At 58.5% G+C, this 55,355-nt stretch carries 58 protein-coding genes (1 of these 58 running past the window's edge); 37 read left to right on the top strand and 21 right to left on the bottom strand.

Annotated elements, in window-relative coordinates; translation table 11 throughout:
- Window positions 1-487: the start of a 4-hydroxyphenylpyruvate dioxygenase gene (gene hppD / locus AC1RN6_RS00290; RefSeq protein WP_493003471.1), read on the bottom strand. It extends 608 nt beyond the left edge of the window; only the first 487 of its 1,095 coding nucleotides appear in the window; its start codon is at window positions 485-487; its stop codon lies off the left edge, out of view.
- Between the two features lie 179 nt (window positions 488-666).
- On the opposite strand from hppD, the gene AC1RN6_RS00285 reads away from it, so the two are divergent.
- The 4 genes from AC1RN6_RS00285 (at window position 667) to AC1RN6_RS00270 (ending at window position 4,403) form a co-directional block, all read left to right on the top strand.
- A complete protein-coding gene (locus tag AC1RN6_RS00285) occupies window positions 667-1,185 on the top strand; it encodes an Lrp/AsnC family transcriptional regulator (protein ID WP_007882311.1) in 519 nt (172 codons plus the stop codon).
- Window positions 1,186-1,289: 104 nt separating this feature from the next.
- Complete coding sequence (gene ada, locus AC1RN6_RS00280; protein ID WP_493002214.1) at window positions 1,290-2,408, top strand: bifunctional DNA-binding transcriptional regulator/O6-methylguanine-DNA methyltransferase Ada; 1,119 nt, start codon at window positions 1,290-1,292, stop codon at window positions 2,406-2,408.
- On the top strand, window positions 2,405-3,052 hold the full coding sequence (alkB, locus tag AC1RN6_RS00275) for a DNA oxidative demethylase AlkB (protein WP_493002213.1): 648 nt from the start codon (window positions 2,405-2,407) through the stop codon (window positions 3,050-3,052). Before ada ends, alkB begins: the two co-directional genes overlap by 4 nt.
- A gap of 115 nt (window positions 3,053-3,167) precedes the next feature.
- Window positions 3,168-4,403: an MFS transporter gene (locus AC1RN6_RS00270; RefSeq protein WP_493002211.1), complete on the top strand. Its 1,236-nt coding sequence runs from the start codon at window positions 3,168-3,170 to the stop codon at window positions 4,401-4,403.
- Window positions 4,404-4,472: 69 nt separating this feature from the next.
- Here the strand turns inward: AC1RN6_RS00270 and AC1RN6_RS00265 are convergent, their stop codons facing one another.
- Both AC1RN6_RS00265 and AC1RN6_RS00260 read right to left on the bottom strand, forming a co-directional pair.
- Complete coding sequence (locus AC1RN6_RS00265) at window positions 4,473-5,597, bottom strand: DNA topoisomerase IB (RefSeq protein WP_493002209.1); 1,125 nt, start codon at window positions 5,595-5,597, stop codon at window positions 4,473-4,475.
- Between the two features lie 303 nt (window positions 5,598-5,900).
- The gene (locus AC1RN6_RS00260; protein ID WP_493002207.1) at window positions 5,901-7,184 is read right to left on the bottom strand and encodes a D-amino acid dehydrogenase; all 1,284 of its coding nucleotides are present in this window, start codon (window positions 7,182-7,184) and stop codon (window positions 5,901-5,903) included.
- Window positions 7,185-7,301: 117 nt separating this feature from the next.
- Between AC1RN6_RS00260 and AC1RN6_RS00255 the strand changes: the two genes are divergently transcribed.
- A complete protein-coding gene (locus AC1RN6_RS00255; protein WP_007882305.1) occupies window positions 7,302-7,790 on the top strand; it encodes an Lrp/AsnC ligand binding domain-containing protein in 489 nt (162 codons plus the stop codon).
- Window positions 7,791-7,844: 54 nt separating this feature from the next.
- Window positions 7,845-8,297, top strand: a complete 453-nt coding sequence (locus AC1RN6_RS00250; RefSeq protein WP_493002206.1) for a MarR family winged helix-turn-helix transcriptional regulator — start codon at window positions 7,845-7,847, stop codon at window positions 8,295-8,297.
- Window positions 8,298-8,434: 137 nt separating this feature from the next.
- On the opposite strand, the gene AC1RN6_RS00245 is transcribed toward AC1RN6_RS00250, so the two are convergent.
- Window positions 8,435-8,716 carry a hypothetical protein gene (locus tag AC1RN6_RS00245; RefSeq protein WP_493002205.1) on the bottom strand — a complete coding sequence of 94 codons (282 nt, stop codon included), beginning with the start codon at window positions 8,714-8,716 and terminating at the stop codon, window positions 8,435-8,437.
- Between the two features lie 207 nt (window positions 8,717-8,923).
- Here AC1RN6_RS00245 and AC1RN6_RS00240 point away from each other — a divergent pair, with 207 nt between their 5' ends.
- The 7 genes from AC1RN6_RS00240 (at window position 8,924) to AC1RN6_RS00210 (ending at window position 17,441) form a co-directional block, all read left to right on the top strand.
- Window positions 8,924-10,504, top strand: coding sequence for an ABC transporter substrate-binding protein (locus tag AC1RN6_RS00240; RefSeq protein ID WP_493002203.1), 1,581 nt, complete (start codon window positions 8,924-8,926; stop codon window positions 10,502-10,504).
- 157 nt (window positions 10,505-10,661) lie between these two features.
- Window positions 10,662-11,603: an ABC transporter permease gene (locus AC1RN6_RS00235; RefSeq protein WP_034381208.1), complete on the top strand. Its 942-nt coding sequence runs from the start codon at window positions 10,662-10,664 to the stop codon at window positions 11,601-11,603.
- A 32-nt stretch (window positions 11,604-11,635) separates the two neighbouring features.
- Window positions 11,636-12,469 carry an ABC transporter permease gene (locus tag AC1RN6_RS00230; RefSeq protein WP_007882299.1) on the top strand — a complete coding sequence of 278 codons (834 nt, stop codon included), beginning with the start codon at window positions 11,636-11,638 and terminating at the stop codon, window positions 12,467-12,469.
- A gap of 26 nt (window positions 12,470-12,495) precedes the next feature.
- Window positions 12,496-13,524: an ABC transporter ATP-binding protein gene (locus AC1RN6_RS00225; protein ID WP_493002202.1), complete on the top strand. Its 1,029-nt coding sequence runs from the start codon at window positions 12,496-12,498 to the stop codon at window positions 13,522-13,524.
- Window positions 13,521-14,540, top strand: coding sequence for an ABC transporter ATP-binding protein (locus AC1RN6_RS00220; RefSeq protein WP_493002200.1), 1,020 nt, complete (start codon window positions 13,521-13,523; stop codon window positions 14,538-14,540). Before AC1RN6_RS00225 ends, AC1RN6_RS00220 begins: the two co-directional genes overlap by 4 nt.
- A 293-nt stretch (window positions 14,541-14,833) precedes the next feature.
- Window positions 14,834-17,170 (top strand): FdhF/YdeP family oxidoreductase, encoded by a 2,337-nt coding sequence (locus tag AC1RN6_RS00215; RefSeq protein WP_493002199.1) that lies wholly within the window; start codon window positions 14,834-14,836, stop codon window positions 17,168-17,170.
- A 10-nt stretch (window positions 17,171-17,180) separates the two neighbouring features.
- Window positions 17,181-17,441 (top strand): helix-turn-helix domain-containing protein, encoded by a 261-nt coding sequence (locus AC1RN6_RS00210; protein WP_493002198.1) that lies wholly within the window; start codon window positions 17,181-17,183, stop codon window positions 17,439-17,441.
- Window positions 17,442-17,455: 14 nt separating this feature from the next.
- On the opposite strand, the gene AC1RN6_RS00205 is transcribed toward AC1RN6_RS00210, so the two are convergent.
- Window positions 17,456-18,913 (bottom strand): aminotransferase-like domain-containing protein, encoded by a 1,458-nt coding sequence (locus AC1RN6_RS00205; protein WP_493002196.1) that lies wholly within the window; start codon window positions 18,911-18,913, stop codon window positions 17,456-17,458.
- A 69-nt stretch (window positions 18,914-18,982) separates the two neighbouring features.
- Between AC1RN6_RS00205 and AC1RN6_RS00200 the strand changes: the two genes are divergently transcribed.
- From AC1RN6_RS00200 to AC1RN6_RS00165, 8 genes are all read left to right on the top strand, one after another.
- Entirely contained in the window at window positions 18,983-19,651 is a 669-nt protein-coding gene (locus tag AC1RN6_RS00200) for a glutathione S-transferase (protein WP_493002195.1), read from the top strand.
- A 291-nt stretch (window positions 19,652-19,942) separates the two neighbouring features.
- Window positions 19,943-20,587, top strand: coding sequence for a PepSY-associated TM helix domain-containing protein (locus AC1RN6_RS00195; RefSeq protein WP_493002194.1), 645 nt, complete (start codon window positions 19,943-19,945; stop codon window positions 20,585-20,587).
- 40 nt (window positions 20,588-20,627) lie between these two features.
- Complete coding sequence (locus AC1RN6_RS00190; RefSeq protein WP_493003469.1) at window positions 20,628-21,164, top strand: DUF2271 domain-containing protein; 537 nt, start codon at window positions 20,628-20,630, stop codon at window positions 21,162-21,164.
- Between the two features lie 14 nt (window positions 21,165-21,178).
- Window positions 21,179-21,997, top strand: a complete 819-nt coding sequence (locus AC1RN6_RS00185; protein WP_493002193.1) for a DUF4198 domain-containing protein — start codon at window positions 21,179-21,181, stop codon at window positions 21,995-21,997.
- Window positions 21,998-22,106: 109 nt separating this feature from the next.
- Entirely contained in the window at window positions 22,107-23,114 is a 1,008-nt protein-coding gene (locus AC1RN6_RS00180; protein ID WP_493002192.1) for an FAD:protein FMN transferase, read from the top strand.
- Window positions 23,111-24,751, top strand: a complete 1,641-nt coding sequence (locus AC1RN6_RS00175; protein WP_493002190.1) for a sulfite reductase subunit alpha — start codon at window positions 23,111-23,113, stop codon at window positions 24,749-24,751. The genes AC1RN6_RS00180 and AC1RN6_RS00175 overlap by 4 nt, the downstream gene beginning before the upstream one ends.
- 107 nt (window positions 24,752-24,858) lie before the next feature.
- Entirely contained in the window at window positions 24,859-26,184 is a 1,326-nt protein-coding gene (gene paeA, locus AC1RN6_RS00170; RefSeq protein ID WP_493002189.1) for a polyamine export protein PaeA, read from the top strand.
- Between the two features lie 125 nt (window positions 26,185-26,309).
- On the top strand, window positions 26,310-27,146 hold the full coding sequence (locus AC1RN6_RS00165; RefSeq protein WP_493003468.1) for a DNA ligase: 837 nt from the start codon (window positions 26,310-26,312) through the stop codon (window positions 27,144-27,146).
- On the opposite strand, the gene AC1RN6_RS00160 is transcribed toward AC1RN6_RS00165, so the two are convergent.
- The 3 genes from AC1RN6_RS00160 to AC1RN6_RS00150 form a co-directional block, all read right to left on the bottom strand.
- Entirely contained in the window at window positions 27,147-27,602 is a 456-nt protein-coding gene (locus AC1RN6_RS00160) for an NINE protein (protein WP_493002187.1), read from the bottom strand.
- Between the two features lie 221 nt (window positions 27,603-27,823).
- A complete protein-coding gene (locus tag AC1RN6_RS00155) occupies window positions 27,824-29,491 on the bottom strand; it encodes a 2-isopropylmalate synthase (protein WP_493002185.1) in 1,668 nt (555 codons plus the stop codon).
- Between the two features lie 240 nt (window positions 29,492-29,731).
- Window positions 29,732-30,637: a DMT family transporter gene (locus tag AC1RN6_RS00150; RefSeq protein WP_493002183.1), complete on the bottom strand. Its 906-nt coding sequence runs from the start codon at window positions 30,635-30,637 to the stop codon at window positions 29,732-29,734.
- Window positions 30,638-30,789: 152 nt separating this feature from the next.
- On the opposite strand from AC1RN6_RS00150, the gene AC1RN6_RS00145 reads away from it, so the two are divergent.
- The 7 genes from AC1RN6_RS00145 to AC1RN6_RS00115 all read left to right on the top strand — a co-directional run bounded on the left by AC1RN6_RS00145 (window position 30,790) and on the right by AC1RN6_RS00115 (window position 37,877).
- Window positions 30,790-31,554, top strand: coding sequence for an AraC family transcriptional regulator (locus AC1RN6_RS00145; protein WP_493002181.1), 765 nt, complete (start codon window positions 30,790-30,792; stop codon window positions 31,552-31,554).
- 260 nt (window positions 31,555-31,814) lie between these two features.
- Window positions 31,815-33,164 (top strand): MFS transporter, encoded by a 1,350-nt coding sequence (locus AC1RN6_RS00140; protein ID WP_493003467.1) that lies wholly within the window; start codon window positions 31,815-31,817, stop codon window positions 33,162-33,164.
- An 83-nt stretch (window positions 33,165-33,247) separates the two neighbouring features.
- Window positions 33,248-33,970, top strand: a complete 723-nt coding sequence (locus AC1RN6_RS00135) for a DUF4197 domain-containing protein (RefSeq protein ID WP_493002179.1) — start codon at window positions 33,248-33,250, stop codon at window positions 33,968-33,970.
- 470 nt (window positions 33,971-34,440) lie between these two features.
- Complete coding sequence (locus tag AC1RN6_RS00130) at window positions 34,441-35,154, top strand: ABC transporter permease (protein ID WP_493002178.1); 714 nt, start codon at window positions 34,441-34,443, stop codon at window positions 35,152-35,154.
- Between the two features lie 20 nt (window positions 35,155-35,174).
- Window positions 35,175-36,086, top strand: coding sequence for a glycine betaine ABC transporter substrate-binding protein (locus AC1RN6_RS00125; RefSeq protein ID WP_493002176.1), 912 nt, complete (start codon window positions 35,175-35,177; stop codon window positions 36,084-36,086).
- Window positions 36,087-36,096: 10 nt separating this feature from the next.
- Window positions 36,097-36,747 carry an ABC transporter permease gene (locus tag AC1RN6_RS00120; RefSeq protein ID WP_493002174.1) on the top strand — a complete coding sequence of 217 codons (651 nt, stop codon included), beginning with the start codon at window positions 36,097-36,099 and terminating at the stop codon, window positions 36,745-36,747.
- Window positions 36,744-37,877 (top strand): osmoprotectant ABC transporter ATP-binding protein OsmV, encoded by a 1,134-nt coding sequence (locus AC1RN6_RS00115; RefSeq protein WP_493002173.1) that lies wholly within the window; start codon window positions 36,744-36,746, stop codon window positions 37,875-37,877. The genes AC1RN6_RS00120 and AC1RN6_RS00115 overlap by 4 nt, the downstream gene beginning before the upstream one ends.
- Window positions 37,878-37,948: 71 nt before the next feature.
- On the opposite strand, the gene AC1RN6_RS00110 is transcribed toward AC1RN6_RS00115, so the two are convergent.
- Together AC1RN6_RS00110 and AC1RN6_RS00105 are read right to left on the bottom strand one after the other, a co-directional pair.
- Window positions 37,949-38,428, bottom strand: a complete 480-nt coding sequence (locus AC1RN6_RS00110; RefSeq protein WP_493002172.1) for a GNAT family N-acetyltransferase — start codon at window positions 38,426-38,428, stop codon at window positions 37,949-37,951.
- 46 nt (window positions 38,429-38,474) lie between these two features.
- Entirely contained in the window at window positions 38,475-39,899 is a 1,425-nt protein-coding gene (locus tag AC1RN6_RS00105; RefSeq protein WP_493002170.1) for a DEAD/DEAH box helicase, read from the bottom strand.
- A 247-nt stretch (window positions 39,900-40,146) separates the two neighbouring features.
- Between AC1RN6_RS00105 and AC1RN6_RS00100 the strand changes: the two genes are divergently transcribed.
- A complete protein-coding gene (locus AC1RN6_RS00100; RefSeq protein WP_493002168.1) occupies window positions 40,147-40,524 on the top strand; it encodes a heavy metal-binding domain-containing protein in 378 nt (125 codons plus the stop codon).
- 69 nt (window positions 40,525-40,593) lie between these two features.
- On the opposite strand, the gene AC1RN6_RS00095 is transcribed toward AC1RN6_RS00100, so the two are convergent.
- The gene (locus AC1RN6_RS00095) at window positions 40,594-40,911 is read right to left on the bottom strand and encodes a DMT family transporter (RefSeq protein WP_493002166.1); all 318 of its coding nucleotides are present in this window, start codon (window positions 40,909-40,911) and stop codon (window positions 40,594-40,596) included.
- An 85-nt stretch (window positions 40,912-40,996) separates the two neighbouring features.
- Here AC1RN6_RS00095 and AC1RN6_RS00090 point away from each other — a divergent pair, with 85 nt between their 5' ends.
- Window positions 40,997-41,431, top strand: coding sequence for a winged helix-turn-helix transcriptional regulator (locus AC1RN6_RS00090; protein ID WP_493002164.1), 435 nt, complete (start codon window positions 40,997-40,999; stop codon window positions 41,429-41,431).
- Window positions 41,432-41,454: 23 nt separating this feature from the next.
- On the opposite strand, the gene AC1RN6_RS00085 is transcribed toward AC1RN6_RS00090, so the two are convergent.
- The 3 genes from AC1RN6_RS00085 to AC1RN6_RS00075 form a co-directional block, all read right to left on the bottom strand.
- Entirely contained in the window at window positions 41,455-42,210 is a 756-nt protein-coding gene (locus tag AC1RN6_RS00085) for an alpha/beta fold hydrolase (protein WP_493002163.1), read from the bottom strand.
- Window positions 42,211-42,222: 12 nt separating this feature from the next.
- Entirely contained in the window at window positions 42,223-42,702 is a 480-nt protein-coding gene (locus AC1RN6_RS00080) for a VOC family protein (protein WP_493002162.1), read from the bottom strand.
- A 147-nt stretch (window positions 42,703-42,849) separates the two neighbouring features.
- On the bottom strand, window positions 42,850-43,647 hold the full coding sequence (locus AC1RN6_RS00075) for an inositol monophosphatase family protein (RefSeq protein ID WP_493002161.1): 798 nt from the start codon (window positions 43,645-43,647) through the stop codon (window positions 42,850-42,852).
- Window positions 43,648-43,835: 188 nt separating this feature from the next.
- On the opposite strand from AC1RN6_RS00075, the gene AC1RN6_RS00070 reads away from it, so the two are divergent.
- Together AC1RN6_RS00070 and AC1RN6_RS00065 are read left to right on the top strand one after the other, a co-directional pair.
- A complete protein-coding gene (locus AC1RN6_RS00070) occupies window positions 43,836-44,609 on the top strand; it encodes an RNA methyltransferase (RefSeq protein WP_493002160.1) in 774 nt (257 codons plus the stop codon).
- A complete protein-coding gene (locus tag AC1RN6_RS00065) occupies window positions 44,606-45,322 on the top strand; it encodes a pseudouridine synthase (RefSeq protein WP_493002158.1) in 717 nt (238 codons plus the stop codon). Before AC1RN6_RS00070 ends, AC1RN6_RS00065 begins: the two co-directional genes overlap by 4 nt.
- 205 nt (window positions 45,323-45,527) lie before the next feature.
- Here the strand turns inward: AC1RN6_RS00065 and hslO are convergent, their stop codons facing one another.
- Window positions 45,528-46,448 (bottom strand): Hsp33 family molecular chaperone HslO, encoded by a 921-nt coding sequence (gene hslO / locus AC1RN6_RS00060; RefSeq protein ID WP_493002156.1) that lies wholly within the window; start codon window positions 46,446-46,448, stop codon window positions 45,528-45,530.
- Between the two features lie 80 nt (window positions 46,449-46,528).
- On the bottom strand, window positions 46,529-47,053 hold the full coding sequence (locus AC1RN6_RS00055; RefSeq protein WP_493002154.1) for a gamma carbonic anhydrase family protein: 525 nt from the start codon (window positions 47,051-47,053) through the stop codon (window positions 46,529-46,531).
- A gap of 91 nt (window positions 47,054-47,144) precedes the next feature.
- Here AC1RN6_RS00055 and AC1RN6_RS00050 point away from each other — a divergent pair, with 91 nt between their 5' ends.
- Window positions 47,145-47,999 carry a ferritin-like domain-containing protein gene (locus AC1RN6_RS00050; protein WP_493002152.1) on the top strand — a complete coding sequence of 285 codons (855 nt, stop codon included), beginning with the start codon at window positions 47,145-47,147 and terminating at the stop codon, window positions 47,997-47,999.
- A 147-nt stretch (window positions 48,000-48,146) separates the two neighbouring features.
- Window positions 48,147-48,470 (top strand): hypothetical protein, encoded by a 324-nt coding sequence (locus AC1RN6_RS00045; RefSeq protein ID WP_493002150.1) that lies wholly within the window; start codon window positions 48,147-48,149, stop codon window positions 48,468-48,470.
- A gap of 51 nt (window positions 48,471-48,521) precedes the next feature.
- Here AC1RN6_RS00045 and AC1RN6_RS00040 read toward each other — a convergent pair whose 3' ends face one another.
- From AC1RN6_RS00040 to AC1RN6_RS00020, 5 genes are all read right to left on the bottom strand, one after another.
- Window positions 48,522-49,487: an esterase/lipase family protein gene (locus tag AC1RN6_RS00040; RefSeq protein ID WP_493002149.1), complete on the bottom strand. Its 966-nt coding sequence runs from the start codon at window positions 49,485-49,487 to the stop codon at window positions 48,522-48,524.
- 75 nt (window positions 49,488-49,562) lie between these two features.
- The gene (locus AC1RN6_RS00035) at window positions 49,563-50,054 is read right to left on the bottom strand and encodes an RDD family protein (protein WP_493003466.1); all 492 of its coding nucleotides are present in this window, start codon (window positions 50,052-50,054) and stop codon (window positions 49,563-49,565) included.
- Between the two features lie 231 nt (window positions 50,055-50,285).
- Window positions 50,286-50,930, bottom strand: coding sequence for a DUF3106 domain-containing protein (locus AC1RN6_RS00030; RefSeq protein WP_493002147.1), 645 nt, complete (start codon window positions 50,928-50,930; stop codon window positions 50,286-50,288).
- A 24-nt stretch (window positions 50,931-50,954) separates the two neighbouring features.
- Complete coding sequence (locus AC1RN6_RS00025) at window positions 50,955-51,365, bottom strand: DUF3619 family protein (RefSeq protein WP_493002146.1); 411 nt, start codon at window positions 51,363-51,365, stop codon at window positions 50,955-50,957.
- Window positions 51,362-51,931, bottom strand: a complete 570-nt coding sequence (locus AC1RN6_RS00020) for an RNA polymerase sigma factor (protein WP_050479669.1) — start codon at window positions 51,929-51,931, stop codon at window positions 51,362-51,364. The genes AC1RN6_RS00025 and AC1RN6_RS00020 overlap by 4 nt, the downstream gene beginning before the upstream one ends.
- Before the next feature lie 526 nt (window positions 51,932-52,457).
- On the opposite strand from AC1RN6_RS00020, the gene AC1RN6_RS00015 reads away from it, so the two are divergent.
- From AC1RN6_RS00015 to ilvC, 3 genes are all read left to right on the top strand, one after another.
- Window positions 52,458-54,176: an acetolactate synthase 3 catalytic subunit gene (locus AC1RN6_RS00015; protein WP_493002144.1), complete on the top strand. Its 1,719-nt coding sequence runs from the start codon at window positions 52,458-52,460 to the stop codon at window positions 54,174-54,176.
- A 2-nt stretch (window positions 54,177-54,178) separates the two neighbouring features.
- Window positions 54,179-54,670 (top strand): acetolactate synthase small subunit, encoded by a 492-nt coding sequence (gene ilvN / locus AC1RN6_RS00010; protein ID WP_007882202.1) that lies wholly within the window; start codon window positions 54,179-54,181, stop codon window positions 54,668-54,670.
- Window positions 54,671-54,756: 86 nt separating this feature from the next.
- On the top strand, window positions 54,757-55,355 hold a 599-nt coding region (gene ilvC / locus AC1RN6_RS00005), incomplete at its 3' end, for a ketol-acid reductoisomerase (protein WP_493002142.1).

The raw sequence follows: 55,355 nt of genomic DNA, 5'->3' as shown, positions 1-55,355 counted from the left end.
GGCGTTCGACGTTGGGGAAGAATTCAAAATCGATGTCGTAGATCGAACCGCGCTCGCCGTAGCGGTCCACCAGATACAGCAGCGAGCCGCCGATGCCCTTGATGGCGGGGATGTTCAGCTCCATCGGGCCGAGCTTGGCTGGCACGCCTTCGGCACCCATTTCCAGCGCGCGCTTATAGACTGCTGCCGCATCCTTGACGCGGAAGGCCATGGCGTTGACGGAGGCGCCGTGCACCTTGGCGAATTCGGTGGCGTTGCTGTCCGGCTCCGCATTCAGGATGAAGTTGATCTGGCCTTGGCGGTACAGTGTGACGTTCTTGGAGCGGTGACGCGCTACGGCGGAGAATCCCATCGATTCCAGCACGGTGGCGATCGGCATGGGGTCCAGCGCCGCATATTCGACGAACTCGAAACCGTCGGTGCCCATCGGATTGTCGAACAAATCGGTGGCGCTGCGGGTGGAAGTGATCTGCGTGGCTTGGCCCATCATGGTCTCCTGGAGTGTGGGGCAGGGCAGGCGCCTTGTGAACGCCTTGCACCGGCTGCGTGCTGGGTAATGTATGAATCCAGTTTATTGCAGGAGATGCGCAAAATGTGATTGTTATTTCCACATTTGTCGCTGTATGATGCACAAATTGTTCAAAATAATGGGGAAAAGAGGGCGATATGAGCACAATCACCGTAGATCGGTTTGATCTGGCCTTGCTGGCGGAGTTGCAGCGTGACGGTCACATCACCAACAGCGCTCTCGGCCAGAAAGTGCACCTGTCGACTTCCCAGATCAGCAGGCGCGTGCAGCGTCTGGAAGAAGCGCACGTCATTGAGCGCTATACCGCAGTGCTGGATCCTGCTGTCGTCGGTCTCGGCGTCACGGCGTTCACCAATGTCACACTCGACCGCCAGGGTGAAACGCGCGGCGATCAGTTCGAGAAAGCGGTGCAGAGCATGCCCGAAATCATGGAGTGCTTTTCCATCACGGGCGAAGCGGATTATATCCTGCGCATCGTCGCGCCAGATCTGGCGGCGTTTTCCGAGTTCATGATGACGCGCCTGCTGCGCCTGCCGGGCGTGACCAACGTCAAGTCCAATATCACCATGAAACAGATCAAACACTCGCACGTGCTGCCGCTGGATCACGTCACGCAACCGGCGCAAAGCCGCCAGCGGATCAAGTTTTCGTCCTGATTTTCGCTTCAGAAAACAACACCGGATTTGAAAGCAAGGCCCGGAGTGTCGGACTGGTTTGGGATTTTTATACTGCGATGACCGTGTAACCAAAAGGTGTCATCATGTTTAGTATGAATACCCGCAAGTCCATTTTATCCGCTCCTGTTTCCCGGCTCGCCGCCAGCCTCGACGACGAGCGCTGGCAGGCCGTCACGCAGCGCGACAAAGCCGCCGACGGCACGTTCTATTACGCTGTGCGCACCACCGGGGTGTATTGCCGTCCGTCGTGTCCTTCGCGTCAGGCTCGACGGGAAAACGTCGCCTTCTACGATACCGGCGCATTGGCGGAACAAGCCGGCTTTCGCGCCTGCAAACGCTGCAAACCGAACGAAGCTGCACTGGCTGAGCGTCAGGCGCAGGCCATCGCCGCAGTCTGTCGCGCTATCGAGCAGGCGGAGGATTTGCCTTCGCTGGATGATCTGGCGCAGATCGCCGGCATGAGCCGCTTCCACTTTCATCGCGTCTTCAAAGAAAAAACCGGTGTCACGCCCAAGGCGTACGCCGCAGCTCACCGGGCTCACCGTTTACGCCAGGGCCTGGTGCAGAGCGACACCGTCACTAATGCCATGTATGACGCCGGCTTCAATTCCAGCGGACGCTTTTATGCAGAATCCACCGGGCGGCTGGGCATGACGCCGAGCGCCTATCGCAGCGGCGGCAGCGGTGCGCAAATTCATTTTGCGGTGGCGCAGTGCTGGCTGGGTGCAATCCTGGTGGCGACCACTGCCAAGGGCGTTTGCGCGATCACGCTGGGCGACGATCCGGATCAGCTGGTGCGCGATCTGCAGGATCAATTTCCGCAGGCGGAGCTGATCGGCGGCGATGCGGAATTTGAAAAACTGATCGCCAAAGTGATCGGTTTCATCGAATCGCCGCAAGGCGATCTCAACCTGCCGCTCGATGTGCGCGGCACGGCTTTCCAGCAACGCGTATGGCAAGCCTTGCGCGAGATCCCGGCCGGCGCGCGCGTGACATATTCCGATATTGCGCAGCGCATCGGCAAACCATCTGCCGTACGCGCCGTAGCCAGTGCCTGTGCGTCCAACGCCATTGCCGTGCTGATCCCGTGCCATCGCGTGGTGCGCATGGATGGCTCGCTGTCGGGTTACCGCTGGGGTGTTGAGCGGAAGAAGGCTTTGCTGGAAAAAGAGGGCGAGGGAGAAGGAGCAGGGCTGTCATGACCGGCGATCTGTTCGCTGCCTTGCGCGTACCGTCCATCGAACGAATCGACGACGGCGCGGCATGGCTGCGTGCTTTCGCCGACGAGCAAGCGACCGCATTGATGCAAGCCATTGAGCAGGTGACTGCGCAAGCGCCGTTCCGGCAGATGCAGACGCCGGGCGGTTACACCATGTCGGTGGCAATGAGCAATTGCGGCGAACTCGGCTGGGTCACGGATCGGCGCGGCTACCGCTATCAGCGTGACGATCCGCTGTCGCAACAGCCGTGGCCTGCGATGCCGGAAGTGTTCATTGAATTGGCTGTGAAGGCGGCAACGGCAGCCGGCTTCGACAACTTCATGCCGGATGCCTGTCTGATCAATCGCTACGTCCCCGGTGCGCGCATGTCGCTGCATCAGGACAAGAACGAAGGTGACATGACGGAGCCTATCGTATCGGTGTCGCTGGGATTGCCGGCGATCTTTCTTTTCGGCGGCAGCGAGCGCGCCGACAAGCCGCTGCGCATGCGGCTGGAAAGCGGCGACGTGGTGGTGTGGGGCGGTCCGGCGCGTTTGAGTTTCCATGGTGTCGACACGTTGATGGAGGGCGTGCACGAGTTGACCGGCACGTGTCGCTACAACCTGACTTTTCGCAAGGCCGCATAAAGCCTGAATCTTGTATGGTGCCCGGCGACGCGACCCAAAATGGGGCGCCAAAAGACAAACCAGGCCAACAGGTCTAAAATTTCGGGTTTATCCATCCAAAATAAGACAGGCCATCATGGAGACAGCGCTTAATCCGCCGGAAATGCCTCAGGCAACCGAGAAACAGGCAGTAGAAAAAACCGGCTTCCGCGTCCTGGGCGCGATCAGTTTTTCGCATTTCCTCAACGACATGATTCAATCGCTGCTGCTGGCGATTTATCCGCTGTTGAAGGGCAATTTCCACCTGAGCTTTGCTCAGATCGGTCTGATCACTCTGACGTTCCAGGTGACGGCTTCGCTATTGCAGCCGCTGGTCGGCCTGTACACCGACAAACATCCAAAACCGTATTCGCTGGCCATCGGCATGGGTTCTACCTTGTGCGGTTTGCTGCTGCTGTCGGTCGCGCCGAATTTTGGCGTGCTGCTGGTCGCCGCTGCGCTGGTCGGCACCGGCTCCTCGGTCTTCCATCCTGAAGCTTCGCGCGTGGCGCGTATGGCATCGGGTGGTCGCCACGGCCTTGCGCAATCGCTGTTCCAGGTCGGCGGCAACGCAGGCAGCGCGATGGGGCCATTGCTGGCCGCATGGATCATTATCCCCGGCGGACAACGCAGCATCGCGTGGTTCACCATTGCAGCCCTGATTGCGATCGTCGTGCTGCGTCAGATCGGTCACTGGTACCAACGCCAGCAACTGGCCGGCAAGACCAAGTCAAAGAAAAAATCTTCCGGTTACGTCGAGCTGCCGCGCAACAAGGTCATCATGGCGGTCAGCATTCTGCTGCTGCTGATCTTTTCCAAGTACTTCTACATGGCCAGCCTGTCGAGCTACTTCACGTTTTACCTGATCAGCAAATTCCAGCTGTCGGTGCAGGATGCGCAGATTCATCTGTTCGTGTTCCTGTTTGCAGTGGCGATCGGTACCGTGCTGGGAGGTCCGATCGGCGATCGCGTCGGCCGCAAGCTGGTGATCTGGGTATCGATCCTGGGTGTGGCGCCGTTCACGCTGATGCTGCCCTACGCCAACCTTTTCTGGACCGGCGTGCTGACGGTCATCATCGGCATGATCCTGGCGTCGGCCTTTTCGGCGATCCTGGTGTTCGCACAAGAACTGATGCCGGGCAAGGTCGGTACCGTGTCGGGCCTGTTTTTCGGTTTCGCGTTCGGCATGGGTGGTATCGGCGCCGCGCTGCTGGGCAAATTGGCTGACGTGACCGACATTTTCTTCGTGTATCAGGTCTGCGCCTTCCTGCCGCTGATCGGCTTGCTGGCGGCTTTCCTGCCGAAGCTTGAGAAAGCGCCTGTGACGGCATAACTCCGCGGTTCTTTCCACAATAGAAAATCGGCTTTCCATGAAAATGGAAAGCCGATTTTTTTGTCTCTTCTAGCGCTTTGGCGATTTCTGCCGCTTCGGCTCGTCTTGCAAGCGTTGTTGCAGCAGCGCCAGCACCGCAGCTTCTTCCGGGCTCAAGGCATGCAGGTCGTGGACCAGATTGTCGCGCACCTGCTGCTTGAGCGTACCCGCCGTCACGCCGTCCAGATAGGACGAGATTACGTCCGGATGCACATAGCATTTGCGGCAGATTGTCGGCGTGTTGCCCAGCTTCATGGCGACGTGTTCAATTGCCTGAACGATGTTTTTCTTCGCCTGGGCCTGTGAATCAAATTGCTGAAATTCGTTGAGCGCCAGCGCCGCCAGCACGGTCCCGGCCCAGGTGCGGAAATCCTTGGCAGTGTAATCCTCGCCCGTGATCTCGTGCAGGTAGTCGTTAACGTCGCTGGAGCCGACGCTGTGCGTGTCGCCGGCTTCATCAACGTACTGAAACAGATCCTGTCCCGGCAAATCGAGCAGCTTGCGCACGATGCGCACCATGTAGGGATCATGCAGTTTGATCGTGTGCTGCACACCGCTCTTGCCGCGAAAATGGAACTTGATGTCGGCTCCGTCGACCTTGACGTGGCGATTGCGCAGCGTGGTCATGCCGAACGACTGATTGTTGCGCGCGTATTCGTCATTGCCCACGCGCATGAGTGTCGCCTGCAACAGATAAATCACCGTCGCCAGGACTTTCTGTTTGCTCAAGCCGTTTTTCTTCAGATCGTGCTCAAGACATTTACGTATCTGCGGCAATACCTTCGCAAAGCTGATCATGCGTTGGTATTTGACCTCGTCGCGCACGATGCGCCAGCGCGCGTGATAACGATATTGCTTGCGCTGGCGTGCATCGCGCCCGGTAGCCTGGATATGGCCGTTGGCCCAGGGGCAGATCCATACGTCCTCCCAGGCAGGAGGAACAGCGAGCGCCTTGATGCGGGCGAGCAGGGCGCTGTCGTGAATGGTCTTGCCGTCGCTGTCGGTATAGATGAAGTCGCCATGATCACGCGTACGGCTGATGCCCGGCGTGTCGTCGTTGACATAGCGCAGACCGCTTTCCCTGGCGATTTTCTTTGCACTGGGCACAGTCGGGCCTGGCGCGCAGGCCGTGTCGCGATGGGCTTGTGTATGCATGCGAAGGTCTTTCTCAAAGAGAGCTTGCGTTTGCGAATGGCGGCACGAAATCAGACTGCAGTCTCCGGCAGAGGGTCTCGTCGTGAGCGGCGGCAGGGAATTGTGAGAAGCAGCCGTCGATGAAACGATTATCGGCGTATTGCGTCGAGAGGAATGTCGGCGTAACCAGACAGCGCGTGTGGGACGTTTCCTACGTGCGCGGCCGGGCACTTGCAGACGGCAGAAAATAAAAAAGCCGAAGCGCAATGCTTCGGCTTGGCAGGTTGCAGCGCGGTTGCTGTTTTGCTGCAGATTTTCGATATGTCAGGCGGTCGCAGTCGCGTGGAATTGCTGCCGGCCCATATAACGCGCCACCGACAAATCTTCCGAAGCGATGGCGGGACGTCGACCCGAAATCAGATCCGACAGCAGTTGACCCGAGCCGCACGACATCGTCCAGCCCAGCGTGCCGTGGCCGCTGTTGATGAACAGGTTGCCGATCGGCGTGGCGCCGACGACTGGCGTACCGTCTGGTGTCATCGGGCGCAATCCGGTCCAGAAGCTGGCTTGTGCCGTGTTGCCGGCACCGGGGAACAGGTCGTTGACTACCATCTCCAGCGTTGCACGGCGCTTCGGATTGAGTTCCTTGTTGAAACCGACCACTTCCGCCATGCCCCCCACGCGGATGCGGTTGTCGAAGCGCGTGACGGCAATCTTGTAGGTTTCGTCGAGGATAGTCGACACCGGCGCTGCCTCGGCATTGACCACCGGGACGGTGATCGAATAGCCCTTGAGCGGATACACCGGGATGTCGACGATGTTGCGCAGGAAGTTGGTGGAATACGACCCCAGCGCCACCACGTAGCGGTCGGCTTTGACCAGTTCCTTGCCGCAGACCACGCCGTCGATCTCGCCGCCCGCCACCGCCAGCGCATCGATATCGACGCCGTAGCGGAAACGCACGCCCAATTCCTCGGCCATTTTCGCCAGCTTGGTGGTGAACAGCTGGCAGTCGCCGGTTTCATCGTTCGGCAGGCGCAGGCCGCCGCTGAGTTTGTGGCTGACCTTGGCCAGCGCCGGTTCGGCATTGGCGAGCTGGCTGCCGGTCAGCAGCTCGTAGGGCACGCCGGTCTGACGCAGCACGTCGATATCCTTTTGCGCGCCGTCGAACTGCTCCTGCGTGCGGAACAGTTGCAGCGTGCCTTGCTGGCGGCCTTCGTAGGCTATGCCGGTGTCGGCGCGCAACTGGCGGAAGCAGTCGCGGCTGTATTCGGCCAGGCGCACCATGCGCTCCTTGTTGATGGCGTAACTATCGGCATTGCAGTTGCGCAGCATTTGCCACATCCAGCGTAATTGCTGCAAAGTGCCGTCGAGACGGATCGCCAGCGGCGCATGTTCTTCAAACATCCATTTCAGGGCCTTGAGCGGAATGCCGGGCGCAGCCCATGGAGAGGCGTAGCCGGGCGAGATCTGGCCGGCGTTGCCGAAGCTGGTCTCCAGCGCCGGACCCGGTTGACGGTCGAGCACTGTGACCTGATGACCGGCCTTGGCGAGGTAGTAAGCGCTGGTGACGCCAATGACGCCGCTGCCCAGAATAACGACACGCATGATGTGATTCCCTGAAATAGTTGTAATTAAGCTGTAATTCATTAGAATTTAAAACTATGATATTGAGAATTAACTAGCATTTGTTTGTGTATTAATTGCTAAAAACGAGAATAAATAATGAGAACGCAGCAGCTTTCAGTACGCACCCTGGACAAGCTGGACCGCAAGATCCTGGCGGTCCTGCAAAAGGACGGGCGCATCTCGATGAAAGACCTCGGCGAGCAGGTCGGCCTGTCGATCACGCCGTGCATCGAGCGCGTCAAGCGCATGGAGCGCGACGGCGTCATCAGCGGCTATTACGCGCGTATCAATCCGGAAACGCTGGGGGCGACCTTGCTGGTGTTCGTAGAGATCACGCTCAACCATAAGTCGGGCAATATGTTCGAGCAGTTCCGCCGCGAGGTGCTGCGCATCCCGGAGGTGCAGGAGTGTCATCTGGTCTCGGGCGACTTCGACTATCTGATCAAGGCGCGCATCCGCGGCATGGCGGAATACCGCAAGCTGCTCGGCGACATCCTGCTGCAATTGCCGGGTGCGGCGCAGTCCAAGAGTTATGTTGTGATGGAAGAGATCAAGGAAACGCTGGCCTTGCCGCTGGAAGAGTAATCGCCGGCTTGCTGGGACAGAGTTGAGATATCGTCAATTCTTGTTTATTAAAAAATGTCAGATCAGTCAAATCAATCGGAACTGGAAACGCATCTTTTCTTCCTGTGCACGCAGGTCGTGTACCGGCGCAATCACTTACTGCAAGACGCTTTGCGGCCGCTGGAAATCCTTCCCACGGAATACCGGATCCTGAGCGCAGTCCTGCGCAAAGGTCCGCTGACGATGCAAGAGCTGGCGCAATGGACGGCCTACGAGCGCACGCGCGTGACTCGCATCCTGCACGCGATGGAAGCGCGCGGATGGATTGCGCGCAGCGCGTCGGAGCATGACAAGCGGTCAGTGGTCGTGCAGATCACGGACAGCGGACGCGAGATGTTCTGGCAGGCCAAGGTCATCGTCGATCAGGTGACCGATCAGGCCATGAGCGGCAACTCGGAAGAAGAGATTGCGCAGCTGCGGCATGGCCTCACGGTCTTGCGCAAGAAACTGATGGCGATGGAGAGCTGACTTGTTCTTCATCCTGCGTGGGCAGAGGTTGCGCATTGATGCGCACGACCCTCTGCCCATGCTTTTGTCTCTGCAATGATCGCGCCGGCATCGGCGATCTCCTCCTGTTGCAAAAAATCCACCCGTTATTTTTTCAGTCAGCTTGAGCAGTCTGTTGCAAAGCGCAATTTCCCCTCGTGCACCATCTCGTGACGTGGGCTGATTTCTGTCGTGACCATCAGTTGTCTCCAATGGCATTCCGGATCGCATTCGTGCGGCGATTTTCCGTGAGAAGCGATCGCCGATACCGTGCCCTTGTTTGGTGATTTGCGACGGCATTGCGCTTGTTTTTGGGGCGGCGCAGCATTTATGTTACTAAATAACAGTTCTTGCTTTTTCTCGTAATGCTTCGTAGATAAGGGATTCGTAACTTTTTGCATGTGTTTACTGATTGCTGCTTCAAACGGCGTGATATAAACTACCAAAAAATTTCAGCAAGCAGTCGCAGCAAAAGAATAAAAAACAAAGCATCAGCAAACGGCGCGCTATGGATGTCGCTTGACCGGCGGTTTTGAAAAACCGGTCGCCATTCAGTCCGCCGTTGCAAGGCCAGGATTTTTAACCCAGCAGGCATGTAGGAGAGGATGATGACAGTGCGATCTTTTTTACCGTCGTTCAACAAGGGCAGGCGTCTGCTATTTCAATATGCGGCAAGCGCAGCGGTGCTGGCGTCGGTAGGCACATTAGGCGTGGCGCCACTGGCACAGGCTGCTCCGGGCGGCGTCGCCAATCTGGCGATGGTGGCCGAGCCGCAAACGCTGGATCCGATGGCATCGACCACCGATCTGGTCGCAACCATCATGCAGCACGTCTATGAACCGCTGTATACCTTCGACGCTAAGTGGAACATCCAGCCCATGCTGGCGGAAAGCCTGCCCAAGGTGAGTGCTGACGGCAAGACCGTCACCATCGAACTGCGCAAGGGCGTCAAATTTCACAACGGCAAAGAGATGAAATCCGACGACGTCGTCGCTTCTCTCAAGCGCTGGATGGACATCGCACCGCGTGGTAAGGCGGTATCGAAAGAGATCAAGAGCCTCGACGCCAAAGGTCCGTACACCATCGTGCTGAGCATGCAGAACGCCTACGCACCGCTGCTGGCGCATCTGGCGCTGCCGTCCGGTTTCGCCGCGATCATGCCGAAGGAGTCTGCAGTCAATCCATTGAAGGATTTCATTGGTACCGGTCCTTATCAGTTCAAGGAGCGCAAGCCTGACCAATACGTGCTGCTGACCCGTTTCGACGGCTACAGCGCGCGCAAGGAGCCGGCCAGTGGTTATGCCGGCAAGCGTGAGGCTTTGCTGTCCGAGCTGCGCTTTATCCCTGTGCCGAATCCGAATACCCGCGTTGAAGGTTCGCTGTCCGGTCAATATCAGTTCGCCGATCTGCTGCCGGCGGAAGCCTCGCCGCGTCTGGCAGGCAAGCCGAATGTCGTGCCGGTGATCACTGCGCCGTTCGGCTTTCCGTATGTGGTGCTGAACACGGTGCAAGGCCCGCTGCAAAAGCAGGGTGTGCGCCAGGCGATTCAGGCCGCGCTGAACATGAAGGAAATCATGACCGCCGGTTTCGGCGATCCGAAGTTCTTCTCGGTGGAAGGCAATCACTTTCCGAAGGGCTCGCCGTTCTACTCCATGGACGGTACCGCTTCGTATAACCAGGCCAATGCAGCCAAGGCGCGCGACCTCGCCGCCAAGGCCGGTTACAAGGGCGAGCCGGTCAAGATCCTGACCAGTAAGCAGTACGAATTCCACTACCGCATGGCGCTGGTGATGGGCGAAGAACTGAAGCTGGCCGGTTTCAAGGTCGACATGCAAGTGGTCGACTGGGCGACGCTGATCCAGCGCCGCAATGATCCGGCGCTGTGGGATATCTACATGACCCATTCGGCTTTCCTGCCTGAACCGACACTGTCGCCGCCGCAACTGAGCGATGGCGCACCGGGCGGCTGGAAGAGCGCCGGCAAGGACGTGTCGGTCACCGTGTTCTCGCACGAGATGGATCCGGCGCATCGCGGCGCATTGTGGGGCAAGGTGCAGAGCGTGGTGTACGACGAAGTGCCGTATATCCGTCTGGGCAGCTTCAACAGCCTGACCGCGAAATCGTCCAAGCTGCAGGGCTACACACCTATGCCTTGGCCGTATTTCTGGAATACCAAGCTGGCTGACTAAGTAGCTGGAAAGCACTTCTCTGCGCAACGCATGATTTTCCCTGCATTGCGCAGAGGCAGGCTCTGAACATTTCATATCCCATCGATTTCGTTTTTGACGAAACCGATGGACGGGCTGCATCCGTTTTTTCTTTTATTTCCTAACCGACTTCACGTCTATGCTCCGTTATCTTTCAGGACGCTTCACCGGCATGGTGATCGTCATGCTGATCGTCGCCGTGCTGGTGTTCTTCATCACGCGTCTGGCGCCGGGCGATCCGGCTGCGATCATGCTGGGCGACCAGGCCACCGTCGCCGATATCGCCAAACTGCGCGCCCAATATGGCCTCGACAAGCCGATGCTGGTGCAATTCGGCTTCTGGCTCAAGGAGCTGGCGCAGGGCAACCTCGGCCAATCCATTTTCTTGCAGATGCCGGTGACCGAAGCGCTGGCTTCGCGTGCCGAGCCGACTTTCTTTCTGACGATTTTTGCGGTGGCGCTGGCCTGCCTGATCGGCATTCCGTGCGGCATTGTTTCCGCCGTGTGGCGCGGTCGGGTGGTGGATCAGGTGTTCACCGGCATCGCCATGCTGGGCGCAAGTATTCCCAGCTTCTGGTTCGGCCTGATCCTGATGCAGATTTTCGCCGTCAAGATGGGCTGGTTTCCGGTGGCCGGTTACGGCGATCCGGGTGCGCCGTTGTGGGACCGTCTGCATCACCTGCTGCTGCCGGCAGTGGTGCTGGGCGTGCTCAATTCGGCGCTGATCATCCGCTTCACGCGCGCTTCCATGCTCGACGTGCTGTCCGATGACTACGTTCGCACGGCACGCGCCAAAGGGCTGAACGAGCGCCGTGTGATCCTGCGTCATGCCTTGCGCAATGCACTGATTCCGGTGGTGACAGTGATCGGTCTGACGGCGGCGCTGATGATCGGCGGCGCGGTGGTGACCGAGACGGTGTTCGGTTTGCCGGGCGTCGGCAATCTGGTGGTGTCGGCAGTGCAGCGGCGTGATTATCCGGTGATTCAGGGCGCCTTGCTGGCGATTGCCGTGATCTATGTGCTGATCAATCTGGCGATCGATTTGCTCTACACGCTGATCGATCCGCGCGTCCGGTATTGATCCGGCTCTTGAACAGAATCACAGGATTTCCCATGTTTGCTTTTCTCTCTAAATTCATGCGGCGCAAGCTGGTCATGTTCGGCGTCATCAGCCTGGTGCTGCTGGCCGTCCTGGCTGTCGTGGTGCCGCTGACTTCTCCTTACGATTCGTCGGCGCTGGACATCATGGCGCGCCTGCAGCCGCCGTCGGCGTCGCATTGGTTCGGCACGGATGAATTCGGTCGCGATATTTTCACGCGTGTGCTGACCGGCGGCCGCTATTCGCTGACTATCGGCGCGCTGGTGGTGGTGATCTCACTGGTGGCCGGCGTGCTGATGGGTTTGTGCGCCGGTTTCTTCAAACGCATGGATGCGCCCATCATGCGGGTGGTCGATGCCATGATGTCGTTCCCCGACATCCTGCTGGCGATTGCGCTGGTGGCGATTCTCGGCTCCTCGCTGATCAACGTCGTGCTGGCGCTGGCGATTGTCTATACACCCCGTGTGGCGCGTATCGTGCGCGCCTCGACGCTGGTGGTGCGTGAGCTGTTGTTCGTGGAAGCGGCGCGCGCGCTGGGCGTATCGACGGTGCGCATTGTGTTCTTCCACGTGCTGGGCAACATCCTGTCGCCGATTCTGGTGCAGGGCACCTTCATCTTCGCCTACGCGATTCTGGCGGAAGCGGGCTTGTCTTTCCTCGGCGTCGGTGTGCCGCCTGAGCTGCCGACCTGGGGCACGATGATTTCTTCCGGGCAGGCCTACGCCGAGCAGGCGATCTGGCTGGTGGTGTTCCCGGGCATCGCCATCGTGCTGTCGGCGCTCTCGCTGCAAATGGTCGGTGACGGCCTGCGCGACATGCTCGATCCGCGCCTGCGCAAAAGCCTCTAATTCCTCCAGCAAAGAGAGTACAGATCATGCAAGAACAGAGAGTCCAACAAGGGACGCCGCTGCTGGAAGTCGACAACCTGCAGACGCATTTTTTCACCGAGCAGGGCACCGTAAAGTCGGTCGACGGTGTGAGCTTCACCCTCAACGCCGGCGAGACGCTGGCCGTAGTCGGCGAGTCCGGTTCCGGCAAGTCCGTGACCAGCTTGTCCATCATGGGTTTGATCCCGGCCGACGCCGGTCGCGTGGTTGGCGGCAGCATCCGCTTCAAGCGCCGCGACGGCGAAACGGTCGACCTGACGCGTTTGCCGCAACGCAGCCTGCGCCAGTTGCGCGGCAATGAAATCGCGATGGTGTTTCAGGAGCCGATGACCAGTCTGAATCCGGTCTTCACGCTCGGCGACCAGATCGCGGAAAGCGTGCGCCTGCATCTGGGCAAGAGCCACAAGGATGCCATGATCCACGCGCAGCGCATGCTGGAGCTGGTCGAGATTCCCGCCGCCGCACGCCGCTTGTACGAATATCCGCATCAGCTGTCGGGCGGCATGCGCCAGCGCGTGATGATTGCGCTGGCCTTGTCGTGCAATCCTTCGCTGCTGATCGCCGATGAGCCGACCACGGCGCTGGACGTGACGATTCAGGCGCAAATCCTGGCGCTGCTGCAAAAGCTGCAGCGCGAAACCGGCACCGGCATCTTGTTCATCACCCATAACCTCGGCGTGGTGGCAGAGATCGCCGACCGCGTCGCCGTGATGTACGCCGGCCGCATGGTGGAGCAGGGCAGTGTGCCGCAGATTTTTGACAATCCGCAACATCCCTACACGGCCGGCTTGCTCAATTGCCTGCCGGGCCGCAGCAAGAACCACGCCGTCGCCGGCGAGCGTCCGCGTCTGGCGGCGATCCCCGGTCAGGTTGCCAGTCCGCTGGCGCCGCCGCCGGGTTGTGCTTTCGAACCGCGTTGCAGCTACGCTTCGGATGCCTGCCGTGTCGCCATGCCACCGCTGACGCTGGGCGATGACGGCCACAATGTACGCTGTGTTTTGAGGAAGTCGGCATGAGCACGATGAATACGACAAATAACGCCAATGTAAACAATGTGAGCAGCACCGCGCCGCTGGTCGAGGTACGCCATCTGAAAAAGTACTTCAGCGGCAAGCAAAAAGACGCGCCCATCCGCGCCGTCGACGACGTCAGTTTCGCCATCATGCCGGGCGAAGTACTCGGGCTGGTTGGCGAATCCGGCTCGGGCAAGAGCACCGTCGGCCGTACTTTGCTGCGCCTGATGGAGAGCAGCGGCGGCGAGATTCGCTATCAGGGGGAGGACATCTCCAACCTGTCGGCTTCGCGCATGCGCGCTCTGCGGCGCGAGATGCAGATCATTTTCCAGGATCCGTATGCCAGCCTGAACCCGCGCCAGCGCGTGCGCGACATCATCGGCGAAGCACTTGATACGCACGGCCTGCACCGCGGTGATGCCCGCGCCACGCGCATCGCCGAGCTGCTGCAACTGGTCGGCTTGCGTGCGGAACATGGCGCGCGCTATCCGCACGAGTTTTCCGGCGGCCAGCGCCAGCGTATCGGCATTGCCCGCGCTCTGGCGGTAGAGCCTCGCTTCATCGTCGCCGATGAGCCGGTATCGGCGCTGGACGTGTCGATTCAGGCGCAGGTGATCAATCTGTTGCAGGACCTGCGTCAACGCTTCAATCTGGCAATGTTGTTCATTTCGCATGATCTGGACGTGGTCGAATATATCTGCGATCGCGTGGTGGTGCTGTATCTGGGTAAAGTCATGGAAATCGCACCGGCGTCCGCCTTGTTCGAGAAGCCTCTGCATCCGTATTCACAGGCTTTGCTGGCGGCTTCGCCCAAGCCGGAGTCCGATGCGCGGGAGCAAGCCAGGAATCGCCGCACCCTGCAAGGCGATTTGCCTAGTCCGGCCAATCCGCCGTCGGGATGCGTGTTCCGCACGCGTTGCCCGTATGCACAGGAAGCCTGTGCGGCGACGGTTCCCGACCTCCGGGAAGTCTCGTCCGGCCGCTGGCGTGCCTGTATTCGCGATGATGTGTTGCTTTGAGTGCGGCTGCGATCTCAATACCGGTTGATGCAGTCTAAGAGCCCTGTCTCCTTGCTATTTTTCTTTGCTCGTCGTCCTGACGAAGGTCAGGAGAAGGTCAGGACCCGGTGTCGTATCGGCGCTTGTCACGACACTGGGTCCCAGCGTTCGCTGGGGCGACGCTGACGGTGGCTATCTTTGTGTGAGACGCCTTCGTTCGCTGTACTCCTTTTTTAGCCGCTTGACTGTGTACGTCACGACTGCCCGCAACAGGTAGACTCTCCATCATCTGAAATTGTATTGGTGGAGCAAAAATGGCGAAGGCAGGCAAGGCAAAGATCGAGACCTATAACAACCCTGCAGGCGGTTGGGGCGCGCTGAAGTATGTGGCGCTGAATCTGGTCAAGGAACACGTGGCCGACGGCAAGGGCCTGCGCACGCTGCTGTCGCAGAACCAGCCCGACGGCTTCGATTGCCCCGGCTGCGCCTGGCCGGACCGCGAGCACACTTCTACCTTTGAATTCTGTGAAAACGGCGTCAAGGCGGTGGCGGCGGAAGCCACCAAGAAGCGCGTGACCAACGATTTCTTCGCGCAGCACACCGTCACCGAGTTGATGCAACAGTCGGATTACGAGCTGGAAGATCACGGCCGCCTCACCGCACCGATGGTCTACGACGCCGTTAGCGATAAATATGTGCCGATCGCCTGGGACCAGGCTTTCGATCTGATCGGCCGCCATCTCAATGCGTTGCCGGATCCGAACATGGCCGACTTCTACGTCTCCGGCCGCGCCAGCAATGAAGCTGCCTTCCTGTTCCAGCTGTTTGTGCGCCAATACGGCACCAACAACTTCCCCGACTGTTCCAACATGTGCCACGAGCCGACCAGCGTCGGCCTGCCGGTCACCGTCGGCGTGGGCAAGGGCACCGTGCTGCTGGACGACTTCGACCTGTGCGACACCTTGCTGCTGTTCGGCCAGAATCCTGCCACCAATCACCCGCGCATGATGGGCGAGTTGCGCCATGCGTCCAAGCGCGGCGCCACTATCGTTGCTATCAATCCTTTGAAGGAACGCGGCCTGGAGCGCTTCGCCGATCCGCAAAGCAAGATCGAAATGATCACCATGGGCAGCACGCAGATCAGCTCGATGTTCATTCACCCGACGCTGGGCGGCGATCTGGCGCTGATCAAGGGCGTCATCAAGCGCACCATCGAGCTGGACGATGAAGCCGTGCTCAAGGGTGCCGAGCGCGTTCTCGATGTGAAATTCATCGAGGAACATACTTCCGGTTTCGACGAATTTGCCGCAGACGCACGCGCAGAAAGCTGGGCCGACATCATCGGCGAGTCGGGCGTATCGCGCGAAGACATTGAAAAGCTGGCGCAGGTCTACGTCAAAGGCAAAGCCGTAATCGCCACCTGGGGCATGGGTCTGACGCAGCACAAGCACGCCGTCGGCACCATTCAGCTGCTGTCCAACATGATGATGCTGCGCGGTAATATCGGCCGTCCCGGCGCGGGCCTGTGCCCGGTGCGCGGCCACTCCAACGTGCAGGGCGACCGCACCGTCGGCATCGATGAAAAGCCGACCGATGCCTTCCTCGACCGTCTGGAACAGGTATTCGAATTCAAGGCGCCGCGCCACCATGGCAACGACACCGTCGGCTCCGTGATGGCGATGCTGGAAGGCCGTACCAAGGTCTTCATCGGCCTGGGCGGCAACTTCGCCATGGCAACGCCGGATACGCCACGCACTTTTGACGCGATGCGTTCGTGCAACCTGACTGTCCACATTACTACCAAGCTCAACCGCAGCCATCTGGTGCACGGCAAGGACGCGCTGATCCTGCCGACGCTGGGCCGTACCGAGATCGACATGCAAGCCGGCGGCGCGCAAGGCGTGACGGTGGAAGATTCGATGAGCATGGTGCACGTCTCTTACGGCATCAACAAACCGGCGTCGGAAAACTGCATGTCGGAAACAGCCATCGTTGCGCACATCGCCGAAGCCACCATGAAGCATCGCGACAACGGCAAGAAAATCGACTGGCTCTGGTACGCCGAAGACTATTCGCGCATCCGCAACGCCATCGAAAAGGTCTACGATTCCTTCAAGGACTACAACCAGCGCATCGCCAATCCGGGCGGCTTCCATCTGGGCGTTGCTTCGCGCGACCGCGTCTGGAAGACCAGCACCGGCAAGGCCAACTTCGTGGTCAATGCGATTCCGCTGGACACGCCTATTCATCGCGCCCGCAAGATGTACGGCGAAAAGCTGATGACGCTGATGACCACGCGGTCGCACGATCAGTACAACACCACCATCTACGGCATGGACGACCGCTATCGCGGCGTGTTCGGCCAGCGCCGCGTCGTGTTCATCCATAAGCTGGACCTGGAATTGCTAGGTCTGAAGGATGGCGAGTGGGTTGATCTGGTCAGCGTCTGGGACGACGGTATCGAACGCCGTGCCGACGGTTTCCTGCTGGTGGAATACGACATCCCGCGCGGCTGCCTCGGCAGCTACTATCCGGAAACCAATCCACTGGTGCCATTGGAAAGCTTCGCCGACAAAGCGCGCACCCCTACCTCTAAATCGATCCCGGTGCTGCTGCATCGTGCGGCTGTACAGCACGCGAAGGCGGCCTAAGAGCATCCGTATGGACGACGCCCAAGAGCAGTTGCAGGATCAGCTTCCCCCGGAGCTGGTCCGCATCCTGGACGAGTTGTACCAGGAGTATCAGCGCAGCCAGGCGCCGCTGTCGCTGGCGCGTCTGTCCAAACGGACTGAACTGCGGATGAGTACTTTGCGGCGTTTTCTGACGGCGCTGGAAGAGGCGGGGATTGCCATCGTGGTGGTCAACGACGACGGCACCGGCAACGCCATTCTGACGGCGGCCGGACTCAAGCTGCACGGTTGAGTTTCAGCTCTGTTTCAGCTAAGTTCGGCGACGATCCTTGCAATCGTCTTCAAGGCTTTTTCAATCTCTTTCGACCACGTGTAGCTGTAGTTCAGCCGGATGAAATGGCTGTAGCGGTTGGTCGCGGCAAAGATGCGTCCCGGTGCGATCGTAATGCCCAGCACCAGGCAGCGCCGGTACAACTCCATCGCATCCACGCGCGGCGGCAGTTCGATCCACAGAATGTAGCCGCCGGCCGGCTCCGACACGTGTGTTCCCTCAGGAAAAAATCGCAACACAAAATGCCGCATCAGATCGCGCTGCTGCAGCAGGCCGCGGCGTACCCTGCGCAGATGGCGTTCGTAGCCGCCTTGCGTCAGGTATTCGGCAATCGCGCGTTGCGGGATCGTCGGCGTAGCCAGCGTGTTGAGGAATTTGAGCTTCTCGACCTGATTGCGATAGCGGCCGGGAATCGCCCAGCCGACGCGATACGCCGAGGTCAGGCTCTTGGAAAAGGACGAGCAGTGCAGCACCAGGCCGTCGCGGTCGTAAGTCTTGAGCGAGGTCGGATGCGCTGCGCCGTAGAACAATTCACTGTAAACCGCATCCTCGATCAGCGGCATGTCGTATTGATGCGCGAGGTCGACCAGACGTTGCTTGTGCGCGTCCGGCATCATCGAGCCGAGCGGATTCTGGAAGTTGGGCATCACCATGCAGGCGGCGATCTTCTGAGTTTGCAGCAAGGCTTCCAGTGCATCCAGATCAATGCCGGTCAGCGGATCGGTGGGGATCTCGACGGCGCGCATGCCCATGCGTTCGATCGCGTGCAGCATGGCGTAGAAGGTCGGCGTCTCCACTGCGATCGTATCGCCCGGCTGGGCCACGGCTTGCAGGCAGAGATTGATCGCTTCGGTCGCACCGACGGTGATGATGATGTCTTCCGGTGCGACGTTGAGACCGGTTTCCAGATAGCGCCGCGCGATCTGGCGCAGCAGGTCGGGGTGGCCCGGCGGCAGATCGGTGAAAACGCTGAAACTGTCGCTGTTGCGCGTAATGCGGCTGGCGTACTGGCCGATGCGCTGCGAAGGAAACAGCGCCGGATTCGGATAAGGCGAACCCAGCGGAATGGTGCCGTCTTGCTGGATGGTCTTCAGCGTGGCCAGCACCAGCCGGCTGACATCGACTTCATGCGGCTGCTGGGTGGCCGGATGCGTCGGAGGCAGCAGTTTGCTTGCCGCGGACGCGGACGCCGGGGCGACAGTCTTGCGCACGAAATAGCCGGACTGCGGGTGGCTCTCGATGATGCCGCGGCTTTCCAGCAGCTCGTAGGCGCGCACGACCGTGGTGACGCTGACGTTGTGCTGCTGGCTGGCGGCACGCACTGATGTCACGCGTTCGCCCGGCTGCAGGACACCGGCGTGAATGGACGCCGCCAGTTCATCGGCGAATTTTTTGTAGAGCGGGACTTGGGGCGTAGAGGTTGTACGGGCCATACTTTATTGTTCTGCTTTATTCTGCTGTTAGAGTAGCGCTGCTACGCATTCTACAGAAAGGCGCAATACATGATCACTGTCCATCATCTGAATAACTCTCGCTCGCAGCGCGTGCTATGGCTTCTGGAGGAACTGGGACTCGAGTACGACATCAAGTTTTATCAGCGCGACCCCAAGACCATGCTGGCCCCGCAGTCGCTGCGCGACATTCATCCGCTGGGCAAATCGCCGGTGATTACCGACGGCGACCTGACGATTGCCGAATCCGGCGCGATTGTCGAATATCTGGTCGAACGCTACGGCAACGGCAAATTCATCCCCGAAGCCGGCACCCCGGAGCGCCTGCGCTACCGCTACTGGCTGCACTATGCCGAAGGATCGGCGATGCCGTTGCTGCTGATGAAGCTGATCTTCAGCCGCCTGCCAAAGTCCGTGCCGGGCCTGATCCGGCCGGTTGCCCGCATGATTTGCAACGGCGTACTGGGGCGCATGGTTGATCCGCAGCTCAAGCGGCATCTGCAGTATCTGGAAGGCGAACTGTCGCGCAGCACCTGGTTTGCCGGCAATACCTTCTCAGCAGCCGACATCCAGATGAGTTTTCCGGTCGAGGGCGCCCGTTCGCGCGGCGGCCTCGATGGACATTATCCGAATCTGCTCAAATATCTTGAAGCCATCCATGGACGCCCGGCGTATCAGCGCGCACTGGAGCGAGGCGGTCCGTATGAGTTGCTGCGCTGAAGTGGCGTGAGCCGCCAGCGGACTGCGCCAGATCTGTATTGAAGGACCGGAATCGCCGCGGGCATGTGCCTCCGGCGATTTTTTTACGTTCGTATTGTTATCGTTTTTGCAATTTCATCAGTCTGCGGAAGTCATACCGGCGCACGGCGAAACGGATCTTCGTATCGGTCTGCAGCCTTATGTATCGCAAAGTAAATCCTGAAGAAAGGCTACATTTTTTCCGTCAGTCGAAGTTATAATTGAGAATTATTATTATTTAGATTGGCCCGTTGAGGCCATCATGAATGAAACATGAGGGAAGCCGCCGTCGCCGGAAACATGCCAAAACAGCAACGCCGTTCGTTCTGGCTCAAGCATCTGCATCAATGGCACTGGATCAGCTCGGCCATTTGCCTGATCGCCATGCTGCTGTTCGCGGCGACTGGCCTGACGCTGAATCATTCTGCGCAGATTGAGGCGCATCCGCAGGTGTCGAGCAAGCAGGCGCAATTGCCCAAGGACTTGCTGGCGCAATTGACTGCAGAAGAACACAAGGACAAGGATGCCTTGCCAGCGCCGTTGAAGACCTGGCTCGACCAGCAATTGTCGGTCGCAATCGACCAGCAGACCGGAGAGTGGTCGGCCGACGAGCTGTACGTCTCGCTGCCGCGTCCGGGTGGCGACGCCTGGCTGCGCGTCGACCTCGGCAGCGGCAAGGTCGAATATGAGAAGACCGATCGCGGCTGGGTTTCCTATTTCAACGATTTGCACAAAGGCCGCAATACCGGCACGGCGTGGAGCTGGTTCATCGACATCTTCGCCGTGGCTTGCCTGGTGTTCTGCATCACGGGGATGTTCCTGCTGCAACTGCATGCAGGCAATCGTCCGGTGACCTGGCCGCTGGTCGGGTTCGGGCTGGTGGTGCCGCTGGTGCTGGCTATCATTTTCATTCACTGATTTTTCTCTTTTTTTCTCTTCACAAGCGAGGTTGAGTCATATGCGCGTGCTGGTTCCTGGTCTGTTGCCGACGACGTTGTCGGCTGCCCTGATGGGCGTGGTGTCGTTGCCGGTGGTTGCGGCGGACATGAATGTCAAAGTCGAAATCCCGAGATTGAACGTCGCCGAGTATCACCGTCCCTATGTCGCCGTCTGGCTGGAGCGCCCAGACCAAAGCGTCGCGGCGACGCTGGCGGTCTGGTACGACGTCAAGAAGAAGGACAAGGAAGGCGAGAAATGGCTGAAGGACCTGCGCCAATGGTGGCGTCGTGCCGGCCGCGATGTGCATATGCCTGTCGATGGCGTGAGCGGCGCAACGCGCCCGGCGGGTGACCAGCAACTGACGTTCAGCAGCGACAAAGGCCCGTTGGCGCAATTGCCGCCCGGCGATTACGTCCTTATGGTGGAAGCTGCGCGTGAAGTGGGCGGTCGCGAAGTGGTCAAGGTGCCGCTGCAATGGCCGCCGAAGGGCGGGCAAAGCGCCAAAGGCAAGGGCGAATCCGAGCTCGGCGCCATTACGCTGGACTTCAAACCATAACGGGAAGGGACGACATGAAACTCTCATTCAAGCTCGCTGCCGTCGCGATGACACTGGCGATCGGCCTGCCGCTGTCGGCCAACGCGCACCGCACCTGGCTGCTGCCGTCGTCGACGGTTTTGTCGGGCAACGATCCCTGGGTCAGCGTCGACGCCGCAGTATCGAACGATCTGTTTTTCTTTGAAAGCTTCGCGCTCAAGCTGGACGGTCTGCAGGTAACCGCGCCGGACGGCACCTTCGCCACGCCGGAAAATGCCTACACCGGCAAACTGCGCACCAGCTTCGACGTGCATCTGACGCAAAGCGGCACCTACAAGATTGCTGTCATCAGCATGGGTCTGTTCGGCAGCTACAAGGATGCCGCCGGCCAGACCAGACGCTGGCGCGGCACTCCCGAGACCCTTGCCAAGGAAGTCCCGGCCGACGCCAAAGATCTGCAAGTGACGCAGATGCAAGGCCGTATCGAGACCTTCGTCACCGCGGGCAAGCCGTCGAAGAGAGTGCTGGAAACCACCGGCTCCGGTCTGGAGCTGCAGACGATCACGCATCCGACCGATCTGATCGCCGGCGAGACGGCGAACTTCCGCCTGCTGCTCGACGGCAAGCCTGCCGCTAACGTCAAGGTGACGGTGGTGCCGGGCGGTACACGCTATCGCGACAAGCTCAATGAACTGACGCCGACCACGGATGCCGACGGCAAGTTCAGCGTAACCTGGCCTTCCGCCGGCATGTACTGGATGGAAGCAACGGTCAAGGACAACAAGCCGAATCTCAAACCGGCTACCGATCGTCGCGCCAACTACACCGCTACGCTGGAAGTGCTGGCGCCTTAAGTTCTGCTAGTGAAGCCCAGGCGTTCGCCGTACCGGCGGCGGACGCTGTTTTACAGGCCGTCATCCGACGGCCCTCTGTCTCTTTCCAGAATGAATTGTCTGCGTTGTCATGAATCGCGTCTTTATCCCGCTGACCCTTTCCCAACCTGATCCTGTACCGGTCGATGCCGTGGTCGACAGCTTGTCGGGGCTGACCATGGGCACGTCCTGGTCGGTCAAGCTGATCCGGCCGGAGGGCAGCGATCTGGAGACGATTCAGAAGGGCGTACAACGGCAACTGGACCTGGTTGTGGCGCAGATGAGTACCTGGAGCGCCGACTCCGATCTGAGCCGCTACAACCACGCGGCAGCCGATAGCTGGCATGTGTTGCCGGTGCACTTTCTAAAGGTGCTCGACTGTGCGCTTGCAATTGCCGAGCGCAGCGGCGGCGCATATGACCCGAGTGTCGGTCCGCTGGTTAATCTCTGGGGCTTCGGTCCCGATCCCAAACGTACGGACCGGCCGGACGACGCAGCCATCTTGCACGAACGTCAGCGTTGCGGCTGGCGGCGCATACGCATCGATCGCGCGCGCCATGCCTTGCTGCAACCGGGCGGCCTCTATCTTGATTTTTCCTCCATCGCCAAAGGTTACGGCGTCGACCTGGTTGCCGCTTATCTGCGCAGCATGGGCGCAGTCAGTTATATGGTGGAGGTCGGTGGTGAGCTATACGGACATGGCGTCAAAGCAGATGGTCAGCCGTGGTGGGCAGGGATGGAACATCCCCCCGTGGCTTCCGTCACGCAGGAACACGTACAAAGCATCGCAGCGCTGCACGGTGTGGCGCTGGCGACATCCGGCGACTATCGGCGTTACTTTGAAGACGGCGATCGCCGCTACTCGCACACCATCGATCCGCGTACGGCGCAACCTGTCGCACATGCGCTGGCGTCGGTCGCCGTGCTGCATGCCGACTGCATGACCGCCGACGCCTGGGCCACGGCATTGATGGTGCTCGGCGATGAAGAGGGGCTCGCGCTGGCATTGAAGAACGGCCTCGCGGCTTTGTTCATCAGCCGCGACGGCGACGGATTCCGTGAACGCCTGACACCGGCCATGCAGGCGATGCTGGGATGAGCAAATCTGTGCGGACGCAATTCATACCCGGCTCCGGCCTGATCGGTCTGGCCTGCGGCATCGGTGCAACGGTGGCCGTCGGCCAGATGCAATTACTGGACGGCGCCACGGGACGCTTGTTCGTGGCGGCGCTGGTGCTGCTGTTTTACATGGTGTTCTGCTGCGTTATTTTCGTCGGGCATCGTCGCAAGCAGCAGGCGGCATCGGCATGGCAGAACAGCGATGCAAGTCCGACGGGCGATACTACGAAAGAGGTGTTGATCGCCTTTGCCAGCCAGACCGGATTTGCCGAACAGATCGCACAACAGACTGCGCAAGCCTTGAAAGACGCCGGCATGCAGGTCCGCGCCTGCAGCTTCGCGCAAGTGGATCTGGCGCAATTGCAAGCGGCCCGGCGCGTGCTGTTCGTGGCCAGCACCACGGGTGAGGGTGACGCCCCCGACAGCGCCGCCGGGTTTGCGCGCAAGGTGATGGGGCAGGCGGCGACGCTGCAGGATTTGCAATATGGGGTGCTGGCGCTCGGCGACCGCAGTTATGTGCAGTACTGCGCCTTCGGTCATGCGCTTGACGCCTGGCTGCGTCACCATGGCGCGCACGCGATGTTCGACATGGTGGAAGTGGATAACGGCGACACCGGCGCCTTGCGCCACTGGCAGCATCATCTGGGCGTACTGAGCGGCCATACCGACATGGCCGACTGGAGCGCCCCCGGCTACGAGCGCTGGACTTTGTCCGAACGGCGTCTGCTCAATCCCGGCAGTGCAGGCGGCGCGGCTTTCCATTTATCTTTCAAGCCAGTCGATGCACAACAGTTACTGTCGTGGCAAGCCGGCGACATCGCCGAAATCGGTCCGCGCAATGATCCCGCCAGAGTGCGCGCCTTGCTGGATGCCTTGCAACTGGATGGCAGCGCGCCCGTACTGGACGAGGCGCTGGGCGACGTTCTGGCACGCAGTCTGCTGCCGCACGATGCTGCGGAACTGGCATCATTGCAGGGAATGACGGCGCAAGTTCTGGTGGACAGCCTCAAGCCGCTGCCGCATCGCGAATATTCAATCGCTTCGCTGCCGCAGGACGGCCAATTGGAATTGCTGGTGCGCCAGACGCTTCTGCCGGACGGCAATCTGGGACTGGGATCCGGCTGGCTCACGGCGCATTTGGCCGAGCAGGGCGAGCTCGATCTGCGCGTGCGGCCGAATCGCGGTTTTCACCCGCCGGCCGACGATTGCCCGCTGATCCTGATCGGCAACGGCACCGGCCTTGCGGGTTTGCGCGCGCACATGAAGGCGCGTATCGCCCTGGGCCGTCGCCGCAACTGGCTGCTGTTCGGCGAACGTTCCGTGCAGCACGATTTTTTCCACCGCTCCGAGATCGAAAGCTGGCAGGGGCAAGGCATGCTGGAACGTCTGGATCTGGCTTTTTCGCGCGATCAGGCGCAGCGCATCTATGTGCAGGACCGTCTGCGCGAAGCGGCGCACCTGCTGCAACAGTGGGTTGACGATGGTGCGGCCATCTATGTCTGCGGCAGTCTGGATGGCATGGCAAGCGGCGTGGCGCAGGCGCTGAGCGCGATTCTGGGCGAAGAAGCGCTGGAGTCGATGGCCGAACAGGGTCGCTACCGCCGCGACGTCTATTGAGCGGCGTGAGCAAAGCGCCGCTTTGTTCATGCCGCTAAGCCGCAAATTGTACTTTTCACCTCCGACAGGAGAGAATAGGCACATAGCGACTTCAAGAGATAAGAAAAATGAGTTTTTTCGCCAGCTTTTTACTGATCCTCTTGCTCGTGGTCATCAGCGCATTTTTATCCTGCGCCGAAATTTCTCTCGCCGCCTCGCGCAAAATCCGTCTCGAAATGCTCGCCAAGGAAGGCGACGCCAATGCTTTACGCGTGCTTGCCTTGCAGGCGCAGCCAGGCAATTTCTTCACGGTGGTGCAGATCGGCCTGAACGCGGTCGCTATCCTCGGCGGCGTAGTCGGTGAGCCGGCGCTGACGCCGCACATGATCAGCGCAGTGAGCACGGTGTATCAGGGGCCGTGGCTGGATACGGTGAGCTTTTCGATTTCCTTCCTGTTGGTGACCTCTTTCTTCATTCTGTTTGCCGACCTCATGCCCAAGCGTCTGGCGATGCTGGCGCCTGAGCGAGCGGCCATCATGCTGGTCAGCCCGATGCTGTTTCTTGAGAGCGTATTCAAGCCGCTGATCTGGCTGTTCAACGGTTTGTCGAAGATGTTTTTCACTCTGTTCGGTTTGCCGCAGGTGCGTCACGACGTCATTACGCCCAACGAGATCCACGCCATCGTCGACGCCGGCGCGCAGGCCGGTGCCTTGCTGCATCAGGAGCACCACCTGATCGAAAACGTGTTCGAGCTGGAAAGCCGTTACGTGCCTTCGGCGATGACGCAGCGCGAGAGCATTGTCTATTTCCTCGTCACCGACACCGAGGAAATGTTGCGTCAGAAGATCATCGATCATCCGCACTCGCGCTTCCTCGTCTGCGAAAACAATATCGACGACGTGCTCGGCTACATCGACAGCAAGGATGTACTCAAGCGCCTGCTCAAGGGCGAGCAGTTCTCGCTGCGCGACAAGGGGCTGATCCATGTGCCGCTGTCGATTCCCGACAGTCTCAATCTGTGGGAAGTGCTGGAGCGCATGAAAGCCGTCGACGAAGACCTCGCCGTCGTCGTCAACGAATATGCGCTGGTGGTCGGGATCATCAGCATCACGGATGTTACCAGCGTGCTGATGGGTAATCTGCTGAACCTGTCGTCGGAAGAACAGCAGATTGTCAAGCGCGACGAGCACTCCTGGCTGATGGACGGCCTCACGCCGCTGGCCGAGGTGATGAATGCGCTCTCCATCAGCGAGTATCCGAATCCGATGGGATACGAAACACTGGCCGGTTTCATCATGTACATGCTGCGAAAAATTCCGAAAAAAACCGACTTTGCGCTATTCGCCGATTACAAATTCGAAGTTGTCGACATTGAAGGCAATAGAATCAACCAACTCCTGGTGACACGATTCAAGCCGGAGAAAATTGACAAGCCTGAAAAAGAAAAAGCGTAAGGCATACCGCCCGAACCAGCGCTACAGGATCCGTTCATCATCCACAGGGAGGGCTCACAGGAGCCCGTATGTATCACGTGAAGTACCGCCGTGCGCAAGTCTGCGCACGGTCTGCAGGAAATGTTCTGCGTCTGTTTTTCTTTTTCCTTTTTGTATTTCATTCTTCTCAATCCGTGGCGGCGCGTGCACCCGTCATGCTGGCCAATGTCTATCGGCCCGGCATTGTCCTTGATGACTATTGGGTGAGTGAGAAATTCGACGGCGTGCGCGGTTACTGGGATGGCCGTCAGCTCCTGACACGCGGCGGCGAAGTGATTCATGCGCCGGACTGGTTCGTCGCCGGCTGGCCGGCTGTGGCTATGGATGGCGAGCTATGGGCCGGCCGCGGACATTTTTCGCATGCTTTGTCGACGGTCCGGCAGCAGATCCCCGACGACACAGCGTGGCGTCAGATGCGCTTCATGGTGTTCGATCTGCCGGGACACGCTGGGACCTTCGACGAGCGTCTCCCAGCGCTGCTTACCACCGTACAGAAGATACACTCGCCGTGGGTGCAGATTGTCGATCAGATCAAGGTGCCGGATCATGATGGCTTGCAGGCAATGATGAACAGGATCGTCGCGCAAGGCGGTGAAGGCGTGGTGCTGCATCGCGGCGCTTCGCTTTACCGCGCTGAGCGCAACGACGATTTGCTCAAGTTCAAGCCGTATGACGATACCGAAGCACGTGTCGTCGGCCACGTGCCGGGCAAGGGAAAGTACGCGGGGATGGTGGGCGCCTTGCTGGTGGAGACGCCGGAGGGGCAGCGCTTCAAGCTCGGCAGCGGCCTGACGGATGAGCAGCGGCGCTATCCGCCGGCCATCGGCAGTCTGGTGACTTACCGCTATCGTGGGGTGAACGATAGCGGTATTCCGCGCTTTGCCGTGTTTATGCGTGTGCGGGAGAGTGATCGGGACGAATGATCAAGGTGACAAGCCGACGGCGTGATTGCGTTCGGAAATTTGCGTATTGAGCGTCCAGAAGTCATACAGCACGCCAAAGCCGAACACGCCGAAAGTGAATAGCCAGATGATGCCGCTCAGCCATTTGCCCATGTACATGCGATGGATGCCGAAAAAGCCGAGGAAAGTCAGCAGCAGCCATGCCACCGAATAATTGATGTTGCCGCCGCTGAAGCGCTGATCGGCTTGCTTGTCCATGCCGGGGATCAGGAACAAGTCGATGATCCAGCCGATACCGAGCAAGCCCAGCGTGAAGAACCAGATGGTGCCGGTAATCGGTTTGCCATAGTAAAAACGGTGCGAACCGGTAAAGCCGAAAATCCACAGCAGGTAACCGATGGTCTTGCTGTGCGTGTCGTGAGGGGAGTAGCCGGGATTTGCGTTGCTGGTAGTGCTGACGTCGGAAGTCATATTCATGCAGTTTCCTCTTGTTGAAGTGGGCGGGAGAATGGACGCAAAGGACGGGCGAATTGCATCGCGAATGGCATGGCAATTGTACTGAGCTTGCCGGTCGCCGTCTCTCTGGTTCTCTGTCTTTGGGAGGAAAAGGCCGCATTGGTTCCTGAGCACAGACACCGGTTTCGCGCGCTTGTGCGATCATGCGCGAAACCGGGTCAGGCTCAGCGTTTCAATGCCGGCTACAAGATGCTCAGCCGGTTGACCGCGCTGATGGCGGCAAGTATCGACGCCGTCACGATGTTGACGTGCCGGGCGGCCCCGAAACGGGTACCGGGCGTGCCGGGCGCCGCCGCCTCCACGATGGCCCATGCCTGTGCGTGCGCGCCGCTGCCGATGCTGCGCTCTTCGTAGCCGTCAATGCGCAAGCCCTGCAACCGGGTCTGCAAGGCATCGACGGCAGCCGCAATCGGTCCGTTGCCCGTCCCGCGCAATTGGACCGTCTCGCCGCCAGTGACGACTTCCAGCACGATTTGCTGACCGGCGTCGACATCGCGCAAGCGGTGGTTCAGATATCGCATGTGATTTTCATCGCCGGACGAAACCAGATAAGTCTGTTCGAACAGGTCCCACAAGGCCGCACTGCTGATTTCTGTTTCGCTGGCATCTGCATGTCTCTGCACAATCGCGCTGAACTCCACTTGCATGCGGCGCGGCATCACCACGCCGTGGTCGCGCTCCAGCAGAAAGGCGATGCCTCCCTTGCCCGACTGGCTGTTGACGCGGACGATGCTGTCGTAAGTGCGGCCGATATCTTTCGGATCGATGGGTAGGTAGGGGACTTTCCACAAACCGTCAGACTGTTGCGCTGCAAAGCCTTTCTTGATCGCGTCCTGATGCGAGCCGGAAAACGCGGTGAACACCAGATCGCCGACGTAAGGATGGCGCGGATGAATCGGGAGCGACGTGCAGCTCTCCGCGATCCGTGCGACAGCGGCGATGTCGGAGAAATCCAGCTGCGGATCGATGCCATTGGTATAGAGATTCAGCGCCAGCGTAACCACGTCCAGATTGCCGCTGCGTTCGCCATTGCCGAACAGGCAGCCTTCCACGCGTTGCGCACCGGCCAGCAACGCCTGCTCTGCGCAGGCAACGCCGGTGCCCCGGTCGTTATGCGGATGCACCGACAGCACGACGTGTTCGCGGCGCGGCAAGCGGCGATCCATCCATTCGATCTGGTCCGCAAACACATTGGGTGTGCTGACTTCCACGGTGGTCGGAAGATTGATGATGACGGGGCGACCGGGTCCTGCATCCCAGGTTTCGATGGCGACATGGCAGGCTTGCAGCGATACGTCGAGTTCGGCCATGCAAAAAGTTTCCGGCGAATATTGCAAGATCCATTCGGTCTCGGGACGTTGTGCCGTCAACTCTTTGAGCAGGCGGACATTGCGCTCGATGAGTTGCATCACTTCCGGTACGCTGAGGCCGAATACAACTTCACGCCATACCGGTGCGACAGCATTGTAGAAATGCACGATCGCGCGTGGCGCGCCTTGCAGCGACTCCACCGTGCGAACGATTTGCTCTTCGCGCAGTTGTGTCATCACCATCGGCGTGACGTCGGTGGGGATGTGCCGCTCATTGATAAGCCGACGCACGACGTCGAAGTCTGTCTGCGACCCGGCAGGAAAACCGACTTCGATTTCTTTGAAGCCCAGCCTGACCAATTGATGGAACAAGGTCAGCTTGCGCTCGCTATTCATGGGTTCGAATAGCGCCTGGTTGCCGTCGCGCAGGTCGGTGGACAGCCATGTCGGCGCTTTGACGATGGTGCGCGACGGCCATTGGCGATCAGGCAGATCGACAGGGGAGAGTGAGCGATATTTGGTATGAGGATGAGCAATCACGGTGAAACTCCGCTGAATGAAAGGATGGTCCGGTTTCCCCAGCGATACATCGACGCATCGATGCATCGTCATCCGGCCGGGATCAGAGGGAAACCGCTTCAGCGTCGCAACTCGCAACTTGCAATGAGCCGCTTCAACGCAGGCAGATCCCGGCCATAAGCCAGAAGTAGTGCCAGCGATAGAAGTAGAAGCGTCAATGCGGACATGATGTCAAATCGGTGAAGAAGAAAATGATTCCGATCAGCGATAACCGATGCGGGTCCCGAACAGCGGACGTTGTACAAGCTGTGTGAGCAAGACCCCGACCAGGCTGATGCCGCCGCCGATGACGTGATACGCATGCATGGCTTCGTGCAGCCACAGGATGGCGAACAGCGCCGTCAACACCGGCAGCAGATTGATGAAGATGCTGCAGCGATTCGGTCCGAGTTTTTTGACGCCTTCGATCCACAGGAAGGACAACAGTATCGAGGAACCGATACCCGAATAGCCGATCAGCGGCAGCGTGCGCGCATCAAGTACTGCAGTCCCGGCAGGCAGCAGCAGGAATTGCGGCAGCATCAGGACGAGTGCGGCGATGGCTTGCATATAGACTGCTTGCCAGACCGGCACGCTCATCTTCCACAAGCGAAGCAGCACGCCGTACAAGGCATAGGACAAGGCCGCCAGCAGCATCAATGCATCGCCCAGATGCACGCCATCGCGCAGGACCGCGCTCACATCCCCATGTCCGACCAGATACAGCAAACCGGTGAACGACAGCAAGCCGCCGGCAGCCATGCCGACGGTAATGGCTTCACCCAGGACGATTACACTCAGCAGCGCCGTCAGCAGAGGAATCAGCGCAGTGACGATCGCCATGTTGGTGGCGGTGGTGCTCTCCGCAGCGCGATAGGACAGGCTCTGGAACAGCGCCATGGCAAGCAGGCCGGAGATGGCAAGCTGCCACCAGTGGCGGCGAATCAGCGCGCGATTGAGCCACAGCGGCCGCAGGACGAAGGGACTCATCAACAGCAGCACCAGGATCAGACGATAGAAAGTGATGGCCGTCGGCGAGATCGCGGAGGCGGCCATTTTTGAAACGATGACATTGCCCGCCCAAAGCACGATGGCAAGGAAGGGATAGAGGTAGGAAGTCAGTGGCATGGGGGAGGCTCGTTGGTGTGCTGTCGCGTGTTGGTGATGACGGTCGTAAGGAAGACGAGGCCTATCTTGCGTGGAATCGATAAGTCCGTCGCGTGCTAACATGCCTTTGCTTGTCGCAAAAGTGACAGGCGTCATTTTTTTGTGCTCCAGCCATGGATACCTCCAACTACCATCACCTGATCGATTCCAATGCACCTGCCGCCGCGCTGGCGATCGACTATCCGCACGGCCATGTGATCGAACCGCACCGCCATGCCTATGCGCAGTTGCTGTATGCGATCGAAGGCGTCCTTGTGGTGGAGACGGCGGAGGGACGCTGGGTGGTGCCGCCGACGCGCGGCGTCTGGTTGCAGCCCGAAGTCGATCATCAGGTGCGCATGCGCGGCGACGTCAAGATGCGCACGGTGTTCGTCAACTTGCAGGAGCTGCCGAACTTGCCGCAGCAGAGTTGCGTGCTCGATATCCCGCCGTTATTGCGCGAGCTGATCGTGGCGGCGGTCGGCATCGGCCCCGAGCTCAATGCCGATACGCGCGACTGGCATCTGTTGCGTCTGCTGGTGCATGAATTGCGATCGGTGCCGGTGCTGCCGCTGTACCTTCCGTTGCCTGCGGATGAAGGCCTGCGCAGGATTTGCGAAGCGCTGATGGCGCAGCCGGATGAGACGGCCACCATCGATGCGCATGCGGAACAACTGGGCATCGCCACGCGTACATTTCATCGCTTGTTTTTGCGCGAAACCGGCATGCGTTTCAGTCACTGGCGACAGCAGGCGAGGCTGCTGCTCGCGCTGGAAAATCTCGCCCGCGGTGACAAGATCATCGACGTGGCCCTGGATCATGGTTACACCAGCCAGAGCGCATTCGCGGCAATGTTCAAGAAGCACTTCGGCATGTCGCCGAGCCGTTTTTTTCGTTGATTTTTTGTTGATTTTGCGATTGACAGCGTTGTTGTGTTTTAACGAAAACGTCAACGATTTGTCAGTAAAATTTCCTGTCCGCAACGCCAAACGCGTAAGTGGTGTAAACTGGTCCGACCTTAGAAGGCTGTCAGAAGCGAGGCCGGTAGCACCGAAGCAGCAACCAGGCCCGCCGAAACAGCCCGAACTCTTTCCAGTCGTACCGCATCAACGTGTCTCCCTCGCTTATCGTTCCGCTCATTGTCGGCTGTGCGCTGTTCATGGAAAACATGGACGTCACGGTCATCGCTACTTCCTTGCCAGCGCTGGCGCGCGACCTCGGGCAGGATCCCATCACCCTGAAACTTGCCTTGACCTCCTATGTGGTCAGCCTCGGCGTGTTCATCCCGATTTCAGGCTGGGTGGCGGACCGGGTTGGCGCGAAGACAATTTTCCGGTCGGCGATGATCACCTTCATGGCAGGCTCCATCCTGTGCGCCTTGTCCAACACGCTGTTCACCTTCGTGGCGGCGCGCTTTCTGCAAGGCATCGGCGGCGCCATGATGGTGCCGGTGGGGCGCATCATCATCGTCCGCTCCGTATCCAAGGCCGAGCTGGTCAAGGCGATCAGCTATCTCACGTTGCCGTCCTTGCTGGGGCCGGTGATCGGACCGCCGCTGGGTGGTTTCATCACGACGTATTTTCACTGGCGCTGGATTTTCCTGATCAACATTCCGATGTGCATCCTCGGCCTGTATCTGGCCGGCCGCTATATCGAGAACTTCCGTGAACCGGACGCCGCGCCGCTCGACATGAAGGGTTTCTTGCTGACTGCCTGCGGCGGCGGGGTGGCGATGCTCGGCTTCTCGCTGATCGGCAACCACCTGATCCCTCAGGAGTGGCCGATCATCATGTGCGTGGTCGGATCGATTGCGCTGTATTTTTACTTCCGTCATGCGATGCGGGTCGAACATCCTTTGCTCGACCTGCGTCTGTTGAAAATTCCGACACTGCGCGCCAGCGTGCTGGGCGGTTCGCTGTTTCGCGTCGGGCTGGGTGCGGTGCCTTTCCTGTTGCCGCTTGCGCTGCAAGAGGGGCTGGGACTGAATCCGTTTGAGGCCGGCACGATTACGTGCGCCTCGGCATTCGGCGCCATGTTTATGAAGGCGCTGGCATCAACGGTGCTGCGCCGCTACGGCTTTCGCACGGTGCTGATGTTCAATGCGGTGTTTGCGGGGATGGCGATTGCGTCGTACGGTTTGTTCACTTCGCACACGCCGTATCTGGTGATGCTGCTATCGGTATTGCTGGGCGGCTTCTTCCCGTCGCTGCAATTCACTTGCCTCAATTCGATTGCCTACGCAGACATCAGCAACCGCGACGCCGGACGCGCGACCAGCCTTGCCAGCGTAGTGCAGCAATTGTCGCTGGGCATGGGCGTGACGATTGCGGGTCTGGTGCTGCAGATTTCCAATTATGTGCAAGGTCACGCGACGATCGTCGAAGCCGACTTCTGGCCGGCTTTCCTGGTGGTCGGATTGTTCTCGGTCGCCTCGGTGCCCGTGACCCGCCGCCTTCCGCACAATGCGGGTAGAGAGTTGACGCACGGTAAAGCAGCGGCCAGCAAGTAAAGCGCCAATAAATCGATATTCGCCGATAGTCTCGCAAGCAGGGCGCGTATTATGATGGCACGGTCATTTCTTACGGAGTTTCCATGCCTCGCATTCGCACACTTTCCAAACCTTCATTCAAGCCGGTTAAACACGTTTCCATCGCTGCCGGCCTGGTCTTGTGCAGCACGCTGGCGTTTGCCTTTTCGCTCTCCGACATCAGCAATCAGGATGCAACCAGCGGGCTGAAGGCGGCGCTGGAGAAGGGCGCCAACGTCGCCGTCTCCAAGCTCGGCGTCGAGAACGGATTCCTCAACAACGACAAGGTCAAGATTCAGTTGCCAGGACCTTTGCAGCAAGCGATGCCGCTGCTGAAGATGACCGGGCAAGGGCAGAAGCTGGACGATCTGGTGGTGTCGATGAACCGTGCCGCAGAGTCCGCTGTACCTCTAGCCAAGCCTTTGCTGATCAATGCCGTCAAGTCGATGTCGGTGACGGATGCGAAAAATATTCTCTCCGGCGGCGACACTTCCGTAACGGATTTTTTCCGCCAGAAGACCGCCACGCCGCTGGGTGAAAAATTCCTCCCCATCGTCAAAAAGATCACGGACAAAAACGGTCTCTCGGCCAAGTACAACAGCACCATGGGGCAAGTCGCCAAGACCGGTCTGGTGTCGGGTGAGCAATCGACGGTTGAAGGTTACGTCACCCAACGTTCGCTCGACGGTTTGTTCTACATGATCGGCGAAGAAGAAAAAGCCATTCGCCGCGATCCTGTCGGCGCCGGCAGCGCCATCATCGGCAAGGTATTCGGTGCGTTGAAATAGCGCTTCAGCGCTTTTCCGCGGCAGGATAATTTGCGCTGATTCCAGGCGCAAAAATTACCCGAAAACAATAAAAACCGGCCTGAAAGCCGGTTTTTTCACGTCTACAGATTCGGCGGTTATGACTCCTTGAAATGTCATTCCTGGACTTCATTAAGCAATTCGGTTATAGTGACGGCTGTCCCAGCGACAAATCTTGTTCAACTACTAAGTAATTCCTGACCCGTCTACGGGTTGTCTCGTTCTCCGGCGTGCCGCTTTTCCTTGCAGGCCGGGATGCATAAATCGTCGATCGCGCAGCTCGCTGTTTCACTGCCATCGATTTCATCGCCGCTTCTTGCGGCATCGGTTCGTATCCAAACGATCTGCCCTGCGAGGGCAAGCGAACCACGAAAAATAGTCAAACGCGCTGTCGCGGTTTCGGTATCGGCATTTCAATGATTTCGACCATGGCGGCCACACAGGGGGTAACCATGACGCGATGTTTCCGCAACGTCATCGGTGGCGCAGCCGTTTCCGTGCTCGTCATCGCCGGCCTGATCCAATGGATCGGCATGGACGTGATCATTCAATACCGCAGCGATCTGATCTACTACACCGGCAAGCATTTGCAGCTAGTGGCGTGGTCGATGCTGCTGGCGACGGCAGTCGGCATTCCGGCCGGCATTCTGCTCAGCAGGCCGTCGGTGGCGCGACGCGCCGAGTATTTCATCCAGATATTCAATATCGGCAACACGATTCCGTCGATTGCCGTCCTTGCGCTGGCGCTTGCGTTCTTCGGCATCGGCAACTGGCCGACGATCGTCGCGTTATGGCTGGCGTCGCTGCTACCTATCGTGCGCAATACGTTTGAAGGCTTGAAGAACGTGCCGGCGGCCATGCGCGAAGCTGCCAAAGGCATCGGCATGAAGCCGTATCAGGTACTGTTTCGCGTGGAGCTGCCGAACGCCTTGCCCATCATCGTCGGCGGCATTCGCACGGCGCTGGTGATCAACGTCGGTACTGCGCCACTGTCGATGCTGATCGGTGGCGAGAGTCTGGGCGGCCTGATCTTTCCCGGCATCTATCTGAACAACCATGGCCAGTTGCTGTTGGGCGCTGCGGCGACCGCCTTGCTGGCATTGTTGCTGGACGCGATGGTCAGCCTGCTCAGCAACTGGTACTTGTCGCGCCGCGGCCTGGCATAACAATCAAGGGGAAACGCACCATGAAAAAAATATATTTCACTCGCGCCTTCATCGCGTTGACATTGATGCTGGGTCTGTCGACAGCGGGGCAGGCACAGGCTTCCAGCCTGGTTGTCGGCGGCAAGAACTTCACCGAACAACTGATCCTGTCTCAAATGACTGCGCAATACCTGAGCGCCAAAGGCTATGACGTCGATCTTAAGAACGGCCTCGGTTCGACGCTCATGCGCAAGGCGCAGGAAAGCAATCAGCTCGACATCGTCTGGGAATACACCGGCACTTCGCTGATCGTCTACAACCACGTCGACGAAAAACTCGACGCCGAGGCGTCCTATGAGCGTGTGAAGGAACTTGATAAAAAGATCGGCCTGATCTGGCTCAACGAATCCGCGCTCAACAATACCTATGCCTTTGCGATGCCACAAAAGCTGGCCGACGCGCAGGGCATCAATACGCTGGAGGACCTCGCCCGGCACATCACACAAGAGAAGCAGGCCGGTGGCAAGCCGCACCTGATGGGCGTCGATTATGAATTCGCTTCTCGCCCCGACGGTCTCGATCCGATGCAAAAGCTATACGGTTTTCAGCTCGACCGCAGCGAGGTCAAGCAGATGGATCCGGGTCTGGTCTACACCGCCTTGCGCAACGAGCAGTTGTATGTCGGCCTGACCTATTCGTCGGATGGCCGCATCAAGGGTTTTAATCTAAAGCTGCTGGAAGACAACAAGGGTTACTTCGCGCCTTACAAGGCAACGCCGGTGGTGCGTCAGGAAGTGCTGGAGCAAAATCCGGAACTGGCCGAACAGCTCAACGCGTTGTCCGCCGCGATCGACACCGAAAAGATGACCGAGATGAACAAGCGCGTCGACATCGACCAGGAGCCCGTGGGCAAGGTCGTCACCGAATTCCTGCAGCAGCAGGGTCTGATATGAGGAGCCGCCCATGAATCTGATTCAATACCTCTTCAGCGACTGGCACAACATCCTCAATTTGACGCTGCAACATCTGAAACTGGTCGGCATCGCCGTCAGTCTGGCCATCGTGATCGGCGTGCCGCTGGGCATTGTAATCACGCGGCATCGCTGGCTGGCGACACCCTTGCTCGGTCTCGCCACCGTAGTGCTGACCTTGCCGTCGATTGCCCTGTTCGGTCTGATGATTCCGGTGTTCTCGCAATTCGGCGCCGGCATCGGACCCTTGCCGGCGATCACGGCGGTGTTCCTGTATTCGCTGCTGCCCATCATGCGCAACACCTTCCTCGCGCTCGACAACATTGACAGCAGCATCCAGGAGGCAGGCATCGGCATCGGCATGACTTTCTGGCAGCGCCTGCGCATGGTTGACCTGCCGCTGGCGGTGCCGGTGATTCTCGGCGGCGTGCGTACCGCCGTGGTGATGAACATCGGCGTGATGGCGATTGCCGCCGTCATCGGCGCGGGCGGACTGGGCGTGCTGATCCTGCATGCGATCAGCCAAAGCAATATGCAAAAACTGGTTGTGGGCGCTGTGCTCATCAGCGTGCTGGCGATTGTCGCCGACGTGCTGCTGCAAGGCCTGCAACGAATTCTGACACCGAAAGGACTGCAAAAATGATCGAACTCGACCAACTCAGCAAAACCTATACGCAAAAGGATGGCAACCTCGTCAAGGCAGTTGACTCCGTCAGCCTGAAAGTGGCCGAAGGCGAGATCTGCGTCTTCCTCGGTCCGTCCGGTTGTGGCAAGACCACCACCCTGAAAATGATCAACCGCCTGATCAAGCCGACGTCCGGCCGGGTGCTGCTGAACGGCGAAGATACGACCGGCATCGATGAAGTCAGTTTGCGCCGCCACATCGGGTATGTGATCCAGCAGATCGGCCTGTTCCCGAACATGACGATCGAAGAAAACATCACCATCGTGCCGCGCCTGCTCGGTTGGGACAAGAAGCGCTGCCGCGAGCGAGCGACAGAATTGATGGCTATGGTGGCACTGGATCCGGCGAAATTCCTGAAACGCTATCCGCGTGAATTGTCGGGTGGACAGCAGCAGCGTATCGGCGTGATTCGCGCACTGGCGGCGGATGCGCCGGTGCTGTTGATGGATGAACCGTTCGGTGCTGTCGATCCGATCAACCGTGAATCGATCCAGAACGAATTCTTCCAGATGCAGCGCCAGCTCAACAAGACGGTGATCATGGTCAGCCATGACATTGACGAAGCGATCAAGCTGGGCGATCAGGTGGCGATCTTCCGCGCCGGCAAGCTGGTGCAGTTCGATCATCCTGACACCTTGCTGGCGCGTCCCAAGGACGATTTCGTCAGCGCGTTCGTCGGTCAGGATCACACACTGAAGCGCCTGTTGCTGGTGCGCGCAGGCGATGCAGCAACGACGCCTGCGACGGCGCGCCCAGGCTTGCCGCTGCAAGATGCAATGACGCTGATGGACGATCAGGATGCACGTTATCTGACGATCACCGACAACGACAACCGTGCGCTGGGCTACGTCAGCCGCCGCGATATCCGCGGGGCGCAAGGCGTCAGCGGCGACAAGGTCAAGCCGTTCACGCTCAACGCCACGCCGGATGAAAATCTGCGCGTGGTGCTGTCGAAGATGTACAAGCACAGCGCCAGCTGGATGCCGGTCATCGATGCGGAAGGGATGTATCTGGGAGAGGTGACGCAGGATTCGATTGCTGACTATCTCAGTTCCGGCAAGTCGCGCGGGCAGAAGCTGGCTGCCTGAAGTTCTGCGGCATCTGTAGCGTTGTAATAAAAAAGCCCCGGATGTCCGGGGCTTTTTTACGTTCTTGTACTTTACAGCAGGCGGTGCATGAAGATGGCTTTGCCGGTTGTCGGATTCAATTCATATCCGCTGAAACCGCTGGTCGCATAAAGAGCGCGCGCGACCGTATTGCCTTCCAACACTTCCAGGGTGATCTTGCAGCAGCGCAGCTCGCGTGCGCAGTTTTCCACGGCTTGCATCAACCGCTTGGCAATGCCGCGTCCGCGATAAGCCGGCGCCACGGCAAAGTCATGGATATTGAGCAGCGGCTTGCAGGCGAAGCTGGAGAAGCCTTCGATGCAATTCGCAAAACCGGCTGGCGTATCGCCGTCGAACGCCAGGAAAACATGCACGGAAGGGCGCTTGCGCAATTCATCGATCAGATGGGCGCGGACAAAATCGGTGATGCCTTCGCCGCCGCCCATCAGATCGGACGCATACGCATCGAGCATGTCGAGAATGGCGACGCCATGTCGCGGATTGTTGAGATCTGCCTTGATGACGTCGATCATTTCTGCCACTCCGATACCTCGCGTTGTTTAGTCGAAAGCAGCTATTTTACCTGCCGCGACCACCGGAGCGATGAGTCGATGCCGATGGACGTGCAGCAGGTCCGCGGTTTTGTGCAGGACCCTGGCCTTGTGGCTTGGCAGGGCCGCCTTGACGAGGCTTGGCCGCTGCTTGTTGCCCTTGGCCATTGCCGGCACCCGGTTTTTTCGGTTGTTGCGCACGACCGCCACCACCACCGCCAGCGTTGCCGCCACGACCACCGCCGCCACCCTGGCGACGTTGACCGCCACCGCCACCGCTGCGCAGTTGAATCGGCTGTGGCTTTGCCTTCGGATCAGGTTCGAAACCAGGAATGATTTCGACCGGGATTTCGCGCTTGATGAAGCGTTCGATGTCGTGCAGCATGTCGCGCTCGTCGACGCACACCAGCGATACGGCAGAGCCGGTTGCCCCTGCGCGGCCGGTACGGCCGATACGGTGGACGTAGTCTTCCGGAACGTTCGGCAGATCATAGTTGACCACGTGCGGCAACTGGTCGATGTCGATGCCGCGTGCAGCGATGTCGGTAGCGATCAGCGCTTGCAGCTTGCCATCCTTGAACTCGGCCAGTGCGCGGGTACGTGCAGCCTGGCTCTTGTTGCCGTGGATCGCCATGGCGGTGATGCCGTCGCGTTCCAATTGTTCGACCAGCTTGTTGGCGCCGTGCTTGGTACGGGTGAACACCAGCACTTGTGTCCATTTGTGCGTGTTGATCAGATGCGCCAGCATTGGATGCTTCTTGTCGCGGTCGACCGGATGGATCTTTTGGCCGATCACTTCGACGGTCGAATTGCGACGCGCGACTTCGATCATTGCCGGCGAATTCAGCAGGCCGTCGGCGAGTGCCTTGATTTCGTCGGAGAAGGTCGCCGAGAACAGCAGGTTCTGACGCTTCTTCGGCAGGATCGCGAGGATCTTTTTGATGTCGCGGATGAAGCCCATGTCGAGCATGCGGTCGGCTTCGTCCAGAATCAGGACCTGGATATTGCGCAGGTCGACGGTGTTCTGTTGCATGTGATCCAGCAGGCGGCCTGGTGTTGCGACCAGAATGTCGACGCCTTGCTTGAGCTGGCGAATTTGCGGATTGATGCCGACGCCGCCGAAGATGCAGGCGGAAGTCAGCGGGAGATATTTGCCGTACAGACGGACGCTTTCTTCAACCTGTGCAGCCAGTTCACGTGTCGGAGTCAGAATCAGTGCGCGGATCGGCACATGACCATTGATCTTGACGCGTTCAACCGACGACAAGCGTTGCAGCAGCGGCAGCGTGAAACCGGCGGTTTTACCCGTGCCGGTTTGCGCGCCTGCCAGCAGGTCGCCGCCGGCGAGCACTGCAGGAACGGCTTGCGTCTGGATGGGAGTTGGCGTGGTATAGCCTTGTTCGGTTACGGCACGAACGATTTCCTCGGAAAGACCGAGAGCGGAGAATGACATAGTGGAATTTAAAAATATCGGCCTGTCGCCGCAGTGGGCGCCAGTCGCAGGCAAACGGGATTGAAACGTCGGGAGGACAGCGGACTTTGACTGGAGAATGTGCCGCACGGGGCGCAGTATAACAGCAGAAGTCCGGAAACAGGTGTTTCTCTGCAATTGCCTGTTGTGTCAGAATGTGAGCGGCGATTTTCTGCCCGCTTGTTATTGCCGAACTCTTACTAACATCAACAATATTTGGGGTCAAAGAATGATAGGGAAATTCACGAAGTATGTTGTCACAGTAGCCATGCTGGCGGTGGTCGCCGGTTGTGCGTCTTATCGTACCGATACCGATACCACGTTTGCGTCGACCAAAGGACTATCGAACACCAACAAGATCGTCATCAGCGAGACCGCCTTGTCCGGCAAGAAGTACAAGGAGCTTGGGCTGGTAGAAGGAGAAGTCAAGAAGTTGACGATTTTCCATCGTGATCCAACCAAGGAACAGGTCGACATCATCCTGTCGGACAAGGCTGCGGCGATGGGGGCCGATGCGGTGATCAATGTAGTCTACAAGAGCGGTATCGGCATGACGACCTGGGGTTACATCGAAGCCAAGGGGACGGCAGTCAAATTTGCCGATTGATTGTCCTGGCAATGTTCGTTTGTGAAAGCGGCCGTCCTCATGACGGCCGTTTTTTTATCTTCAGACCGATCATGCATCCAGCAAACGCAAGCCAATTGTGCCGGCAATAATCAGGGCAATGCACAGCAGGCGCAATGGCGACAAGGCGTCATTGAACAGATAAATGCCCAGTACCGCCACGCCGACCGAGCCGGTGCCGGTCCAGATGGCGTATGCCGTGCCGGCCGGCAAATTGCGCATCGCCAGCGTCAGGAACAGCACGCTGCATGCGGCTGCGCCGATGCCGATCAGGCTGGGCGTGAGTTTGGTCCAGCCGTTTGCATACTTGAGCGCGATCGCCATGATAATTTCCACTACACTTGCCAAAGACAGGTAAATCCAAGCCATGTGTTTCTCCGTAATGAATCGATTGAACAGGCGCTCAGCATAGGCAGAGGGCGAAAGTGCAACAAGTAGGTACTTTTTGGTAACCATGAAACCCGCAAACAACATTTCTGCAGAAGAGCCGCCAACCGATATTTACAGCCTCGCCTGTCCATCGCGCAAGGCGCTGGAACTGGTCGGCAGCAAATGGGCCTTGCTGATCTTTCCGGCGCTGGCGGCAGGGCCGATGCGCAACAATGCCTTATTGCGCAAGATCGAAGGCATCTCGCAAAAGATGCTGACGCAGACATTGAAAGAGCTGGAGCGCAATGGCCTGGTAACGCGCTGTAATCTGGAGACGGCGGCGCCGCACGTGGAGTATGAATTAAGCCCGCTGGGCGAATCGCTGAGCGAAACGCTGATTGCACTGGATAACTGGGCGGAACGGCATCACAGCGATTTGCAGCGCGCGCGTGAACAATTCGACAGCGATGAAAAAGCCGGCGAACAAGTCGCCGGGCGTATCGTGCATAAGTTGAAATGAGTTGAAATAGGCTGGTCAGTAAATCAGCTCGACTGCGCGGCCAGAAAATCCAGCACTGGCGGCAACACCAGCTTGCTCTGCATCAGCCCGCCGAAATGCGTTACGCCGGGCAGAGATACAAAGGATGCGCGCGGCAGCAATTCGGTACAGCGTTTCACCGCTGCATGACGCGCATCGGCATCGCCGCAAAACATCAGACAGGGCATGTCGATCAAGGGCAGCAATTCTTCCATTGAGACGCGTGGCTGTTGCGCTGCTGCTGCCAGAGCGTGCAAGTCATTGGCGCGGATCATCATCTTCACTTCGGCGGAGATCCGTTCATTGAGCACCGACTCAAAGGCAGTGATGAACGCTGCCGGATCCGAGCCGTCGAGTCCTTTGAACGCATTCCAAGTGGTGTCAGCATAGGGATGGGCCGCACCGAGGATCAGCGACCGCAGGCGATGCCGGGCATGGCGCACCATGCCGTAGCCGACCCAGCCACCCAATGAATATCCGCAGTAGTCGACCTTGTCGATGCCGAGCTCGTCGAGTATGGCGACTACATCTTCGGCACGTTGCTGCAGCGTGTAGGCATTGGTGTCGTGCGGCTTATCGCTCAGGCCGTGGCCCAGGGCATCGATGGCGATGACGCGATAGTGTTGCTGCAAGACTTCGGTGAAACCGAAAAAACGCCAGGCTTGCGAGCTGCTGGTGAAGCCGTGATGCAGGAGCAGGTCAGGGCCTTCGCCGCTGATTTCGTAATGGATGCGCCGGCCGGCGCTGGTGACAAATGGCATGGAGACGAGGGTCTAGGCTGGAGTAGGTTTACACTTCTTGAGCAGCGCTTGCGAACGGATTCGGATTTCTTCGTTTGACAGATCTTCCTTGTGCGTGGCGATCGACCAGATGTGGCCGTAAGGGTCGCGCAACACGCCTGAGCGGTCGCCGTAGAATTGGTCCTGCACGGCGCGCAGCTTGGCGGCGCCCATGGCGACGGCCTGGTTGAAGATAGTGTCGACGTCGTCGACGTAGATCAGCATGCTGACACCCGCGCCGCCCAGTGTCTTGGGGCAATGGATGCCCATTTCGATGAACTCGTCGGCCAGCATGACGCGTGCATTGCCGATCTGAATTTCAGCGTGCCAGATTTTGTTGTGGGGACCGTCAATGCGCATGACTTCGGTCGCGCCAAAGGCTTTCTCGTAAAACTCAATAGCGCTGGCGGTGTCGGAGACGATCAGGTAAGGCGTGACGCTGCTGTAGCCTTCGGGAATGGGATTGACTGCCATGCTCGTCTCCTTGGGTGGCTGGGAAGCGCGCCGCAAATCGAATTGAATCGCAGCGCCTCCCTGGCGTAACTTGGTGACTGCTCCGGCTCTCCGGCCGGATTGTGATAAGTGGTACGTAATGCGTGATGCCGCACTGAAGTCTGAATCTTATGCGAATTCGGACAGCAAATTGACTTGCTGCGAGAAAATCTTTGGATTACCGGCCAGGACGTCGCCCTTGTACAGGTAATCCGCCTCGCCCTTGAAGGTGCCGACGATGCCGCCTGCTTCCGTCACCAGCAGCGAACCGGCGGCGATGTCCCAGGGCTTCAGGCCTTTTTCGAAGAAGCCGTCGAGACGGCCGGCGGCGACGTAGGCCAGGTCCAGCGCAGCAGCGCCCGGACGGCGCAGGCCGGCGGAGTTTTCGGTCATGACCTTGAACATCTTCATGTATTCGTCCAGGCCGTCCATGTCGCGGAACGGAAAGCCGGTGCCGATCAGGCCGTCGGCGATCTTGTCGCGCTTGCTGACGCGGATGCGCTTTTCGTTCAGGTAGGCGCCGGCGCCTTTGGAGGCGGTGAACAGGTCGTTGCGGGTTGGGTCGTAGACCACGGCTTGCGTGATGATGCCGCGCTGTTGCAGCGCGATCGAGACGCAGTATTGCGGGAAGCCGTGAATGAAGTTAGTGGTGCCGTCGAGCGGATCGATGATCCAGACGTTTTCATTGTCATCGTGCAGGTTGGCAGATGGGCCTGACTCTTCCGCCAGGATGGCGTGGTCGGGGTAAGCGGTCTTCAGGACCTCAATGATGGCGTCTTCCGCTGCCTTGTCGACTTCAGTCACGAAGTCGTTGTGCTGCTTCTTGGTGACCTTGAGCAGAGAGACGTCGAAGGACGCGCGATTGATGACGGCAGCGGCGCGGCGGGCAGCCTTGATCGCCGTATTGAGCATTGGGGGGATAAGCATCCTGAGGGTTCCGTTAAAATGGCGTCTTCGCCGCCGGTTTCGTTACCGTCGGGAGAAGTTGCACAACAATGAAATTAATGAGCGGTGCAGCGTCCGAAAATTGCCAATTTGATATCAAAAGGGCATTGCCGAGCCTGTTTTAAGGCTGGCTTACGAGGTTTTCGGGCGTGCGAATACCGCTATTTTAAATGAACACGCCCAAAATCGATAATTCTGTTTTCAAACGCCTGCGTTTCGTGTTGGTGGAAACCAGCAGTCCAGGCAATATCGGCGCAGCTGCCCGCGCCATCAAGACCATGGGTTTCGGCGAGCTGGTGCTCGTCAATCCACGGTTTCCCAATGCTGTGCAGGAAGAGGCCGCAGTTGCTTTTGCCAGCGGCGCGCAGGACGTCTTGTCCGGTGCCCGCATCGTGTCGAGCATCGAGGAGGCGCTGCAGGATTGCAACTTTGCCGCTGCGATCAGCGCACGGCTGCGCGAGTTTTCGCCGCCTGTGGTGACGCCGCGCGCGATCGCCGGGCAAGTCGCCGGCGACAGCGGTCTGAAGGCGGCGCTGATTTTCGGCAACGAACGCTTCGGTTTGCCGAACGAACTGGTGCAGAAATGCAACGTTCTGATCAACATCCCGGCCAATCCCGACTATTCGTCGCTCAATCTGGCGCAAGCGGTACAGGTGCTGGCCTATGAGTTTCGGATGGCGGAGCTGGGCGATCACAGGCAGGCGACCGATATCGGCTTTCAGGGCGAAATGGCTGGCGTGGCGGAAATCGAGGGCATGTTCCGGCACCTTGAAGAAGCGCTGGTGGCCATTGAATTCCTGAAGCCCGACAGTCCGAAGAAACTGATGCCGCGCCTGAAACGTCTGTTTTCACGCACGCAGCTGGAAACCGAAGAGGTCAATATTCTGCGCGGCATTGCTCGCCAGATTCTGACACCCAAACAAGAAAGAAAGCCCAAGGAATGAGTAAGTTGAGTCTGGATCGCATCCTGCAATCGCAAGGTTTTGGATCGCGCAAATATTGCCGGTCGCTGATTGAAGACGGCGAAGTCGTCATCAACGGTGAAGTGGTCGACGATTATCGTTTGACGCCGGATACTGAAGGTCTGGTTTTTACACTGTTCGATGAAGAGTGGACCTATCGCGAACACGTTTATATTGCGCTCAACAAACCGGCCAATTTCGAATGCTCGCGCAAGCCCAGCCATCATCCGGGTGTGCTGACAATTTTGCCGGAACAGTTTTCCTGGCGCGATGTGCAGCCGGTCGGGCGGCTGGATCATGACACCACCGGTTTGTTGCTGATGTCGGATGACGGATCATTCATTCATGCGCAATCGTCGCCCAAGCGCCATGTGCCGAAGGTGTATGCGGCGACTACGCACGATGCCGTCACGGATGAACTGATTGCGCAATTGCTGGGTGGCGTGCAACTGCATGACGAGCCGGCGCCGCTGGCCGCCGTGACGTGCCGCAAGCTCGATACGCATTTGCTGGAGATCGTGCTGGAGCAGGGCAAATATCATCAGGTCAAACGCATGCTGGCGGCGGCCGGCAATCATTGCAGCGCTTTGCGCCGCGTCGCCATCGGCGGCTTGCAACTGGATGCGCTGGAGCTGGAAGAGGGCGAGTGGTGTTATCTCGATGCGGCGCAACTGGCGTTGCTGGTGCCGGCTTAAGTTTGATTGTTGTCTGCTGGAGTTTGATATGCTCCGTATCGATGAATCATAAGCACCGTCGTCCCAGCGAACGCTGGGACCCAGTGGCGTACTCGACGACTATGGATGGAGCCTGTGGAGCGAAAGACGCCGGGTCCTGACTTTCGTCAGGACGACAGCATCGGTGAGGCGAGCTGCAGTGGCGTTGAAAGACAGCGCCGCAACATCAATGACGCGTGTCGGTTTGCGGCACGGCGTCTGCAGGTGTCTCAGGAAGAAAGAGGTGGGCACAATCGATCGCGTCAAACTCATAGTGCTGACCGCAGAAGTCGCAGCTGATGCCCAGTTTTTCCTGGCTTGCCAGCGCTTCTTCGATCTCCGTCTGACCCAGCATCTTCAACATCCCGCCGACTTTTTCGCGCGAGCAGGAGCAGTGGAATTCCGGATGCTCCGGTTCGAAAACGCGGATGGATTCTTCCCAGAACAGGCGACGCATCAGCGTTTCGATATCGGTGCTCAGCAACTCTTCATTGCGTAATGTGTTGCCAAGCATGGAAAGCCGGTTCCAGGTTTCCAGCTCTTCCATGGGCGCGTTTTTACCGCCCAGTGTCGGCAGTTTTTGCAACAGCACGCCGCGCGCAACCTTGTCGTCCGCAGCCAGCCACAGCTTGGTGTCGAGCTGCTCGGAGCGCAGCATGTAGTTTTCAATCACGGTCGCGATGTTGTCGCCGTCCAGCGGCACGATGCCTTGATAGGCCTGCTGGCCGGGCATCTTGTCTTTCGGATCAAGCGTGATGGCAAAACGGCCATCGCCGTTGGCGTTGACGAGTTGCTCCAGTGTGGCGTCTTCCGGCACTTCGGCGCCTTCGACGACTTTGGCCGTGGCGCGCAGGCGCAACTCGGAGTCGCATTCAACGACCAGCAACTTGACCGGGCCGTCGCCATGGATCTGCATGACGATCATGCCGTTGAATTTGAGATTGGCCGACAACAGCGCTGCTGCCGACAGCATTTCGCCGAGTAGCGTTTTTACTGCGATCGGATAGTCGCGGCGCGCCAGGATCTGTTGCCAGGTCGCAGAAATTTCCACCAGCTCCCCACGAACCGGCGCATCTTCAACCATGAATTTTTGCAGCGTATCTTTCATTGTTTCTTTCTATTGCTTACTGATGCACACGAGAGGCGGCTGATGCCGCGTCGTGTTGCGTGCCTTGTTTTAATGACGCGTCAGGCGATGCGTTTGAGACTGGTTTTGAACAATTGTGCGCGTTCGACATAACCGTCGGTGCCGGCGCGCATGCGGGCGATATCTTCTTCCGTCAGGGTGCGCACGGCTTTGGCCGGCGAACCGATGATCAGCGAGTTGTCCGGAAACTCCTTGCCTTCGGTGACCAGTGCACCGGCGCCGACCAGGCTGTTCTTGCCGATTTTGGCGCCGTTGAGCACGATGGCCTGGATGCCGATCAGAGCGCCTTCGCCGATGGTGCAGCCGTGCAGCATGGCTTGATGGCCGACGGTGACGTTTTTGCCGATGTTCATCGGGTAACCGACGTCAGTGTGCAATACTGCACCCTCCTGAACGTTGCTGTTTTCACCGATGGTGATTAATTCATTGTCGCCACGAATACTGACGTTGAACCAGACGCTGGCATGCTCTTCGAGCTTGACTTTGCCGACCACGACGGCCGACTCGGCGACGTAGGCAGTCTCTGCGATTTCCGGCGTGTCTTGTTCCAACTTGTAAATTGCCATAATAAAATTGTCTCCTCGGTTAATCGAGAACACAGACATCCATATTGGGACGGACTGTGTTGCATCAACCCGTCATTTTACCGCTGCTTGTATGAATTCACCTTTGAACTCTTCTTTGAATGCCGATTTGCCCGGCGACAATTTTTTTATTGCGGCCGAATTGCGTCGGGGCGCCTTAAGCTGCCTGATCCAGACGGAGAGCGCCGTGAAGGTTGCCAGCGTTCACGTGCTGGCAAACGAGTGGCATGCAGGGCGTCTCGCACTGGATAGCGGCGCTGCCTTGTCGGCGGATGGAGCTGCCATTCCCGGCAGGCCTGCGCAGCCTGAGCTGGTGCCGCCGTTGCAGGTGAAGCATCGCTCGATGGTAACGGATGAAGGACGAGCCGCGATGATCCATGCACTGGCACATATTGAATTTAACGCAATCAATCTGGCGCTGGATGTGATCTGGCGTTTTCCGGACATGCCGGAGGCATTTTATGTTGACTGGCTGCAGGTGGCGAGTGAGGAGGCGTATCACTTTTCTTTGCTGGCGGCGCACTTGCGGGTACTGGGTTATGCCTACGGCGATTTTCCTGCGCACAACAGTTTGTGGGATATGGCTGAAAAAACGCGTTCCGACATTCTTGCCCGCATCGCGCTGGTGCCGCGGACGATGGAAGCGCGCGGCCTGGACGCAGCGCCGCCGGTACGCAACAAACTGGCGCAGGCTGGGGATCAGGCTGCGGCGGAGATTCTCGATATCATCATGCGCGATGAAATCGGCCACGTCGCCATCGGTAACCGCTGGTATGGCTGGCTGTGCGAGCAACGCGGTCTTGACCCGATTGCAACGTTTGCGGACTTGTCGGTTGAGTTCAAGGCACCGGTGATGCGCGGTCCGTTCAACATGACGGCGCGCCGTGCAGCGGGTTTTACGGATGAGGAATTGGCCTTGATGGTGTAACGGCGGCGTGTTCGAACTTAGCGCACTTCGGGAAGAAATCTTTACCGTTTTATGGTGTCCGAGAGAGTGTGGTCCCGGCGACGTGTTATCGTGCCGCAGGATGTTTTTCACGCGTCCTTCGGACGATTTTGATTTTGAAAGGGTAATATGAAATTCACTAAATTGATGGGCGCGATGCTGACAATCGGCGCGGTGGCGCTGGCGGTTTCCGCTTGCCAGAAAAAAGAAGAAACCCCTGGCCCGGCGGAAACGATGGGCAAGCAAATCGACAGCGCGGTGAAGAACGCCGGCGATCAGGCTGCGGTGGCAGCCGGCAAAGCGCAGGACAAGGCAAATGAAGCCGGTCAGAAACTGGATCAGGCCATGAGCAAAGCCAAGGACGAGGCCAACGATCTGACGCAAAAGGCCGGAGAAAAGATTGAAGCTGCGGGCCAGCAGATTCAGGACGCAGCCAAAGACGCCAAGAAGTAGGCACAGACGCAGTCGAACAGTCTGCCTGCCTGTGTGGCGTATCGATGTAACTCAGGAAACCCGCATTTCCCCATGCGGGTTTTTTATTTTGTCGGCCTTGTGGATTTCTTCGATGACGAGGGCCTGGATCGTCGGATCGAGCGCCAGGGCGACATGGCCGATGCCGCTGATCGGTATGTTTTCCGCACCGGGCAAATGAGAAGAAATTTGCGGCGACACGATATTGTCGTGATGCGAATAAATCGACAGGATGACGGCCCGGGTCGCGGGGTTTTCTGTTGCGGCCAGTTTGTGCAGCCATTCGCTGCTGGTGCCTTCCTCTGCACGGCCGAGCCAGTTCATTTCGCCGCAATTGATACCGATGCCGAAGTTGGCGATGGTGGTGCCGTGATGCGGCGTGCCGAGCGTGATGACTTTTGCAATGTTGGCATGACCGTGGTCGCGCAGATAGGCGCGCGCCGCGAGGCCGCCCATACTGTGCGCGACGATGACGATTTTATCCTGACCGCTTTCAGTGACCAGGCGTTGCACGGCTTCGTGCACGATAGGCGCATAGCCGTCGATGCTGCCGAACACCGGCTCCATGTCGACGGCGTAGTGGGTGATGTGGGCTTCGCTGAGCGCCTGGCTCATCCAGTGCCAATAGCCGCTGTTGCAGCCGTAGCCGTGAATGAGCAAGACCGGCAGGGATGTCGTGTCAGTGAAGATGCGTTTGTCGAAGCGCTGAAAAGGCATGCCCCAGGAAGAGCAGACCATGGTGGCGCAATATTCACCGGCAAATAAGCGGAAGATTCCGGGCCAGGTCAGTTCCGGAGTGTGGGCGGATTTGGCGCGATACGGCCATGTCAAAAAGAAGCTGTTGGCCGTGATGGAGGCGCGAAACAAAGCAACCAGAGCAAGGCTGAGGACGATCGCCAGAGGAACGTTGGTGACGTGCAGTTTGACGAGCAGAAGATAGAACAGAATGCCAACGCCAAATTGGGTGAGCAGCAAGGTTCTGGCGATGCGAGCGATCATGCAGCGGCGGCCTCGTGAAGATGAGCAAACGGCTAGCGTAACAGGATTGCATGACCGTTTTGTTTCAGTGTGTCCCTATTGTTTCTTTTTGCGTGGATTCAGATCGACAATGCGCGTGCCGGCAATCCTGTCGTGCAGGAACTGACGTTGCGGGTCAAGGTAGGCCAGTGCCGCCCAGACCAGGAGGTTGGCGACGGGAATCCACACCAGCATCCAGTTCTTCGCACCCAGAGCCCAGGCGAGTGCCAGACCCGGAACGAACCACAGCCAGCTCAGCAGGAAGCGGGCCAGAGCGCGCAGTGTGCTGACAGGTAAGTTATCGTTGTCCACCAGGCGAATGCGCCAGGTTTTCATTGCCAGCGTCTGGCCGCCGTGGGTCCAGAACCAAATGAAATACAGTCCCAGGATGACGAACAGCCAGCTTTCCAGCGCGTGGCGCAGGTACAGCGCATGGCGTTGCTGGAGCAGGGTGGAGAACAGCCACGCTGAAATAAACAGCACGCCAAACAGCAGCATGGACTCATACACCATGCTGCACAGGCGGCGTCGGAGGGAGGGCGTGGGCATCGTGTCCGATGCCTGGTTCGAGGTGCTGTGCAATGTGGCGCTCAAGGCTGTCTCTTCTCTTGATAATGAATCTGGCGCGCTGATGAATTGAACATGCGCCGGCGGCATAAGAGGCTCATCATACGCGGCGTCATTTGTGTTCGCCATGAAAAAATGCCATGCCGGCGTTCTGGCGCGGACATGGCATTTACGTTTTCGCCCGGGATATTTCGTTCGGGTTTGCTGTTCAGTTTATTTTGTTTCGACCGGCGCGGGGGCTGGGGCTGCCGGAGCGGTGATCGCAGGCTGGGGCGCCAGGGTTTGCTCCAGTGCTTCCTGCGGCAACTGGATTGTCGGTGCGGCTTTGCTTTGTGTCGCAGGCAATGCCGCGACATGTTTCGGCAATTTGGCTTGCGACAGCTTCTTTTTCTGTTCTTCCGACAATTGCTGGTATTCCTTCCACTGGGCCGATTTCTTGTCGGCATCCAGCTTCTTTGCGCGGGTATAACTTTCACGAACCGCGCGGCGCTGTACTGGAGTCAGTTTGACCCAGTCACGCATGCGCTCTTGCAAACGATCTTGTTCCGCCTTGTTCATGGACGCGAACTTGTTGCCAATGACCAGCCACTTTTCCTTGCTGTTCAAAGGCATTTTGTTCCATTCGCCGGCCAACGGTGCCAACGCATGTTGCTGCGCTGGATTGAGTTCGGTCCAGGTCGGTTTGGAATCAGGTTTTCTTGCTACCTTCGACGGGGTAGGTTGCGAGACGGATGGTGTAGTCGTTGCAGGGGGTGTCGGAGAGGTGCCTTGAGCGAGAACCGTGGCGCCGGCCAAAGAGGCAAGCAGGACGACTATCGCAACAGGAAGGTTCAATATCTTGCGTGTTGCGTTGCTCATTGAAGTCCGGATACGCACCATCAATTATTCGCCTTGCTGCGCCAGATAGGCGTTGAAACCGTGGTCGAGATACGCCGACAACGGTAATTCATCAGACAGCACGCCTGCATCGATTTCGGCGAGTTCGCTAATACGCTGTTGGTGTTCGTGCTCGTACAGGCCGGCAAACAGCATAATGCCCGCCAGCAACGGAATGGCAACGCCAAGGCGGCCAAGCCAGGCAAACGATTGTGGCTCACGGAAGCTGCCGCCCATGGCGCCAGCCAGTGCAAATTGTGGCACCACAGCGCGGACCGGAGCGGTTTTTTTCTTGCGTGCAAGTGCAACGCGGCGTGCTTCAGCCAGGCTTTGCGTGGTGGATTCGGGCAGGTGTTCCAGATTTGCATCCAGAGCACGCTTCACCCGATAGGCAAATTGTAGTTCTTTGTTGTTCATAAAGTGATTCCTTTAGCCCGGAGTGCTTGAGCCAGGGCGTGTGTGGCGCGAGAACAGTGGGTTTTGACGCTGCCCTCGGAACATCCCATTGCGGCAGCTGTTTCTGCGACATCCATGTCTTGCCAGTAACGCATGAGGAAAGCTTCGCGTTGACGAGTCGGGAGTTTTTGTACTTCGGCGTCAATCAATGCGAGTGTTTGCTCGCGCTCAACCTTGTCTGCGCTGGACTCGGCCGCCTCTGTGCCTTCTTCCGCTTCGTAGCTTTCCAGCAGGTCGAAGTCCTCCTGGCTTTCGGTATCGCGGCCGATGCTGGAGAACAGGCTGACCCAGGTAGTACGGACTTTTTCCCGGCGGAAAAAGTCATGGATGGTATTTTGAAGGATGCGTTGAAACAGGAGGGGGAGTTCGTTGGCCGGCTTGTCGCCATATTTCTCCGCCAGTTTGATCATTGCATCCTGAACGATGTCGAGTGCGGCTTCATCTTTGCGCACGGCGTAGACTGCCTGCTTGAAGGCGCGGCGTTCGACATTTTCGAGAAAATCGGAGAGTTCTTTGTCAGTTGCCATGCAATGCGGCTTGTGGATGTGCAGCCGGGAATAGATGAGTCGAATGCATTTCCGACATGTTGGTGGAATGTACGGATTTGTAACAAGAGCGCATGCTAGCAAAAAAGCCCTTGTTTGTGGTGGTGTTTATCGGAAATGCGCAATTTCCGGGCGGTTTTGCGGCTTACTCAAAGAAATTCGCTTGACCAAAATGATGCGACGCATTAACGTGTCAGTCCGCTTCATCAACATGAAGTTCTATGGTCTTTACCGTGGCTACGCATAATGTAGCGATTGTCAAAGACGCGCTTTATTGAAAAGCTGTTTGTTCTAACCCGCGCCACAAGCGCGAGAAATTTGTAACGGTGTGCTTGCACCAAGGCTGAACGAGTCGCGCTAAGCGGCATTTTGAACCTCACTACGGTTGGGGCGCAGAAATGACGTGACCGCACAAAGAAGGGATGCCGGAGGAAGCAAGTCGACCAGTGCGATTTCGTCAGGAGAGAACATCCGATCAATCTCCAATGGACCTTGAAAGGAAGTAGTAATGAGTGCAGAAAACCTCACCGGCGCGGAGATACTCGTCCGTTGCCTGGCTGAAGAGGGCGTTGAGCACGTCTTCGGCTATCCCGGTGGCGCCGTTCTTTATATTTACGACGCTATCTTCAAGCAAGACAAATTCCAACATATCCTGGTACGCCACGAGCAGGCTGCGGTGCATGCAGCGGATGCCTATTCGCGCAGCTCCGAAAAAGTCGGCGTCTGTATCGTGACTTCCGGTCCCGGCGTCACCAATGCGGTGACCGGTCTGGCGACCGCGTATATGGATTCGATCCCGATGATCGTGATTTCCGGCCAGGTGCCTTCGACCGCCATCGGTCAGGACGCCTTCCAGGAATGCGACACCGTTGGCATCACGCGTCCTTGCGTCAAGCACAACTTCCTCGTGAAGGATGTGAAGGACCTGGCCGCGACGATGAAAAAAGCATTCTATATCGCCACGACCGGCCGTCCAGGCCCGGTGCTGGTCGATATTCCCAAAGATATCTCGATGCACACCTGTGCTTACGAGTATCCGAAAACCGTCGAAATGCGTTCGTACAAGCCGGTCGACAAGGGTCACTCGGGTCAGATCCGCAAAGCGCTGCAACTGTTGCTGACGGCTGAGCGCCCGATGATCTACACCGGCGGCGGTGTGATTCTCGCAAATGCTGCACCGGAACTGAACAAGCTGGTGGATCGCCTGGGTTTTCCTTGTACCAACACGCTGATGGGCTTGGGCGCTTACCGTTCCACCAGCGACAAGTTCGTCGGCATGCCCGGCATGCACGGCACCTACGAAGCCAACATGGCCATGCAGCATAGCGACGTGCTGATCGCCATCGGTGCGCGCTTCGACGACCGCGTGATCGGCAATCCAAAGCACTTTGCATCGAATGCCCGCAAGATCATTCACATCGATATCGACCCGTCGTCGATTTCCAAGCGCGTCAAGGTCGACATTCCTATTGTCGGCAACGTCAAGGACGTGTTGCAAGAGTTGCTGACGCAGCTCGACGCATCCGAAACCAAACCAAATGCGCCTGCTGTTGCGAACTGGTGGAAGCAGATCAACAAGTGGCGCGAACGCGACTGCCTGAAGTTTGCAACCTCGGATGAGTTCATCAAACCGCAAGCCGTGATCCAGAACGTCTGGGAAATCACCAAGGGCGACGCTTTCGTTACGTCCGACGTCGGTCAGCATCAGATGTGGGCTGCGCAATATTATGGCTTCGATAAGCCGCGCCGCTGGATCAATTCCGGCGGTCTGGGCACCATGGGTGTCGGCTTGCCGTACGCTATGGGCGTGCAAAAAGCCAATCCGGATGCAACTGTCGCCTGTATCACCGGCGAAGCGTCGATCCAGATGTGTATCCAGGAACTGGCGACCTGCAAGCAATATCATCTGACGCCAAAGATCATTCTGCTGAACAACCGTTTTCTCGGCATGGTTCGCCAGTGGCAGCAAATCGATTACGGTTCGCGCTACTCCGAGTCGTACATGGATTCCTTGCCCGACTTCACCAAACTGGCCGAATCGTATGGTCACGTTGGGATGAAGATCGAGAAGCCGGGCGATGTGGACGGCGCGCTCAAGGAAGCGTTCGGCATGAAAGACAAGCTGGTCTTCATGAACTTCATTACGGATCAAACCGAAAACGTCTGGCCGATGGTCAAGGCAGGTAAGGGTTTGACTGAAATGCTCTTGGGTTCGGAGGATCTGTAATCATGCGCCATATTGTTTCTGTACTGCTGGAAAACGAAGCCGGCGCTCTGTCCCGTGTGGTGGGCTTGTTCTCCGCACGCGGCTATAACATCGAGACTCTGACTGTTGCACCTACCGAAGACGCCACCTTGTCGCGCATGACCATCGTGACCAGCGGCTCGGACGACGTGATTGAACAAATCACCAAACACCTGAATCGCCTGATCGAGGTGGTGAAGGTCGTGGATCTGACTGAGGGCGCGCATATCGAGCGCGAACTGATGTTGATCAAGGTACGTGCCGTAGGCAAAGAGCGTGAAGAAATGAAGCGTACTGCGGACATCTTCCGCGGTCGCATCATCGACGTCACCGAAAAGACCTATACCATCGAATTGACAGGTAACAAGGGCAAGCTGGACGCGTTTATCGACTCGATCGACCGTGCGGCGATTCTTGAGACTGTTCGTACCGGCGGCTCCGGTATCGGCCGCGGCGAACGGATCCTCAAGGTCTGATGCACGACCATCGCTGGTAGTTCTATAGCTCTCTCTGTATTTAATTCAGCATTTAATATTTTAAAAATTAGTTAATAGGAAAAATCATGAAAGTTTTTTACGACAAAGACGCAGACCTGTCCCTGATCAAGAACAAGAACGTGACCATCATCGGTTACGGTTCGCAAGGCCACGCGCACGCGCAAAACCTGAATGATTCCGGCTGCAAAGTCACCGTGGCATTGCGCAAAGACGGCGCATCGTGGAACAAGGCCAAGAACGCCGGCCTGAACGTTGCCGAAGTCAACGAAGCGGTCAAGGGCGCCGACGTCATCATGATCCTGCTGCCGGATGAAAACATCGGCCAGGTCTATGCAGAAAACGTGGCGCCGCACGCCAAGCAAGGTGCGACAGTCGCGTTTGCCCACGGCTTCAACATTCACTACGGTCAAGTCGTGCCGCGCGCCGACCTGGACATCATCATGATCGCACCGAAGGCTCCAGGCCACACCGTGCGTTCGACTTACACGCAAGGTGGCGGCGTGCCGCACCTGATCGCCGTGTACCAGGACAAGTCCGGCACTGCCCGTGACGTCGCCCTGTCGTACGCCACCGCCAACGGCGGCGGCCGTGCCGGCATCATCGAAACCAACTTCCGTGAAGAAACCGAAACCGACCTGTTCGGCGAGCAAGCGGTTCTGTGCGG

It is taken from the genome of Herbaspirillum sp. GW822-FHT03A08 (genome assembly GCF_058801885.1).
Note: the sequence above shows the minus strand (reverse complement) of the source record. Positions and strands in the feature narration are given on the sequence as shown.

Coding starts and splice junctions, on each gene's coding strand:
- AC1RN6_RS00285 (WP_007882311.1), top strand. CDS start 667: ATGAGCACAATCACCGTAGATCGGTTTGATCTGGCCTTGCTGGCGGAG.
- ada (WP_493002214.1), top strand. CDS start 1,290: ATGTTTAGTATGAATACCCGCAAGTCCATTTTATCCGCTCCTGTTTCC.
- alkB (WP_493002213.1), top strand. CDS start 2,405: ATGACCGGCGATCTGTTCGCTGCCTTGCGCGTACCGTCCATCGAACGA.
- AC1RN6_RS00270 (WP_493002211.1), top strand. CDS start 3,168: ATGGAGACAGCGCTTAATCCGCCGGAAATGCCTCAGGCAACCGAGAAA.
- AC1RN6_RS00265 (WP_493002209.1), bottom strand. CDS start 5,597: ATGCATACACAAGCCCATCGCGACACGGCCTGCGCGCCAGGCCCGACT.
- AC1RN6_RS00260 (WP_493002207.1), bottom strand. CDS start 7,184: ATGCGTGTCGTTATTCTGGGCAGCGGCGTCATTGGCGTCACCAGCGCT.
- AC1RN6_RS00255 (WP_007882305.1), top strand. CDS start 7,302: ATGAGAACGCAGCAGCTTTCAGTACGCACCCTGGACAAGCTGGACCGC.
- AC1RN6_RS00250 (WP_493002206.1), top strand. CDS start 7,845: ATGTCAGATCAGTCAAATCAATCGGAACTGGAAACGCATCTTTTCTTC.
- AC1RN6_RS00245 (WP_493002205.1), bottom strand. CDS start 8,716: ATGCAAAAAGTTACGAATCCCTTATCTACGAAGCATTACGAGAAAAAG.
- AC1RN6_RS00240 (WP_493002203.1), top strand. CDS start 8,924: ATGACAGTGCGATCTTTTTTACCGTCGTTCAACAAGGGCAGGCGTCTG.
- AC1RN6_RS00235 (WP_034381208.1), top strand. CDS start 10,662: ATGCTCCGTTATCTTTCAGGACGCTTCACCGGCATGGTGATCGTCATG.
- AC1RN6_RS00230 (WP_007882299.1), top strand. CDS start 11,636: ATGTTTGCTTTTCTCTCTAAATTCATGCGGCGCAAGCTGGTCATGTTC.
- AC1RN6_RS00225 (WP_493002202.1), top strand. CDS start 12,496: ATGCAAGAACAGAGAGTCCAACAAGGGACGCCGCTGCTGGAAGTCGAC.
- AC1RN6_RS00220 (WP_493002200.1), top strand. CDS start 13,521: ATGAGCACGATGAATACGACAAATAACGCCAATGTAAACAATGTGAGC.
- AC1RN6_RS00215 (WP_493002199.1), top strand. CDS start 14,834: ATGGCGAAGGCAGGCAAGGCAAAGATCGAGACCTATAACAACCCTGCA.
- AC1RN6_RS00210 (WP_493002198.1), top strand. CDS start 17,181: ATGGACGACGCCCAAGAGCAGTTGCAGGATCAGCTTCCCCCGGAGCTG.
- AC1RN6_RS00205 (WP_493002196.1), bottom strand. CDS start 18,913: ATGGCCCGTACAACCTCTACGCCCCAAGTCCCGCTCTACAAAAAATTC.
- AC1RN6_RS00200 (WP_493002195.1), top strand. CDS start 18,983: ATGATCACTGTCCATCATCTGAATAACTCTCGCTCGCAGCGCGTGCTA.
- AC1RN6_RS00195 (WP_493002194.1), top strand. CDS start 19,943: ATGAGGGAAGCCGCCGTCGCCGGAAACATGCCAAAACAGCAACGCCGT.
- AC1RN6_RS00190 (WP_493003469.1), top strand. CDS start 20,628: ATGCGCGTGCTGGTTCCTGGTCTGTTGCCGACGACGTTGTCGGCTGCC.
- AC1RN6_RS00185 (WP_493002193.1), top strand. CDS start 21,179: ATGAAACTCTCATTCAAGCTCGCTGCCGTCGCGATGACACTGGCGATC.
- AC1RN6_RS00180 (WP_493002192.1), top strand. CDS start 22,107: ATGAATCGCGTCTTTATCCCGCTGACCCTTTCCCAACCTGATCCTGTA.
- AC1RN6_RS00175 (WP_493002190.1), top strand. CDS start 23,111: ATGAGCAAATCTGTGCGGACGCAATTCATACCCGGCTCCGGCCTGATC.
- paeA (WP_493002189.1), top strand. CDS start 24,859: ATGAGTTTTTTCGCCAGCTTTTTACTGATCCTCTTGCTCGTGGTCATC.
- AC1RN6_RS00160 (WP_493002187.1), bottom strand. CDS start 27,602: ATGAATATGACTTCCGACGTCAGCACTACCAGCAACGCAAATCCCGGC.
- AC1RN6_RS00150 (WP_493002183.1), bottom strand. CDS start 30,637: ATGCCACTGACTTCCTACCTCTATCCCTTCCTTGCCATCGTGCTTTGG.
- AC1RN6_RS00145 (WP_493002181.1), top strand. CDS start 30,790: ATGGATACCTCCAACTACCATCACCTGATCGATTCCAATGCACCTGCC.
- AC1RN6_RS00140 (WP_493003467.1), top strand. CDS start 31,815: ATGGAAAACATGGACGTCACGGTCATCGCTACTTCCTTGCCAGCGCTG.
- AC1RN6_RS00135 (WP_493002179.1), top strand. CDS start 33,248: ATGCCTCGCATTCGCACACTTTCCAAACCTTCATTCAAGCCGGTTAAA.
- AC1RN6_RS00130 (WP_493002178.1), top strand. CDS start 34,441: ATGACGCGATGTTTCCGCAACGTCATCGGTGGCGCAGCCGTTTCCGTG.
- AC1RN6_RS00125 (WP_493002176.1), top strand. CDS start 35,175: ATGAAAAAAATATATTTCACTCGCGCCTTCATCGCGTTGACATTGATG.
- AC1RN6_RS00120 (WP_493002174.1), top strand. CDS start 36,097: ATGAATCTGATTCAATACCTCTTCAGCGACTGGCACAACATCCTCAAT.
- AC1RN6_RS00115 (WP_493002173.1), top strand. CDS start 36,744: ATGATCGAACTCGACCAACTCAGCAAAACCTATACGCAAAAGGATGGC.
- AC1RN6_RS00110 (WP_493002172.1), bottom strand. CDS start 38,428: ATGATCGACGTCATCAAGGCAGATCTCAACAATCCGCGACATGGCGTC.
- AC1RN6_RS00105 (WP_493002170.1), bottom strand. CDS start 39,899: ATGTCATTCTCCGCTCTCGGTCTTTCCGAGGAAATCGTTCGTGCCGTA.
- AC1RN6_RS00100 (WP_493002168.1), top strand. CDS start 40,147: ATGATAGGGAAATTCACGAAGTATGTTGTCACAGTAGCCATGCTGGCG.
- AC1RN6_RS00095 (WP_493002166.1), bottom strand. CDS start 40,911: ATGGCTTGGATTTACCTGTCTTTGGCAAGTGTAGTGGAAATTATCATG.
- AC1RN6_RS00090 (WP_493002164.1), top strand. CDS start 40,997: ATGAAACCCGCAAACAACATTTCTGCAGAAGAGCCGCCAACCGATATT.
- AC1RN6_RS00085 (WP_493002163.1), bottom strand. CDS start 42,210: ATGCCATTTGTCACCAGCGCCGGCCGGCGCATCCATTACGAAATCAGC.
- AC1RN6_RS00080 (WP_493002162.1), bottom strand. CDS start 42,702: ATGGCAGTCAATCCCATTCCCGAAGGCTACAGCAGCGTCACGCCTTAC.
- AC1RN6_RS00075 (WP_493002161.1), bottom strand. CDS start 43,647: ATGCTTATCCCCCCAATGCTCAATACGGCGATCAAGGCTGCCCGCCGC.
- AC1RN6_RS00070 (WP_493002160.1), top strand. CDS start 43,836: ATGAACACGCCCAAAATCGATAATTCTGTTTTCAAACGCCTGCGTTTC.
- AC1RN6_RS00065 (WP_493002158.1), top strand. CDS start 44,606: ATGAGTAAGTTGAGTCTGGATCGCATCCTGCAATCGCAAGGTTTTGGA.
- hslO (WP_493002156.1), bottom strand. CDS start 46,448: ATGAAAGATACGCTGCAAAAATTCATGGTTGAAGATGCGCCGGTTCGT.
- AC1RN6_RS00055 (WP_493002154.1), bottom strand. CDS start 47,053: ATGGCAATTTACAAGTTGGAACAAGACACGCCGGAAATCGCAGAGACT.
- AC1RN6_RS00050 (WP_493002152.1), top strand. CDS start 47,145: ATGAATTCACCTTTGAACTCTTCTTTGAATGCCGATTTGCCCGGCGAC.
- AC1RN6_RS00045 (WP_493002150.1), top strand. CDS start 48,147: ATGAAATTCACTAAATTGATGGGCGCGATGCTGACAATCGGCGCGGTG.
- AC1RN6_RS00040 (WP_493002149.1), bottom strand. CDS start 49,487: ATGATCGCTCGCATCGCCAGAACCTTGCTGCTCACCCAATTTGGCGTT.
- AC1RN6_RS00035 (WP_493003466.1), bottom strand. CDS start 50,054: ATGCCCACGCCCTCCCTCCGACGCCGCCTGTGCAGCATGGTGTATGAG.
- AC1RN6_RS00030 (WP_493002147.1), bottom strand. CDS start 50,930: ATGAGCAACGCAACACGCAAGATATTGAACCTTCCTGTTGCGATAGTC.
- AC1RN6_RS00025 (WP_493002146.1), bottom strand. CDS start 51,365: ATGAACAACAAAGAACTACAATTTGCCTATCGGGTGAAGCGTGCTCTG.
- AC1RN6_RS00020 (WP_050479669.1), bottom strand. CDS start 51,931: ATGGCAACTGACAAAGAACTCTCCGATTTTCTCGAAAATGTCGAACGC.
- AC1RN6_RS00015 (WP_493002144.1), top strand. CDS start 52,458: ATGAGTGCAGAAAACCTCACCGGCGCGGAGATACTCGTCCGTTGCCTG.
- ilvN (WP_007882202.1), top strand. CDS start 54,179: ATGCGCCATATTGTTTCTGTACTGCTGGAAAACGAAGCCGGCGCTCTG.